66 protein-coding genes and 1 other RNA gene are annotated in these 54,648 nt (G+C 56.4%); 56 read left to right on the top strand and 11 right to left on the bottom strand.

Going from position 1 to position 54,648, the window contains the following annotated elements; all coding sequences use genetic code 11:
- Positions 1-650 precede the first annotated feature (650 nt).
- Positions 651-1,565 carry a thioredoxin-disulfide reductase gene (gene trxB, locus B5F35_RS03930; protein ID WP_087238278.1) on the top strand — a complete coding sequence of 305 codons (915 nt, stop codon included), beginning with the start codon at positions 651-653 and terminating at the stop codon, positions 1,563-1,565.
- A 62-nt stretch (positions 1,566-1,627) separates the two neighbouring features.
- Here trxB and B5F35_RS03925 read toward each other — a convergent pair whose 3' ends face one another.
- The 4 genes from B5F35_RS03925 to B5F35_RS03910 form a co-directional block, all read right to left on the bottom strand.
- Entirely contained in the window at positions 1,628-2,779 is a 1,152-nt protein-coding gene (locus tag B5F35_RS03925; protein WP_087238276.1) for a Gfo/Idh/MocA family protein, read from the bottom strand.
- Positions 2,780-2,816: 37 nt separating this feature from the next.
- Entirely contained in the window at positions 2,817-3,644 is an 828-nt protein-coding gene (locus B5F35_RS03920; RefSeq protein WP_087238274.1) for a sugar phosphate isomerase/epimerase family protein, read from the bottom strand.
- Between the two features lie 68 nt (positions 3,645-3,712).
- The gene (locus tag B5F35_RS03915) at positions 3,713-4,762 is read right to left on the bottom strand and encodes a Gfo/Idh/MocA family protein (protein WP_087238273.1); all 1,050 of its coding nucleotides are present in this window, start codon (positions 4,760-4,762) and stop codon (positions 3,713-3,715) included.
- Between the two features lie 48 nt (positions 4,763-4,810).
- Positions 4,811-5,779: a sugar phosphate isomerase/epimerase family protein gene (locus B5F35_RS03910; RefSeq protein WP_087238271.1), complete on the bottom strand. Its 969-nt coding sequence runs from the start codon at positions 5,777-5,779 to the stop codon at positions 4,811-4,813.
- Positions 5,780-6,014: 235 nt separating this feature from the next.
- On the opposite strand from B5F35_RS03910, the gene B5F35_RS03905 reads away from it, so the two are divergent.
- On the top strand, positions 6,015-6,926 hold the full coding sequence (locus tag B5F35_RS03905) for a helix-turn-helix domain-containing protein (RefSeq protein WP_087238269.1): 912 nt from the start codon (positions 6,015-6,017) through the stop codon (positions 6,924-6,926).
- 70 nt (positions 6,927-6,996) lie between these two features.
- Here the strand turns inward: B5F35_RS03905 and B5F35_RS03900 are convergent, their stop codons facing one another.
- Complete coding sequence (locus tag B5F35_RS03900) at positions 6,997-7,827, bottom strand: prohibitin family protein (RefSeq protein WP_087238268.1); 831 nt, start codon at positions 7,825-7,827, stop codon at positions 6,997-6,999.
- A 286-nt stretch (positions 7,828-8,113) separates the two neighbouring features.
- On the opposite strand from B5F35_RS03900, the gene B5F35_RS03895 reads away from it, so the two are divergent.
- The 6 genes from B5F35_RS03895 to B5F35_RS03870 all read left to right on the top strand — a co-directional run bounded on the left by B5F35_RS03895 (position 8,114) and on the right by B5F35_RS03870 (position 14,338).
- Positions 8,114-8,722: a sugar O-acetyltransferase gene (locus tag B5F35_RS03895; protein ID WP_140401137.1), complete on the top strand. Its 609-nt coding sequence runs from the start codon at positions 8,114-8,116 to the stop codon at positions 8,720-8,722.
- Positions 8,723-8,941: 219 nt separating this feature from the next.
- Complete coding sequence (locus B5F35_RS03890; RefSeq protein ID WP_162611322.1) at positions 8,942-9,514, top strand: Crp/Fnr family transcriptional regulator; 573 nt, start codon at positions 8,942-8,944, stop codon at positions 9,512-9,514.
- A gap of 201 nt (positions 9,515-9,715) precedes the next feature.
- Positions 9,716-10,240: an immunoglobulin-like domain-containing protein gene (locus B5F35_RS03885; protein WP_087238264.1), complete on the top strand. Its 525-nt coding sequence runs from the start codon at positions 9,716-9,718 to the stop codon at positions 10,238-10,240.
- 134 nt (positions 10,241-10,374) lie between these two features.
- Positions 10,375-11,112, top strand: coding sequence for an ABC transporter ATP-binding protein (locus tag B5F35_RS03880; RefSeq protein WP_087238262.1), 738 nt, complete (start codon positions 10,375-10,377; stop codon positions 11,110-11,112).
- Entirely contained in the window at positions 11,109-12,995 is a 1,887-nt protein-coding gene (locus B5F35_RS03875) for a COG1361 S-layer family protein (RefSeq protein ID WP_087238260.1), read from the top strand. The genes B5F35_RS03880 and B5F35_RS03875 overlap by 4 nt, the downstream gene beginning before the upstream one ends.
- On the top strand, positions 12,992-14,338 hold the full coding sequence (locus B5F35_RS03870; protein WP_087238258.1) for an ABC transporter permease: 1,347 nt from the start codon (positions 12,992-12,994) through the stop codon (positions 14,336-14,338). The genes B5F35_RS03875 and B5F35_RS03870 overlap by 4 nt, the downstream gene beginning before the upstream one ends.
- A gap of 62 nt (positions 14,339-14,400) precedes the next feature.
- Here B5F35_RS03870 and B5F35_RS03865 read toward each other — a convergent pair whose 3' ends face one another.
- A complete protein-coding gene (locus B5F35_RS03865) occupies positions 14,401-14,646 on the bottom strand; it encodes a helix-turn-helix domain-containing protein (RefSeq protein WP_087238256.1) in 246 nt (81 codons plus the stop codon).
- A 364-nt stretch (positions 14,647-15,010) separates the two neighbouring features.
- Here B5F35_RS03865 and B5F35_RS03855 point away from each other — a divergent pair, with 364 nt between their 5' ends.
- On the top strand, positions 15,011-16,471 hold the full coding sequence (locus B5F35_RS03855) for a nicotinate phosphoribosyltransferase (protein WP_087238252.1): 1,461 nt from the start codon (positions 15,011-15,013) through the stop codon (positions 16,469-16,471).
- 32 nt (positions 16,472-16,503) lie between these two features.
- An RNA gene (rnpB, locus tag B5F35_RS03850) (RNase P RNA component class A) lies at positions 16,504-16,852 on the top strand.
- A 97-nt stretch (positions 16,853-16,949) separates the two neighbouring features.
- Here rnpB and B5F35_RS03845 read toward each other — a convergent pair.
- Entirely contained in the window at positions 16,950-17,960 is a 1,011-nt protein-coding gene (locus tag B5F35_RS03845; protein ID WP_087238250.1) for an SDR family oxidoreductase, read from the bottom strand.
- A gap of 164 nt (positions 17,961-18,124) precedes the next feature.
- On the opposite strand from B5F35_RS03845, the gene B5F35_RS03840 reads away from it, so the two are divergent.
- From B5F35_RS03840 to B5F35_RS03815, 5 genes are all read left to right on the top strand, one after another.
- Positions 18,125-18,667, top strand: a complete 543-nt coding sequence (locus tag B5F35_RS03840; RefSeq protein WP_087238248.1) for a glycosyl-4,4'-diaponeurosporenoate acyltransferase CrtO family protein — start codon at positions 18,125-18,127, stop codon at positions 18,665-18,667.
- 285 nt (positions 18,668-18,952) lie between these two features.
- Positions 18,953-19,798, top strand: coding sequence for an HAD family hydrolase (locus tag B5F35_RS03830; RefSeq protein WP_087238244.1), 846 nt, complete (start codon positions 18,953-18,955; stop codon positions 19,796-19,798).
- An 80-nt stretch (positions 19,799-19,878) separates the two neighbouring features.
- Complete coding sequence (locus tag B5F35_RS03825) at positions 19,879-20,238, top strand: YccF domain-containing protein (RefSeq protein WP_087238242.1); 360 nt, start codon at positions 19,879-19,881, stop codon at positions 20,236-20,238.
- 1 nt (position 20,239) lies between these two features.
- Positions 20,240-21,301, top strand: a complete 1,062-nt coding sequence (locus B5F35_RS03820; RefSeq protein ID WP_087238241.1) for an alcohol dehydrogenase — start codon at positions 20,240-20,242, stop codon at positions 21,299-21,301.
- A gap of 3 nt (positions 21,302-21,304) precedes the next feature.
- A complete protein-coding gene (locus B5F35_RS03815) occupies positions 21,305-22,309 on the top strand; it encodes a helix-turn-helix transcriptional regulator (RefSeq protein WP_087238239.1) in 1,005 nt (334 codons plus the stop codon).
- Between the two features lie 49 nt (positions 22,310-22,358).
- On the opposite strand, the gene B5F35_RS03810 is transcribed toward B5F35_RS03815, so the two are convergent.
- Genes B5F35_RS03810 through B5F35_RS03795 form a run of 4 tightly spaced genes read right to left on the bottom strand, consistent with a single transcriptional unit; the run spans position 22,359 to position 23,984 of the window.
- On the bottom strand, positions 22,359-22,550 hold the full coding sequence (locus tag B5F35_RS03810; RefSeq protein WP_087238237.1) for a hypothetical protein: 192 nt from the start codon (positions 22,548-22,550) through the stop codon (positions 22,359-22,361).
- Between the two features lie 24 nt (positions 22,551-22,574).
- Positions 22,575-22,874 carry a hypothetical protein gene (locus B5F35_RS03805; RefSeq protein ID WP_087238235.1) on the bottom strand — a complete coding sequence of 100 codons (300 nt, stop codon included), beginning with the start codon at positions 22,872-22,874 and terminating at the stop codon, positions 22,575-22,577.
- Positions 22,874-23,404 (bottom strand): GNAT family N-acetyltransferase, encoded by a 531-nt coding sequence (locus B5F35_RS03800; RefSeq protein WP_087238233.1) that lies wholly within the window; start codon positions 23,402-23,404, stop codon positions 22,874-22,876. The genes B5F35_RS03805 and B5F35_RS03800 overlap by 1 nt, the downstream gene beginning before the upstream one ends.
- A gap of 25 nt (positions 23,405-23,429) precedes the next feature.
- Positions 23,430-23,984: an HdeD family acid-resistance protein gene (locus tag B5F35_RS03795; protein ID WP_162611321.1), complete on the bottom strand. Its 555-nt coding sequence runs from the start codon at positions 23,982-23,984 to the stop codon at positions 23,430-23,432.
- 227 nt (positions 23,985-24,211) lie between these two features.
- Here B5F35_RS03795 and B5F35_RS03790 point away from each other — a divergent pair, with 227 nt between their 5' ends.
- The 41 genes from B5F35_RS03790 to B5F35_RS03585 form a co-directional block, all read left to right on the top strand.
- Entirely contained in the window at positions 24,212-25,546 is a 1,335-nt protein-coding gene (locus tag B5F35_RS03790; protein WP_206424008.1) for an MATE family efflux transporter, read from the top strand.
- 63 nt (positions 25,547-25,609) lie between these two features.
- Positions 25,610-26,494 carry a ribokinase gene (locus B5F35_RS03785; protein WP_087238227.1) on the top strand — a complete coding sequence of 295 codons (885 nt, stop codon included), beginning with the start codon at positions 25,610-25,612 and terminating at the stop codon, positions 26,492-26,494.
- 154 nt (positions 26,495-26,648) lie between these two features.
- On the top strand, positions 26,649-27,128 hold the full coding sequence (locus tag B5F35_RS03780; RefSeq protein ID WP_242969389.1) for an RNA polymerase sigma factor: 480 nt from the start codon (positions 26,649-26,651) through the stop codon (positions 27,126-27,128).
- Complete coding sequence (locus B5F35_RS03775) at positions 27,125-29,062, top strand: LCP family glycopolymer transferase (RefSeq protein WP_087238225.1); 1,938 nt, start codon at positions 27,125-27,127, stop codon at positions 29,060-29,062. The genes B5F35_RS03780 and B5F35_RS03775 overlap by 4 nt, the downstream gene beginning before the upstream one ends.
- 173 nt (positions 29,063-29,235) lie before the next feature.
- A complete protein-coding gene (locus tag B5F35_RS03770; protein ID WP_087238223.1) occupies positions 29,236-30,186 on the top strand; it encodes a glycosyltransferase family 2 protein in 951 nt (316 codons plus the stop codon).
- Positions 30,161-31,939: a DUF6020 family protein gene (locus B5F35_RS03765; RefSeq protein WP_087238221.1), complete on the top strand. Its 1,779-nt coding sequence runs from the start codon at positions 30,161-30,163 to the stop codon at positions 31,937-31,939. The genes B5F35_RS03770 and B5F35_RS03765 overlap by 26 nt, the downstream gene beginning before the upstream one ends.
- Positions 31,940-32,065: 126 nt before the next feature.
- Positions 32,066-32,962 carry a hypothetical protein gene (locus B5F35_RS03755; protein ID WP_140401136.1) on the top strand — a complete coding sequence of 299 codons (897 nt, stop codon included), beginning with the start codon at positions 32,066-32,068 and terminating at the stop codon, positions 32,960-32,962.
- A 454-nt stretch (positions 32,963-33,416) separates the two neighbouring features.
- The gene (rpsJ, locus tag B5F35_RS03750; protein ID WP_087238216.1) at positions 33,417-33,728 is read left to right on the top strand and encodes a 30S ribosomal protein S10; all 312 of its coding nucleotides are present in this window, start codon (positions 33,417-33,419) and stop codon (positions 33,726-33,728) included.
- A 69-nt stretch (positions 33,729-33,797) separates the two neighbouring features.
- Complete coding sequence (gene rplC / locus B5F35_RS03745) at positions 33,798-34,430, top strand: 50S ribosomal protein L3 (protein ID WP_087238215.1); 633 nt, start codon at positions 33,798-33,800, stop codon at positions 34,428-34,430.
- Positions 34,431-34,447: 17 nt separating this feature from the next.
- Entirely contained in the window at positions 34,448-35,071 is a 624-nt protein-coding gene (gene rplD / locus B5F35_RS03740) for a 50S ribosomal protein L4 (RefSeq protein ID WP_087238213.1), read from the top strand.
- A complete protein-coding gene (gene rplW, locus B5F35_RS03735) occupies positions 35,071-35,361 on the top strand; it encodes a 50S ribosomal protein L23 (protein WP_087238211.1) in 291 nt (96 codons plus the stop codon). Before rplD ends, rplW begins: the two co-directional genes overlap by 1 nt.
- Positions 35,362-35,476: 115 nt before the next feature.
- On the top strand, positions 35,477-36,310 hold the full coding sequence (gene rplB / locus B5F35_RS03730) for a 50S ribosomal protein L2 (protein ID WP_087238209.1): 834 nt from the start codon (positions 35,477-35,479) through the stop codon (positions 36,308-36,310).
- A gap of 26 nt (positions 36,311-36,336) precedes the next feature.
- Positions 36,337-36,615, top strand: coding sequence for a 30S ribosomal protein S19 (gene rpsS, locus B5F35_RS03725; RefSeq protein WP_087238207.1), 279 nt, complete (start codon positions 36,337-36,339; stop codon positions 36,613-36,615).
- A gap of 21 nt (positions 36,616-36,636) precedes the next feature.
- Positions 36,637-36,972: a 50S ribosomal protein L22 gene (gene rplV, locus B5F35_RS03720; RefSeq protein ID WP_087238206.1), complete on the top strand. Its 336-nt coding sequence runs from the start codon at positions 36,637-36,639 to the stop codon at positions 36,970-36,972.
- 16 nt (positions 36,973-36,988) lie between these two features.
- Positions 36,989-37,657: a 30S ribosomal protein S3 gene (gene rpsC, locus B5F35_RS03715; RefSeq protein WP_087238204.1), complete on the top strand. Its 669-nt coding sequence runs from the start codon at positions 36,989-36,991 to the stop codon at positions 37,655-37,657.
- Positions 37,657-38,082 carry a 50S ribosomal protein L16 gene (rplP, locus tag B5F35_RS03710; protein ID WP_087238202.1) on the top strand — a complete coding sequence of 142 codons (426 nt, stop codon included), beginning with the start codon at positions 37,657-37,659 and terminating at the stop codon, positions 38,080-38,082. The genes rpsC and rplP overlap by 1 nt, the downstream gene beginning before the upstream one ends.
- On the top strand, positions 38,082-38,288 hold the full coding sequence (gene rpmC, locus B5F35_RS03705) for a 50S ribosomal protein L29 (RefSeq protein WP_087238200.1): 207 nt from the start codon (positions 38,082-38,084) through the stop codon (positions 38,286-38,288). The genes rplP and rpmC overlap by 1 nt, the downstream gene beginning before the upstream one ends.
- Before the next feature lie 19 nt (positions 38,289-38,307).
- Positions 38,308-38,565 (top strand): 30S ribosomal protein S17, encoded by a 258-nt coding sequence (gene rpsQ / locus B5F35_RS03700; RefSeq protein ID WP_087238198.1) that lies wholly within the window; start codon positions 38,308-38,310, stop codon positions 38,563-38,565.
- 42 nt (positions 38,566-38,607) lie between these two features.
- Positions 38,608-38,976, top strand: a complete 369-nt coding sequence (gene rplN / locus B5F35_RS03695) for a 50S ribosomal protein L14 (RefSeq protein WP_087238196.1) — start codon at positions 38,608-38,610, stop codon at positions 38,974-38,976.
- Positions 38,977-38,993: 17 nt separating this feature from the next.
- Entirely contained in the window at positions 38,994-39,335 is a 342-nt protein-coding gene (rplX, locus tag B5F35_RS03690; protein ID WP_087238195.1) for a 50S ribosomal protein L24, read from the top strand.
- 11 nt (positions 39,336-39,346) lie between these two features.
- Positions 39,347-39,886 (top strand): 50S ribosomal protein L5, encoded by a 540-nt coding sequence (gene rplE, locus B5F35_RS03685; protein WP_087238193.1) that lies wholly within the window; start codon positions 39,347-39,349, stop codon positions 39,884-39,886.
- Positions 39,887-39,898: 12 nt separating this feature from the next.
- Positions 39,899-40,084, top strand: a complete 186-nt coding sequence (locus B5F35_RS03680; protein ID WP_087238191.1) for a type Z 30S ribosomal protein S14 — start codon at positions 39,899-39,901, stop codon at positions 40,082-40,084.
- Between the two features lie 12 nt (positions 40,085-40,096).
- Complete coding sequence (gene rpsH / locus B5F35_RS03675; protein WP_087238189.1) at positions 40,097-40,495, top strand: 30S ribosomal protein S8; 399 nt, start codon at positions 40,097-40,099, stop codon at positions 40,493-40,495.
- 16 nt (positions 40,496-40,511) lie between these two features.
- A complete protein-coding gene (gene rplF / locus B5F35_RS03670; protein WP_087238187.1) occupies positions 40,512-41,060 on the top strand; it encodes a 50S ribosomal protein L6 in 549 nt (182 codons plus the stop codon).
- A 17-nt stretch (positions 41,061-41,077) separates the two neighbouring features.
- A complete protein-coding gene (gene rplR / locus B5F35_RS03665; protein WP_087238186.1) occupies positions 41,078-41,437 on the top strand; it encodes a 50S ribosomal protein L18 in 360 nt (119 codons plus the stop codon).
- Between the two features lie 16 nt (positions 41,438-41,453).
- Positions 41,454-41,960 carry a 30S ribosomal protein S5 gene (gene rpsE / locus B5F35_RS03660; protein WP_442856422.1) on the top strand — a complete coding sequence of 169 codons (507 nt, stop codon included), beginning with the start codon at positions 41,454-41,456 and terminating at the stop codon, positions 41,958-41,960.
- Positions 41,961-41,975: 15 nt separating this feature from the next.
- Entirely contained in the window at positions 41,976-42,155 is a 180-nt protein-coding gene (gene rpmD, locus B5F35_RS03655) for a 50S ribosomal protein L30 (RefSeq protein ID WP_087238184.1), read from the top strand.
- A gap of 20 nt (positions 42,156-42,175) precedes the next feature.
- On the top strand, positions 42,176-42,616 hold the full coding sequence (rplO, locus tag B5F35_RS03650; RefSeq protein ID WP_087238182.1) for a 50S ribosomal protein L15: 441 nt from the start codon (positions 42,176-42,178) through the stop codon (positions 42,614-42,616).
- A 1-nt stretch (position 42,617) separates the two neighbouring features.
- Complete coding sequence (secY, locus tag B5F35_RS03645) at positions 42,618-43,967, top strand: preprotein translocase subunit SecY (RefSeq protein WP_087238180.1); 1,350 nt, start codon at positions 42,618-42,620, stop codon at positions 43,965-43,967.
- Between the two features lie 12 nt (positions 43,968-43,979).
- Complete coding sequence (locus B5F35_RS03640; RefSeq protein WP_087238178.1) at positions 43,980-44,609, top strand: adenylate kinase; 630 nt, start codon at positions 43,980-43,982, stop codon at positions 44,607-44,609.
- A gap of 4 nt (positions 44,610-44,613) precedes the next feature.
- A complete protein-coding gene (gene map, locus B5F35_RS03635; protein ID WP_087238177.1) occupies positions 44,614-45,366 on the top strand; it encodes a type I methionyl aminopeptidase in 753 nt (250 codons plus the stop codon).
- An 11-nt stretch (positions 45,367-45,377) separates the two neighbouring features.
- On the top strand, positions 45,378-45,632 hold the full coding sequence (locus B5F35_RS03630; protein ID WP_087238175.1) for a KOW domain-containing RNA-binding protein: 255 nt from the start codon (positions 45,378-45,380) through the stop codon (positions 45,630-45,632).
- Between the two features lie 12 nt (positions 45,633-45,644).
- Complete coding sequence (infA, locus tag B5F35_RS03625) at positions 45,645-45,863, top strand: translation initiation factor IF-1 (protein ID WP_087238173.1); 219 nt, start codon at positions 45,645-45,647, stop codon at positions 45,861-45,863.
- A 63-nt stretch (positions 45,864-45,926) separates the two neighbouring features.
- Entirely contained in the window at positions 45,927-46,040 is a 114-nt protein-coding gene (gene rpmJ / locus B5F35_RS03620) for a 50S ribosomal protein L36 (RefSeq protein ID WP_022174947.1), read from the top strand.
- 33 nt (positions 46,041-46,073) lie between these two features.
- The gene (gene rpsM / locus B5F35_RS03615) at positions 46,074-46,442 is read left to right on the top strand and encodes a 30S ribosomal protein S13 (RefSeq protein WP_087238172.1); all 369 of its coding nucleotides are present in this window, start codon (positions 46,074-46,076) and stop codon (positions 46,440-46,442) included.
- A 16-nt stretch (positions 46,443-46,458) separates the two neighbouring features.
- Complete coding sequence (rpsK, locus tag B5F35_RS03610; protein ID WP_087238170.1) at positions 46,459-46,866, top strand: 30S ribosomal protein S11; 408 nt, start codon at positions 46,459-46,461, stop codon at positions 46,864-46,866.
- A gap of 19 nt (positions 46,867-46,885) precedes the next feature.
- Positions 46,886-47,482, top strand: coding sequence for a 30S ribosomal protein S4 (rpsD, locus tag B5F35_RS03605; protein ID WP_087238168.1), 597 nt, complete (start codon positions 46,886-46,888; stop codon positions 47,480-47,482).
- A gap of 109 nt (positions 47,483-47,591) precedes the next feature.
- Positions 47,592-48,551: a DNA-directed RNA polymerase subunit alpha gene (locus tag B5F35_RS03600; protein WP_087238166.1), complete on the top strand. Its 960-nt coding sequence runs from the start codon at positions 47,592-47,594 to the stop codon at positions 48,549-48,551.
- Positions 48,552-48,581: 30 nt separating this feature from the next.
- Positions 48,582-48,923, top strand: a complete 342-nt coding sequence (gene rplQ / locus B5F35_RS03595) for a 50S ribosomal protein L17 (protein ID WP_087238164.1) — start codon at positions 48,582-48,584, stop codon at positions 48,921-48,923.
- 159 nt (positions 48,924-49,082) lie between these two features.
- Complete coding sequence (locus B5F35_RS03590; protein WP_140401135.1) at positions 49,083-49,883, top strand: hypothetical protein; 801 nt, start codon at positions 49,083-49,085, stop codon at positions 49,881-49,883.
- A 210-nt stretch (positions 49,884-50,093) separates the two neighbouring features.
- Positions 50,094-54,648, top strand: a 4,555-nt coding sequence (locus B5F35_RS03585) for an InlB B-repeat-containing protein (protein WP_162611320.1), incomplete at its 3' end; no start/stop codon positions are given.

The raw sequence follows: 54,648 nt of genomic DNA, 5'->3' as shown, positions 1-54,648 counted from the left end.
CCCATGTACTGATTATTTCGCTTCTGTAAGGAAGTAAGGATATTTCCCCAGCGTAGAATTTAAGTCGTTACAGCAACATTCTTCGTAAGAATGACTGGAAACAAACTGATTCCCATGCGATGATAAAACGGAAGCTCCGGAAAAGGAGTGGATTTTCTCCCAGCGGTGACGAATTGTGTTACGGCAACGATTTTCCAAAAGGAAACGACCGGAAACAAAGACTCCCATGCGTTGAATCTATAGAAGCTTCAAAGAAGAAGCGTTGTTCCCAGCAGTGATATTTAATCGTTACGGCAACGGCTTTCGGCAGAAAGCAGACCGGAAACAAAAGAATCCAAGCGGTGAACTGAAAAAGCTTCGAAGGAGAAGTTTGTATTATCATAAGCGGAGAATTAAAAGTAGTTACAGCAACATTCTTCCGATTTTGTAAGAATGACTGGAAACGGATGAGACCCATGCAGAGATAAAAGATAAATGGGAGCCCCGGCCGGTACAGCCGGGGCTCCTTTGATCTGTCTGGAAACTGTGTGGCAGATGTGAAGAAATTGTAAATTTTTCCTGTCAAGAGAGGAAATCACTTTTTTCCGCCTTTGTTTTTGCTATACTGAAACCACCAAGTCCCAATGGGACGCAGAAAGGCGGAATTCAGCATGGAACATAAGATTTGGGACGTCATCATTGTGGGCGGCGGTCCGGGCGGATATACAGCAGCGCTTTATTGTGGACGGGCGGCTCTCTCGGTGCTTGTACTGGAGGAAATAGCTCCGGGCGGGCAGATGGGGACCACCGACCAGATCGATAATTATCCCGGTTTTCCGGAAGGAATCAATGGCTTTGAGCTTGCCATGCAGATGCAGAGAAGCGCGGAGCGTTTCGGTGCGGTGACACGTTTGGAGCGTGTGACTTCCCTTTCCCTGGAAGGCCCGGTCAAAACGGTGAAAACCTCCTCCGGTGAGTATCAGGGCAAGGCGGTCGTGCTGGCCACCGGCGCATCTCCCCGTGAGCTGGGCCTTGCACATGAGCGTGAGCTGCGGGGACACGGTGTGTCCTACTGCGCCACCTGTGACGGCATGTTTTACCGCGGCAAGGAGGTTGTCGTGGTGGGCGGCGGCAATACAGCGGCCGCCGATGCGCTTTACCTCTCCAAGCTTTGCGAGAAGGTCACGATCATCCATCGCCGCGATACGCTTCGGGCTTCCAAATCTTATCTCAAGCCCCTGCAGGAATGCAAGAATGTCACGATCCTCTGGGATACGCTTCCCGAGGCGATTCTTGGCGAAAACGCTGTTACCGGCCTGCGGGTCAAGAATAAGAATACGGGCGAAACGCAGGATATTCCCTGCTCGGGAATCTTTGTGGCAATCGGCAATGTTCCGAATACCGCTTTGTTTGCGGATTCCGTCACGCTGGATGAAAACGGCTATGTTGAGGCGGATGAAACCACCCGCACAAACATCCCCGGCGTTTTTGCCGTGGGTGACGTTCGGCGTAAGCCCTTGCGCCAGGTCGTCACGGCGGTTGCGGACGGCGCCATGGCCTCCCATTTTATTGAATCGGCAAACTGACAAACAGAACCAGAACGGGCCCCGGTCATGCGACTGGGGCCCGTTCTGGTTCTGCTTTTCTCTTATACTTCGGGAATCTCGATCGTAATCTCACGGCCAAGCTCAGCGGATTTCTGAATGCCGGAGATGATAGCCTGGTTGTAAAGAATCTGGCTGGTGGGGACGGGAGCCTCCGTGCCGTTCTTGACAGCGTCAAGGAAGGAGCGGATCTTCTTGTAGAAGAGACCGCCGAAGGAATCTCCCTCCGGGCACAGCGGGATGGTTGTCTGAGTCTGCTCGCCTGCCACGTCGCGATACAGCGTCATGGGGCCGCCGACGGTACCGTTCCAGCACTCCGTGGACGGGATGCGCAGAGCGCCCTTTGTGCCCATGATGATGGTATCACCGGGAGTGTCAACGTGCATGGCCCACGCAATACGGAAGTCGAGAATAATGTCGCCTTCCAGGCGGATGAACGCGGCAGCAAAGTCGTCCACATTGAAGCGGGCGGCGTCAGCCGGGTTGTTGTACATCGGGTTGGTGCCGAAGAAGCTGGAGGTATAGCCCGTGACGGTCAGCGGCTTCGGATAGCCGATGGCGTTGAGCACCATGTCCAGGGAATAGCAGCCAATATCGCCGAGAGCACCGATGCCCGCCGTTTTCTTCTCGATGAAGGTGCTGTTCGGGATGCCGCGGCGGCGGCCGCCGCCGGTCTGGATGTAATAGATCTTACCGAGCTCGCCGGATTCGACGATCTTCTTGATCATCTTCATGTTGTCATCCATGCGGGGCTGGAAGCCGATGGAAAGCAGCTTGCCGCTCTCCTTCTCCGCCTTGACAATCGCCTCGGCTTCCTCCATCGTGACGCACATGGGCTTTTCCAGAAGGACGTTCACGCCCTTTTGCAGCGCATAGACGGTGCATTCCGCATGCGTGGCGTTGTAGGTGCAGATGCTGACAGCGTCGAGATTAGCGGCCTCCGCGTCAAGCATGGCCTTGTGATCGGGATACAGGCGCACACCCTCCACGCCATAGCGCTGGAAGAATTTTTCTGCCTTGCCGGGGATCAGGTCGGCAGCGGCGACAATCTCCACGTCGGGCATCTGCTTGTAGCTTTCCATGTGGGATTCCGCAATCCAGCCGGTGCCGATGATGCCGACCTTGAGCTTGCGGGAGGTGTCGATAGCCTCCTCTTCGGTGGGAGGAGTGAACTGGTTCAAAACGGTATCAGACATAGTGCGATTCCTCTCTTTCTTGTCTCTGTAATCTGGATTATCGAATCAGGGTTTTCAGATACTGGATGCTGATTTCGGCGCACTCCATGGGAGTCTTGTCCATGCTGGGAGCGTCCTGCTCCACGACAACCCACTGTGCTCCGGCTTCCTCGGAAGCGGCCAGAATGGCCGGGAAGTCCTGCAATCCCTTGCCGAGCGGGCGGAATTCGAAGGTTTTCTCTTCCTCCTCCTTCTTCTCGGATTCGATGCCGATCAGCTCATACATCTGATCCGGCTTTTTGCCGGAGAGGAAGAAGTCCTTCAGATGGACAATGGGGGCGCGCCCTGTGTACTTGCGGACGTAGGCAGCGGGATTCTCACCGCCGACGTTCACCCAGCAGGTGTCAATTTCCGTTTGCAGCAGATCAGCGGGAACGGTGTCATAAAGCACGTCCAGCGCGTATTTGCCGTCGATCTTTACGAACTCAAAATCGTGGTTGTGGTACAGAAGCTGCATGCCGAGCTTCTTGGCCGTCTCGCCCAGCAGGCGCGCGCCCTCGATGGTTTTCTGGAAACCATCCGTGCCGGGGCGGTATTCCTCCGTCAGGTACGGGATCGCAACAAAGCGGCAGCCGATGGCGGCATAATCGCCCAGCACCTTGTCAGGGTCGGCCATCATGTCGACAAACGGGACATGCGCAGAGATCGGTGTGAGCCCGTGCTTTTCGCACAGAGCCTTGATCTCTGCGGGGGCTTTGCCGTACAGGCCGGCAAACTCCACGCCGTCATAGCCAAGTGCTTTGACCTTTTTGAGCGTGCCTTCAAAGTCCTGTTCCAGATCCTCGCGGACGGAATACAGCTGAAGCGCGATGGGGAACTGTTTCATGTTTGACAACTCCTTTTCCCAAATAATCGATATAAGCATCTATGCTGTTTTCTGTTCAGAAAACGAAATCAGATATGCAGAGAGATGGAAGTCCCTTTTTCTGCCGAGGCAAACACCGCGTCGATGACACGCATCACGCGCAGAGCCTGATCCGGCGTGACAGCCAGCGGGGCTTTTCCTTCGTCCGCGTCGCGGAAATTGCGGTAATAATCGCGGGCGTCGCTTTCCAGCGCGGGCAGCGGCAGCTCCTCAATGCTCTCCTTCGGGCGGGGGGCCATGGTGCGGGTGGGGCCTGCCACCGTGTAGACAATGCCGGGCTCCCAGCGCATTTCCTCTGTGCGGGCGCGCACGATGCGTCCCGTGCAGGAGAAGTCGTCGATCTGCGCTGTGCCGCTGTCGCCGGAGACGTGCCAGCGGGGCAGGTTGATGAAAGTATAGGTGTCAACCTCCACCAGAGCGGACAGGCCGTTGTGGAAGCGCATCATCAGCTTGAAATTGTCGTCCACACCGGGGAATTTAACGGAAAGCAGATGGGCGTAAACCTCGGTCACGGGGCTGTCGATCAGATACATCAGCTGATCAATCAGATGTACGCCCCAGTCAAGCAGCATGCCGCCGCCCGCTTCGCGTACACAGCGCCAGTCGCCGGGAATCCCCTTGCTGCCCTGCACACGCGATTCGATGTAAAACGGCTTGCCGATGGAGCCGTCCTCGATCAGCTTTTTGACCATCAGGAAATCCTTGTCCCAGCGGCGGTTCTGGTGCACGGAGAACTGCCGTCCCGTCTCCTTGGAAACGGCGATAACTTCCTCCAACTCCGCGGCGTTCATCATCACGGGCTTTTCGCAGATCACATTCTTGCCCGCCCGCATGGCCTGGATGGACAGCGGCTTGTGGAAATTATTCGGCACCGCAAGGATAACGGTGCGGATTTCCGGATCGGAGAGCAGCGCGTCGAGCGTCGGGTATCCATGGATGCCGTCCTTTTCGGCGGCCTCGATCCGCTCGGAGTTGATATCATAAATACCGGCAAGGCGGAATTCCTCCGGCAGGGAGAGAAGCTGCTTGGCGTGCCAGCCGCCCATGCCGCCGTAGCCGATGATTGCAATCGTATACATGAAAGAAACTTCCTTTCTGACTCTGTGTGGGAAATCTTTGGAGGGGAATCAGGCCCAGTACATGCCGCCCTGGCGCTCCTCGAAGATAATGGTGCGCTTGAGCACCTCAATGGCCTTTTCCAGGCCCTCACGGGTGGTCATCAGGCCGTCCTCATGCTCGATGGAAATGATGCCGTCATAGCCGGTCTGCCGCAGCTCGCTGAAAATCGCTCTCCAAACGTCCTCGCCGTGGCCATAGCCGATGGTGCGGAAGCTCCAGGAGCGCTCCGGAATGCGGTCAAAGGGAGTCGTGTCAAGCACGCCGTTGACTGCGCAGTTGTAGCGATCGATCGCCGTATCCTTGGCGTGGAAGTGGTAGATGGCCCCTTTGAGCGCGCGGATCGCCGCCACGGGGTCAATTCCCTGCCAGAACAGGTGAGAGGGGTCAAAGTTCGCGCCGATCACGGGGCCGACAGCCTCGCGCAGGCGGAGCAGCGTGCCGGGGTTGTAGACGCAGAAGCCAGGGTGCATCTCAAAAGCGATCTGGTGCACGTTGTGCTCCTCGGCAAATTTGGCTTCCTTCTTCCAGTAGGGGATCAGCTTTTCGTTCCACTGCCATTCCTTGATTTTCTGGAAGTCGTCCGGCCAGGTGGCCACAACCCAGTTCGGATACTGGGAATCATCGCAGTCGCCGGGGCAGCCGGAGAAGCCCACGACCGTCTTGACGCCGAGCTTTTCCGCAAGGCAGATGGCCGCTTCAAACTGCTCGTGATACGAGCGGGCGATCTCCTTGTTCGGGTGGACGGGGTTCCCGTGGCAGGAGAGAGCCGCCACACCGATCCCATATTTTGCGACGGTTTCCTGGAACTGCTCAATCAGCTCCGGGTGCTCCATGAATTTGACAGCGTCGGCGTGAGCCGTGCCGGGCGTGCCGCCGCAGCCGATCTCTACTTCCTGCACACCGAGGGATTTGAGATATTTCAGGGTTTCGTCCAGGGACAAATCTCCCAGCAGAACTGTCATCACACCTAATTTCATGACAAAGACAACTCCTTTCACCATTGGAAGCTTTATGATGCCCAGGCTCTGTGACGGGATTTCCCGCATGGCCCGGCACGCTTTTGACAGCCCTCTTTTTCCCGAAGGCTGTTGACTTACCATACACCTGCATTATAATAAAGAGGAACGAATTTGTCGTGTCAATGTGATATGTTTTTGTGACAAAAATTGCTATCACCTTCCGGCGGGGAGGTGTCCGGCGGAAGGTGACAATATGGACGGCTACTATGAACATTCCAGGGATGTGGAAAAAACCCCCTCCTGCTGGCGTTCGGTGAACAATACCTGCTTCCCTCATTTCCACAGCTGTGTGGAAATCACCTATGTGACGGAGGGGAGCTTGGACTATGTGCTCAACGGCCACGGCGGGACAGCGCGGGCGGGACAGGTGATCGTTGCTCCAAGCTATACTGTGCACTATTTCAGCACCCCGAAAAGCTCGGGCTCCATCGTCCTGACCGTGCCGCTCGACTATGTTCCCTCCTTCCGCAAGCTGATTGCCCGCAGGACGTTCTGCCGCCTGATCTGGGACGATCCGGATCCGCAGAGCGAGCTGCTGCACAGCCTGGAGAAGCTGACAGGGCTGTGCACCATGAAGGGCGGGAATCCGCCGGAGCTTCTCACAAAGGGGTATCTTTATACGGTGCTGGGGATTCTCACAGACTGCCTGGGGCTGACGGAAAACGAGGAAGGGACCGATGCGTTTCTGGCGCGCGATATCCTGCAATACCTCGATCAGCATTACCGCTTTGATGTGACGCTGGAAACGCTGGCGGCCAGATTTGGTTACAGCAAAAGCCGGTTTTCCCATCTTTTCCATGCGTATTTCGGCTGCGGGATTCCGGAATATATCAACACTCTGCGCTGCCGCAGCGCAGCGCTGCTGCTCACACAGGAATCCGCGTCCCTGACGAGCGCCGCCATGAATTCCGGCTTTGAGAGTATGCGCACCTTTTACCGCAGCTTTAAAAAATCCTTTGGGATTTCCCCAAGTGAATATCTGAAGGAAAAGCGCGGCAGGGAGCCGGACGACATGCTGCACAACCCGTTTTATCTTTCCGGCGGCGTCCTTTCCCGCAGGGATCCGGGCAGCGGTGAGACAACCGGGGAAGAAATGAGTGAGTAAACACGCGCAAAGAGAAGGCGTTCCCTCTCCAGGCCTGGTGCCGGAAGGGAACGCCTTTTTCTGCTATGATTTATTCCTGGGCGGTGGAAGTGCCGGACGAAGCGGAACCGGTGCTCTGGCTGTCCAGCAGGGAGTCCAGATTGAACAGCGACTGGCCGTCCGATACCACGACGGGAAGCTTGCCATCCCACTTGTCGATGAATTCCATCTTGATCATTTCGTCGGTGAGTTCCTGCGATTTCAGGCGGTAACTCTCGGCCTCAGCCTCGGCTTCGGTAATTTTCTGCTCAGCCTCCACCTTGACGCGGGCCAGATCCTGCTCCGCCTTCAGGGCGTTCTGCTGGGCTGTCTGCTTCGCCTCAATGGCGGCGTTGAACTCCTCGGAGAATTGGAAATCCACAATATTTACGCTCTGTGTGGAAAACCCATAGGGCGCAAGTTTGTCGGAGATCTCCTGCTGCATTTCGGAGCCGACGGTCTGGCGCATGGTGATCAGTTCCTCAGCGGTGTACTGTGCCATCACGGATTTGACGGCTTCCTGAATGGCCGGGATGACTACGACGTTTTCGTAATTCGTGCCGATGTTTTTATAGACGCTCGCAGCGCTCATGCCGTCGATGCGGTAGTTGAGCGCGACAGTGCTGTTGACTGTCTGCAAATCCTTCGAAGCGCTCGCGGAAACGACCTCAGCCTTTGTTACCTGATTGTTCATGTCGATGACGCGGGTGACGAAGGGGACGACCACATGCAGGCCCTCGCTCAGCACCACATCGTCCACAGCGCCGAAGCGCGTGACAACGCCGCTGTGTCCCGCCGGTACGGCGTGCAGAGAGCTTGCGCCCACAATGAGCACAGCTGCGGCCACAAGAACCGGGATGATAATTTTTTTCAGATTTTTCATTGCTTTTCTCCTCTAATGTCATTCTCCATCTGCTTTCCCTCACAGCCGCCCGCGCGGTGTTCCGGATGCTTCTGTGTGGGATCTTGAGCATCATTATAGCGAAACGCCCCCTGCGGTGCAACGGCGGAATTTGCCTGTTTTGAACGGATTTTGCTTTGTTTGGGCAATGGCGGCTGTCCGCTGCGTCCGCTTCCATATTCCCGCTTGTGTTCGGGGAAAGAAGGCATTATAATGGGGAAAAAGCCCGGCGGCTTGGAATCCAAATATGTGAAAGGAAGGAACGCAGATGAACAACCGGGAAAGAATGCATACGGGAGAGCTGTATGATACGCAGGACGCTTCCCTGATAGCGGATCAGACGAAATGTTTGGAAATCCTTTATGATTTCAACGCGACGCGGCCGTCGCAGGGGGCGGCCCGTGAGGCGCTGATGAAAAAGCTGTTTGCTGAAGTGGGCGAGGGCTGTTACATTGAACCGCCGCTTCACGCCAACTGGGGGAAATTTACGCATCTGGGCAACAATGTCTATGCAAATTTCAACCTTACTCTGGTCGATGATACCCATGTATACATTGGAAACTGTGTAATGATTGGGCCGAATGTGACGATCGATACAGGCACGCATCCGATTTCCCCCGAACTGCGCCGCCACGCGGTACAATACAATCTGCCGGTGCATATCAAGGACAATGTGTGGATCGGAGCGGGGTCAATTATTCTTCCCGGTGTAACCATTGGGGAGAACAGCGTGATCGGTGCGGGCAGCGTGGTGACGCACGATATCCCGGCCAATGTGGTGGCGGTCGGCGTTCCGTGCCGTGTTCTGCGTGAAATTACCGAACGGGACAACGAGTATTACCGCGGCGGACAAAAGATTGATTTTTCTCTTTCCTGAGCCAGCGTTTTCGTCTCTTTTCAGGCAAATGTGCACGGAAACAGAAATTATGCCTGTCATAAGCTGAGAACAGGGAAAAGATTTGTATGATTCCCCAAAATTCACCATTTTCTATTTTGTACTTACGGAATGTGCTATAATAGAATAAAAAGCGATGCAGCAAAAAACCGGGCGGCGAGCCGCGGATCCGGGAGCGGCTGTGCGCCAAGGGGTGTCAGCTTGGAAATTCGGGAATTTTTTACAAATGTATATGGCTTGCAGGGAAACGAGCTTATTGCGGCGCTGTGTGCATGTGCAAAGATCTTTACAGTAAAGCGTGGAGAGCTTCTGGTGAGGGAGGGGGATCCGGTTTACGATGCCTTCTTTCTTGTGAGCGGTGTCTTTCGGGGCTATTTCCTCGATGCCAATGGAAAGGAAATTACCGACTGCCTGTCCTATCGGAGCGGTACGCCGCTGATGACCTGCCTTGGGTTTGATGAGGTTTCCTGCATCAGTGTAATGGCACTGAGCGGAGGCGTGTGTCTGTCGGTTCCCATCGCGGAGCTGCTGTCTCTGTTCAAGCAATACCCTGAGCTGTTGGAGCTTTATAACCGCTTTTTGGTCGATTCCCTGCGCTATCACTGGAAAATGAAAACCATGCTGTATCAATATACAGCCATGCAGCGGTATCAGTGGTTCTGTGAAACACATCCGGGCCTGATTGATCTGGTGGGCGGGAAATATGTTGCTTCTTTTCTCAACATGACTCCCGTGACGCTCAGCCGTCTCCGGCGGGAGCTCAGAGAACAGTAAAACGGAAGAAATACGGTTGACGCACCCCCTTTTCGTGAAAGCGGAAAGGGGGTGCGTCCGATCCACGAGAAAAATAATTTGTTTTTTTCCTAAAATCTGTAACTTTTTCCCGTTGTGGCGCGTCTATTCTATACAGAATCTATGATTATTTTTGCGGCTGCTTGGCTGTGCGGCGGGCAGGATGGAGGGAGAGGAGAAATCATGAAAAAGCTTTTGTTGGCGGCATGCTGTTTATTGGCGCTTTGCGGCTGTATTTGCGGCTGCATGAGAAAGGAAGAAACGCCTGCGGCGGACGGCGCGGTTTCCCAGCCTGTTCTGTCCATGCAGGAGGAACAGATGGACCTGGACAGCGGAGACGAGGGGACCGTTTCCGAATGGGGCCTGACCTTTACCGTGCGCGACGCCACTCCCACCGGAGCTACGCTGATTTGGGAGCAGAGCGGCGGTTCTCCCACAGGAGAGCTGGAAACAGGCAGCGATTTTTTTCTGGAACGTCTGGAGGACGGAGAATGGGAAGCCGTGCCCTATGTTGCGTCCAACATTGCCTGGACGGCGGAGGGGTATCTTGTTCCCATGGGGGAAACAGTGGAAAAAACAGTGAACTGGGAGTGGATCTACGGGGAGCTTTCCACTGGAGAATATCGCGTATGCAAGGATTTTTCGGATTTTCGGGAAACCGCTGATTATGATACCAAAACGCTCCGCGCACCGTTTGTTTTGGAATAGTGGGAGTAGGAAAAAAATAGAATAGTTACAATTCGTTCATTTGTAAAGCTTTTTTTGGAGGAATATGCTAGAATCGGGGTGAACCGCAAATTGGTGCGGGACTGAGGAACAGAGGAAGAAAGGCAGGCGAAAAAATGAGCCTGATCAGTGTGCAGGGCGTGCGCAAGGTATACCGGGTAGACAGGGAGCGTATTGTGGCATTGGGAGGAGTTTCCCTCGCGATCGAGGAAGGGGAAATCTGCTGTATCCTCGGCACCTCCGGTTCCGGAAAATCCACGCTGCTCAACATCATGGCGGGGCTGGAAAAGCCCAGCCGGGGAAAAATTGTGATTGCGGGTTCGGACGTCACCGGCTTCTCGGAAAAGCAGTGGGCGCTGTTCCGCCAAAAGAACATCGGCTTTGTGTTCCAGTCGTATAATCTGCTGCCAACGCTGACGGCGCTTGAAAACGTCGCGATGCCCCTGGTGTTTCGCGGCACAGGGAAGGGCAAGCGCATGCAGGAGGCGACCAAGATGCTCAAGGCCGTGGGCCTGGGAACGAGAATGTCCCATAAACCGACGCAGATGTCCGGCGGCCAGCAGCAGCGTGTGGGAATTGCCCGCGCGTTTGTCTCACATCCGAAGATCATCTTTGCCGACGAGCCCACAGGAAACCTTGACAGCAAAACAAGCCGCGAGGTAATGGGGATCATGGTGGGGCTGGCCCGCCGTTATCACGAAACGCTCATCGTCGTCACGCATGACCGGGAGATCGCCCGGTTCGGCGATCGGCTGATTGAGATCCATGACGGTCTTGTCCGTTACGACAGCCGTTTGGCGCCGCAGCCCGCGGGGGGCGCGGCAAATGAGGAGGAAAGGAAGGCGCAGGCATGAAAAAGAGAAAATTTGCGGGGGGAGCGCTGGCGCTTGCTCTCGCTCTGCTTTTGACGCTGGGACTGTTCCCTCAGTTCCCGGTAGAGGCGGCATACACCAATGTAGAGGGAATGAAGATCAGCTACCAGCTGGACGGTGTTACTTCCGTTGCAAAGGGGATGCCATTCGGTGCAACCTTTTATTTTGATTTTTCCAATACAGGTGAATATGTACCTTCGGATGGAGACAAGGTAACAGTTAGCGCATCTGGTGTTGCTCTTTCGCAGAAAACTTTCACCTTATCTTCTACTACTGGCGATGAGGAAAATGGAGGCGAGGATAAATTTTCCATTTATATTCCAGAGCAGTATATGACCAACACAGGCCGTTCGCCTGCGACACTGAAATTTACTGTTACTTGGGAGAGATCAGATGGAAGCAGCTACCGCGCCTATGGGCAGAAAACGATCACGGAATGTGTGGTCGAGGAGGGAACTTCCTCCGAATCTCCCGAGGAAAAGTCCGGGCTGATGGTGGAGAATTACTCCGTCAATAAGCAGGATCTGCGAGAGGGCAACACCTTTGATCTGGCCATTACCATTAAAAACAACGGCCAGACGGCGTGCAACAATGTTGCCGTCGTCCTGCCGACGCTTGAGCAGATTACAGTCAACGGAAAGCTGAACGCACAGGTGATAGATTCGCTTGCGGCGGGCGCTACAGCCACGGTGACCTTCCCGATGATCTGCGCGGCTTCCATGACGACGGGCAATGTCAGCATCCCGATTGCCGTATCCTCCGATGAGGTGGCGGAAAAGACGACAAACGCTTTCGTTTATGTCACCGGAACGGCAGGCACGGAAAGCGAGTCCCCCTCCTCTGAGCAGCCCACGGAGATGAAGCCGGTCATCATTCTGGAAAGCTACGATTACGGCGGGCAGGCGGTGCTCGGCGGCAAGGAATTTGAGCTGACCATGAATTTCAAAAACACCAGCCGCAACCAAACGATCGAAAACGCCGTGATCAAGGTGTCGTCCGTCACCAATGACGCGGGCGCGGGCGCGGCCTTTACCCCGGCAAACTCTTCCAGCACCTTCTACATCGAGAGCATTGCTCCCGGGCAGTCGGTGCAGGAAAAGATTACCCTTCTGCCCAAGGTAGACGCGGAACCGAATTCCTACAGCATGCAGGTGGCTTTCGACTATGTCTACGGCAAGGATCACACCTCTGCCACGGATACCGTGACCTTCTCCATCCCGATTACGCAGGAGGACCGCTTCACCGTCACGCTGGGAGAGATTTACGGCCCGGTCATGCTCGGGGACAGTGTGTATCTCTCCGCCAACTATGTCAACCAGGGCAAGAGCACCATCTATAACCTTTCCGCTTCGGTGGAGGGGAATTTCACCGCCATGGAAGGCTCCACCTCCTATATTGGAAACGTGGAGTCCGGCACGGGCGATTACATCGACATAACGCTTTCCCCCAATGAAGTGGGCACCATGGAGGGAAAGATCATCTTTACCTATGAGGATTCCACCGGCGTGCAAAAAACGCAGGAGCAGACCTTTACCTGTGAGGTTATGGAAAATATGTACGTGGATCCCGGCATGGACCCCGGTATGGATCCCGGCATGGACCCGGGCATGGATCCCAGTATGGCCGGAGAGGGCGGTTTCCCTGTATGGGGGATCGTGCTGATTGCCGTGGCGGGCGCGGGTGTGATCGCGCTGATTGTTGTGGTGGTTCTGAAGAAACGCCGGGCCAAGAGGATGCATCTGCTGGAAGAGCTGGAGGATGACGGCGACGGTGAGTTCGTGCTGCCCCAGCCGGTGGATACGACTTCCTCTTCGCCCGCCCTTCCCGGAGAAGAGTCCGGAAATCAGGAGGAATCTCAGCCATGAAAATCAAGGACATGATGGCGATGAGCTTGAAAAACCTGCTCAAGCGAAAGGTGCGCACCTGCCTGACGGTGGCGGGCGTGCTGATTGGCACCTGCGCCATCGTGGTGATGCTTTCCATCGGCCTTGGCCTGACGGAGGGCATGAACCAGTCGCTTCAGCAGATGGGCGATATCACCATGATTCAGATCTACAACTATAACCAGAGCGCGGAGGGGACGAAGCTGGACGACGCGGCGATTGAGTCGATCCGTTCGCTGGAGCATGTCACAGCCGTGACACCGATCTACGATCTCCCCTGGGGCGCCTGCGCCATTTCCAGCGGCAAATACCGCTATGACGGCATGGTGTACGGTCTGGATCTCACTGCTCTGGAAAAGATGGGATACACGCTCGATGATGGCGCCTTCCCGGATGAATCACAGGTGGGCAATACCATCCTGTTCAGCCGGGAATCACTCTATTCCTTCTATAACACGAAGAAGAAGTCCAACAACCGGGTCAACCAGTATCCGGACGCGAACGGAAATATCCCGGATCCCTATGTGGATCCGCTTTCCGACAAGCTGGAGGTCCAGGTCCTTACAAATGAAGGGGAGCTGTACGGCAGGCCAATCCGCCTGCAAAGCACGGCCCTTCTGACCTCCGATTATTCCCGCAACCCGCCCACGAGCTATTCCGCATTTATCGATATCTCGCTGGCCAAAGAGCTGACGGAGCAGTATAACAAGGCGAACAAGGTCCGGACCGATCCGCAGAACAAGGGGCTCAATTATTCGCAGGCGGTTATCAAGGCGGAGAGTGTGGAGTATGTGCAGGAGCTGGAGACAGCCATCCATGATATGGGCTTCACGGATACCTACAGCATGGAAAATGTGCGCGGGCCCGTGGAGGAAATGATGAATATGATTCAGCTGGTGCTTGGCGGTATTGGAGCGGTGTCGCTCATCGTCGCGGCGCTGGGAATCATCAACACGATGATCATGTCCATCTACGAGCGCACGCGCGAGATCGGTGTGATGAAGGTGCTCGGCTGTGTGGTGGGAAATATCCGCGTGATGTTTCTCATGGAGGCCGGCATGATCGGCCTGATGGGCGGTCTGGTGGGTCTGGTGATCAGCTATGCCGCGTCCGCCGTCATCAATTATTTTGCTTCCTCCGGTGACGGAAACGTTCTCGGCGGGATGCTCGGCATGATGTCCACCGGTACGCCGATCTCGGTGATCCCGCCGTGGCTGGCTGCCGGGTCTGTGGTGTTCGCCGTGGGAGTGGGCGTGCTCAGCGGGATCCTGCCCGCGAACCGCGCCGTCAAGATCAGTGCTCTCACCGCCATCAAGCAGGAATAAAAAACAGGGACCTTTGCGCGGGAAGTTTCCCGGCGAAGGTCCCTGTTTCTTGATCGGTATGATTAAGCGCGGCCCAACAGCCAGTCCACGGAGACGTTCAGGATGTTGGCAAGCGCGACGAGCTCAAAATCGTTGACGCAGCGCACCTGCCCCTCCAGTTTGGAAAGGGCGGAGGCGTTCATGTCGACGCCATTGACCTGAAGCTGGGCCAGAAGCTCCTTCTGCTTCATGCCAAGCTCCTTGCGCGCCTGCTCCACGCGGGCGCCGACCAGATTGCGGTTGCCCAGAGCCTGCTTGCGTAATCTCAAAGTGTATCACTCCCCAGAAGATAACTCATGCCTGTACGGCAAAACAGCCGTTTTCCTCAAACGCGCCCCGCCTTTCCGGCGCGGACCGGGGATGTGCGGACGGGAAACGGTTTTCAGCTTGTTCGGTTACGTTTATTATAAATGCTTTTTCACCAAAACACAAGAAACTGTCCTGAATATTTTTAGAAGATTTCCAAACAAAATTTTCCCTGAAGGGGCGTTTCCCACCGGCAGAGGCCCGGTTTTCGAGAGAAAACGGGAAAAAGGATTTGTGATTTGAATGGTGATTTGGTATAATAAAAAGAAATACAGAGCGGCGGCGCCGGGACGCGCGGCTCAATTTTATCGTTTGGAGATGCGACCTATGACAGAAAAGATGCCCACAGGCAAGAACCTGACGATGCTCACCGATTTTTACGAAATGACCATGGCGAACGGCTATCTGGCAAACGGCTACCGGGATACCATCGCCTATTTCGACATGTTCTTCCGCCGTGTGCCGAACAGCGGCGGCTTTGCGATCATGGCCGGTGTGCAGCAGCTTGTCGAATATCTCAACCAGCTTGTGTTCACCCCGGAGGATATCGCGTACCTGCGCTCGACGGGGATCTTCAATGAGGAATTTCTCGCCTATCTTTCCGATTTCAAATTCTGCTGCGATATCTGGGCGATTCCCGAGGGCACGCCGATTTTCCCGGGCGAGCCGATCGTCACGGTGCGCGGGCCTGTCATTCAGGCGCAGCTCATTGAAACCATGCTGCTCCTGACCATCAACCACCAGAGCCTGATTGCGACAAAGGCAAACCGGATCGTCCGCGCCGCGCAGGGCCGGGCGGTGATGGAGTTCGGTTCCCGCCGTGCCCAGGGGCCGGACGGCGCGATCTACGGCGCGCGCGCGGCCTTCATCGGCGGCTGCTGCGGCACCGCCTGCACCATCTGCGACCGTGATTTTGCCATCCCGGCACTCGGCACCATGGCGCATTCCTGGGTGCAGCTGTTTGACAGTGAGCTGGATGCTTTCCGCGCCTACGCGGAGCAGTATCCGTCCTCCTGTACACTTCTGGTCGACACCTACAATGCGCTCAAGTCGGGCGTTCCCAACGCCATCAAGGTTTTCAACGAGGTGGTCGTGCCGCGCGGGTTCCGTCCCGCCGGAATCCGCATCGACAGCGGAGACATCACCTACCTGTCCCGCAAGGCCAGAAAGATGCTCGACGAGGCCGGATTCCCCGACTGTAAGATCTGCGCCTCGAATTCCCTTGATGAAACCATTATACGCGATATGCTCGTGCAAGGTGCGTGTGTGGACAGCTTCGGCGTGGGCGAACGGCTGATCACCGCCGCCCCCGAGCCGGTATTCGGCGGCGTGTATAAGCTCAGCGGTGTGGAGAATCCCGACGGCAGCGTGACACCGAAGATCAAGGTCAGCGAGAATGTCGCGAAAATCACCACCCCGTGCTTCAAGGGCCTGTGGCGCTTGTTTGACCGCGAGACGGGGAAGGCGCTGGCCGACGTGATCACCCTGCATGAGGAGACGATCGACGACACGAAGCCGTATGAGATTTTCGATCCCGACCATGTCTGGAAGCGCAAGACGCTCACCAACTTCCGCGCGGTCCGGCTTCAGGAAAAGATCTTCGAGGGAGGCCGCTGCCTGGCGAAGGAGCGCGACCTGCGGGAGATCCAGTCCTACTGTGCCGCGCAGGTGGAAACGCTCTGGGACGAGGTCAAGCGTTTTGAGAACCCGCACCAGTATTATGTCGACCTCTCCCCCGAGCTGTGGAAGATCAAGAACCGTCTGCTTGAGGAACACATCACGAATTGACAAGGCGGACAAAATCCGGTACAATGTTTTTGTGAGCAGCCTGAGCGGCCGCGGGCGAAGCCCGAAAGGGCCCGTCTGAGGAAAGTCCGAGCTCCACAGGGCAAGAATAACGGCTAACGGCCGCCGGGGGCGACCCCAGGGAAAGTGCAACAGAGAGATACCGCCGCTCTTTGGGCGGCAAGGGTGGAAAGGCGAGGTAAGAGCTCACCAGCGCGCGGGAGACCGCGCGGCTCTGCAAACCCTATTCGGAGCAACACCGCGGAGGGACAGTATGCGCCGGCCCGGCGCGTCCCGTGGAGGTGGCAGGAACCGGAGCGGCAACGCACGGTCAAGATAGATGGTCGTTCATGACAGAACTCGGCTTACAGGGCTGGTCACACCATAAAAAGCCCCCATGGAGCGCTTAGCGTTCCATGGGGGCTTTTGCTGTCCGGCAGTTTGTGCGGGTGCTTCTGCCGGGTGCGGGAAATTTCCCTGTTCAGTTCTGATCCAGCGTGCGCAGGGTGGAGAAATACGCGGCGATCACGCGGTCGCACCAGGCGTCGAACTTCGGGTCCTCTGTTTGCAGCTCCGGGTGTGCCTCAATGTAGGACAGGCAGATCCGCACGCCCTGATCGTAGCGGATTCCCGCGTAAAAGCCGGGCACAAGGCGTTTCAGCTTGGAATTGTCGAACACGACGGAACGGGCTTTGTCTCCCAGCAGCGGGCCGAGCAGGTCCGGGCGGCAGGCGGAGAGAAAGTCGCTGGAAATATGGACGAGATTCGGCTTGACGCCCAGAGCATGTCCGACAATCTCATAGGCCTGATCCCAGGTCAGGCTCTCGTCGCTGGTGATGTGCACCGCCTGCCCCAGTGCGTGGGGGTTGCCCATCAGGCCGCAGAAGCCCTTGGCAAAGTCGGTGTTGAAGGTGAACGTCCAGAGTGAGGAGCCGTCCCCATGCACGATGACGGGCTTTCCCTCCCGCATCCGGCGGATGATCTGCCAGCTTCCGCCGTCCCCGTGCACGCCCATGGGGATGGAGCGCTCGCAGTAGGTGTGGCTGGGGCGCACGATGGTAACAGGGAAACCGAAGGAGCGGTAAGCTTCCATCAGCACCTCCTCGCACGCGATTTTATCGCGGGAATACTGCCAGTACGGGTTGGAGAGCGGGGTGCTTTCCGTGATCAGATAATCGGAGAGCGGCTTCTGGTACGCGGATGCCGAGCTGATGAAAATATACTGCGAACAGCGATCGCGGAACAGCTCAATGTCGCGCTGTACGTCCAGCGGGCGGTAGGCGATGAAATCGGCCACAACGTCAAAGGTGCGGTCGCCAAGGGCCGCCTTCATGGCGTCCGGATCGGTGCAGTCCGCGGTGAGCTGCTCCATTCCCGCCGGTGCGGGATGGCTGCCGCGGTTCAGCAGGGTGATCTCCCACCCCTGCCGCTGTGCCAGCGCTGTGCAGGCGGAGCTGATGGTGCCGGTGCCTCCCAAAAATAAAGCTTTCATTCTCTTGCACGCTCCCTTTTTTTGTATTATAATAAAAATAATAAATGTGACAAAATGGTAAGATTTGTTCACCGCTTGCATAGATTGATCTTATCACATTTGGAAACGATAATCCAGAGAAAGCTTGCAAACGGTTGATATTGCAGGAAAGGGGGAAGAGCTTCGTGCTGAGAGGCCTGTCCGGTATTCAGATTCTGGTGTGGAATATGGTGATCGTCGCAATTTGGCATGTGACGGTGTTTATCGCCTGTGTAAAGCTTCCCGCCAGCTACTTCGACGAGACGAAGCCAAGGTTCCGCGCCCGCGATTGGGAGCGAGGCGGCCGGTGGTATAAGGATACGCTGCGCATCAATGCCTGGAAGGATCGCATTCCGCAGTATGCGGCACGCAATGGCTTTTCCAAGGAGCATCTGGAGCGCCCGGATGACTTGACCATTGATTATATCAATGAATTCATTATGGAAACCTGCCGCGGAGAGTGGATGCATCTCTCCGGCGCGCTGTGCGCCGTGCTGCTGCTGGTGATCAATCCCATCGGGTTTGGATTGCTGTTTGCTTTTCTGAATCTGCTCGGCAATCTTCCGTTTGCCGCTATTCAGCGCTACAACCGTTTCCGCCTGCAAACGCTCCGCAAGCGCCGCCTGCGCACACAGAAAGGAACGGTTGCTTCCGCTGCTGTTACAGCTTCCGCGTCGCCGTGTGCGTAAAAACGTTGAAATCATGAAAATCAACGCCCGCTCTCTGACATTTGTGTTTGAGAGCGGGTATTTTTCTGTTGTATCCCGGAGCATCCTGCCTAAAAAATTTCCTCCTGCCGTGTGCTTTTTTCGCGGGCGGGAGATTTGTGTTTAATATTCTCGAAAAGAATATTAAACAGCTTTCCTCCGCTATACTGAATCCAGAATCCATCGGACCTGTGCTGATTTATACAGGCCCTGGAATGTGAGAGGAATACCGGTTATTTTGACCGGACAGGAGCAGGAGGAAGGCGCATGAAGATACAATTAATTGCAACGGATTTGGACGGCACACTGTTGGCGGACGATCACCGCACCGTGCCGGAACGCTCAAAGGAGGCTTTGCGCCTGGCGTCGGAGCATGGGATTCTGACAGCGATCGCCAGCGGGCGCACGACGGGAATCCTTCTGCCGGTGTTCCGTCAGGTGCCGCAGGTGCGCTACGCGGTGATTTCCAACGGAGCCGCTGCCGTGGATCTGCACACGGGAGAGCGGCTCTTTTCCCGGCCGTTTCCGGAGCAGAAGCTGCATCGGATCCTCGACATCCTGGAAGACTTTCCGCATGTGATGCTGGAAATTTATGCGGATGGGGAATCCTGGGTGCCGGAAAAGGATCGTCCAATTCTGGAAGCGCGCGCAAAGGAGAGCCCCTTCTGGCTGGACTTCGCTTCTGCCACGCATCTCGCCGCCGATCTCAAGGAAGCACTCAAGGGACATGAGGTGGAAAAGATCACGGTGGGCGGCATGCGGCCAGGAGACAAGGAGTGTCTTTTGGAAGCTGTGGACGCATCCTCTTCGCTGGCGGTATCCTCTTCGATCGACAGTTATATGGAGCTCAACGAGAAGGGCGTGAACAAGGGGGAAGGACTTTCCCGCCTGTGCGATCGCCTGGGCGTCCCTTCGGCGGAGGTTATGGCTCTGGGCGATGGGGACAACGATTTTGAGCTGATGGATTGGGCAGGTGTTTCCGTAGCGATGTGCAACGGACTTGCGCAGACCAAGGCGCGCGCCCGCTATGTATCGAGTCTGTCGAATGAAGAGGGCGGCGCCGGAGAAGCCATAGAACGGTTTGTGCTGCGGCCTGCCGGAATTGTAAAATAACTGTGTGCGGGGGAAATACCCTTGACAAACGGGCGGGGGAACGCCATACTGAGAAAAAAGATCAGGCGGGAGGGCTTTGCATGGGCTGTTTTGGAAACGCGATCTGGTTTCTCTGCGGAGGGTTCTGGCAGGGGCTTTGCTGGGGAGCGGCGGGGGTGCTGTGGTGCATTACCATCATTGGGATTCCGGTGGGGATGCAGTGCTTCAAAATCGCCGGGCTTTCCTTCTTCCCCTTCGGAAAGGAAGTGCGATATGGCGGCGGCGTGGGTTCGTTTCTGCTCAACCTGATCTGGCTGCTGGTCAGCGGGATTCCGCTGGCGATTGTAGCGGCGGTGAACGGGCTTCTGTTCTGTGCCACTATCATCGGGATCCCGTTCGGCCTGCAGTGCTTCAAGCTGGCAAAGCTTGCGCTCATGCCGTTTGGCGCGGAGGTGGAATGACATGGAAAAGGCATGGATGAAAGCCCTGGTGCGCCGGGCGGACGGGCGCGCGGCGCTGACGGAACGTCCCGTTCCCCAGCTTCAGGAGCCGCGCGACGCGATCGTGCGCGTGACGCTCTCGACCATCTGCACCAGCGATCTGCACATTCTGCGGGGAGCCGTTCCCCGGGCGAACCCGGACATCGTCCTCGGCCACGAGTTTGTCGGCGTGGTGGAGGAGGTTGGGGAAGCGGTGCACGGCTTGCGCCCCGGGGATCGTGTGGCGGCAAACTGCATCACCTTCTGCGGAGACTGCTGGTTTTGCCGGCGCGGCTTCATCAACAACTGTGAGCATGGCGGCTGGGAGCTTGGCTGCCGGATCGACGGCTGCCAGGCGGAATATGTGCGCGTCCCTTTCGCGGACACAGGGCTGACGAAGATCCCGGATTCCGTGACGGATGAAAGCGCTCTGTTTCTTGGGGACATCCTCGCGAGCGGCTATTTTGGGGCGGAGCTGTGCGAGCTGTGCCCCGGCGACAGCGTCGCGGTGGTGGGGGCCGGGCCGGTGGGCCTGTGCGCGATGGCGTGCGCCCGGCTGTTTGGCGCGGCCCGCGTGATCGCCCTCGACGTGGACCCGTTCCGGCTGGAGCGGGCGGCGAAGCTGGGGCTGGCCGACTTCACCGTGAATCCGCGGGAGCAGGATGCGGAACGCGCGGTGCGCGGACTCACAGAGGGACGCGGCGCCGACGGCGTGGTGGAAGCAGCGGGCGGCGCGGACAGCCTGGAAACGGCCTGGCGGATTGCAAGGCCGAATGCGTGTGTCGCTCTTGTCGCCATGTATGAGGAAAACCAGACGCTTCCGCTTCCGTCCATGTATGGAAAGAACCTCATTTTCAAGACGGGCGGCGTGGATGCCGTCCATTCCTCCGAGCTGATGCGTCTGATGGAAGCGGGGAGACTGGATGCCAGCTTCCTGATCACGCACAAGGCGCCGCTCAACCGGATTCTGGAAGGCTACCGCGTCTTTGAGAACCGGGAGGACGGATGTTTGAAATGGGCCGTCACGCCGTGGGAGGAGGAATGAGCCGTGCCGCGCGGGAAAAATCAGAAGATCAAGCTGCTTGTCCTGCTGCGCTTTCTGCGCCGGGAGAGCGACGAGCAGCACCCCGTCACGATGCAGCAGCTTCTCACGGAGCTGGAGCGCGCTGGAATCAGCGCAGAGCGTAAGAGCGTGTATGACGATTTGGAGACACTGCGCGATTTCGGCTATGACATTGTGAAGGTCGGCACGCCCGTGCGCGGGTATTTTCTGGGCGAGCGGGAGTTCGAGCTGGCGGAGCTCAAGCTTCTGGTGGACGCGGTGCAGTCGTCGCGCTTTCTGACCGGCAGGAAATCGCGGGCGCTGATTGGCAAGATGGAATCGATGACGAGCCGCTGGCAGGCGGGGGCGCTCCGCCGTCAGGTGCATGTCGCGGATCGCATCAAGACGATGAACGAGAGCATATATTATAACATTGACACCATCCACGCGGCGATTTCGGAGGAAAAGTGCGTTTCCTTTGTGTATTTTGAGTGGGTGGTGGACTTTGACAAGCAGGAAGCGTGCCGCAAGCAGTACCGCCACGGCGGGGAACGCTACTGCGTCAGCCCGTGGGCGCTGATGTGGGATAACCAGAATTATTATCTGGTGGCTTATGACGCAAAGGCCAAAAAGATCAAGCATTACCGTGTGGACAAAATGGAACGGCTGGAGGTCAAAAATCGTCCACGTGCCGGGCAGGATTCATTTGCGGGCGTGGATCTGGCACGCTATACACAGTCTGTATTCGGCATGTACGGCGGCGAGGTGCGCTATGTGGAGCTTCGCTTTGTCAATTCGCTGATTGGTGCTGTCGTCGATCGGTTTGGAAAAGCGCTCACGGTGTCCCGGGACGGAGAGGATCATTTCCGTGTGACGGTGCCCGCAGCTGTCAGCCCGCAGTTTTTCGGCTGGCTGGCCGGATTTGGGGAAAAGGCGCAGCTGTTGTCCCCGCAGAATACCGCGCAGGAATACAAAAGCTGGCTTTCCGCCGCTCTGGACGCGATGCAATGAGGAAAAAGAAAACAGGGAGGACGCTTTCGGGCGTCCTCCCTGCTGTTTCTTATGGATGGCCGCGCCGCTTGGGCGGGCGGCTTCCCTGCCGGACAAATTCGGGGAAAAAGGAGTCGGGATTTTCCTTGAACCGCTCCACCAGCGTCTTTTCCTGCTGAGGCTCGGCGGGAGCCGCGCCCCGCAGCCAACCGGGGACGGGATTTTCTTTCGGGTCCGTGCAGTGGTAGACCTTCATTTCCACGGCGGTATCACCTCCGTTCCCATATTATTCGGAGAGGGGGGCCGCCTGTTCCAGCTCCGCGAGGAAAAATTCCAGAGTGTCGTTGAAGGAGTCATAGGGGCGGGGGTTGCCGCCGTTGGTGCTCTTGCACTGGTTGTCGCTGTATTCCTGACCGGCGGCGAAGAGATCCCCCAGATAGATTTCATACCCCAGGGACTGGGCCAGAGAGCAGAATGCGTCCATCGGGTCCGCCGCGGTGCGTGTGTCAAGCAGGCGGCGGCGAAGGCTTTCCTCCCGCCGGGCGGCTTCGAGAAGCCGGTCAAGCTCGCGGAACAGGGAGTTCATCAGGATTCCTCCTTTGCGGTCAGGGTTTTGTGGTAGGCCAGGCGCTCCGGATCGATTTCCGGCGTGTTTTGCAGAATAATGACGCCGCACAAAGAAAAGCCGCACCGGCGGAGAAGGGCCTGCATGGGAAGGTTTCCCCGGTGTGTGTCGGCCCGCAGGTTGCGCACGCCGCGGCCAAGGCAAAGCGTTTCCGCGTTTTGCAGCAGAAGAGCGCCGCATCCCTTCCGCAAAGCATCCTGCGCGGTAAATACACGGTGGATCGCGGCGTATGGCTCCTCATTCGGCCATGCGCCGTCTATGTCACGGTAGCTTTCGTCCTCCCCGAAGCAGATGGCGGCGGAAGCGAGAAGCTTTCCCTGCTCCGCGAGCACGAAGGAGCGCCCCGCTGTGATATCGGCGGCAAGCATCTCGCGGTTGGGGATGCCGGACTGCCACTGGGTCAGGCCAAGCAGGCGAAGCCGTTCCTTTGCGTTCTCAAGCATTTCGCACAGGCAGGACAATTCATCCGCGCGTGCCGGACGGAATTCCATGGAAGATGCCTCCTGTCCGGGACCGTCACATGCGGTCGCTGTAGTGATCCTGAAGCTTGCGTTCAAAAATGGGAAGCGCGGCCAGGTTCTCCACACCCTCCACAATGATCGCAACGCCGATGAAGCGGGTGAGGATCATCGCGCTGCCAAAGGGCTGGCAGAGCAGGATGATGCCCAGCACCAGGGAAACGCCGCCCATAATCAGCGGGACATACCACAGCGGTATCCCAATCCGCCGCAGATCCGCCGCGGTCTGAAGCTTTTCCGCACAGCCCGCCACCAGCAGCAGGCCGAACACAAAGGGAAGGAAGGAAACGACGGTATCCGGCCGAAAGATTAGGAAGAGGCCGCCGGCGGCCAGCACCAGCCCAAAGGAGAAGTCCTTGCGGATCATGCCGTCATACTGATCGCGCAGGAAGTAGCGGACGATCCGCAGGATGCCGGAGACGGTGAGCACGCCGCCGAACGCATAGCAGATAATGCGCGAGGAAAGCTCGGGCCAGCCGAGCAGGATTACACCAAGCGCAACGTAGAACAGGGAGATCAGGGTCAGGTCTGATACAATACGCTTTTTTTTCACAAAAACACTTCCTATCACTTTTCACTTTGATGGCCCTTTTGGGCGGTTTCCTTTTCTGAATAAGATGGTATCACGTTTTGTACAAAAAGAAAAGCTTGAATTCGCAGAGAGATTTGCGAGAGTCTTGTGGAAACTTGACAATCCTTTTGGAAAGGCGTAAGGTTAAAAGATAATTTCCCAATCGCCGCATGGCGGCCTTTGGAAGGAGTGGGAGGATGGGTTCGATGATGTTTTCAAACCGTGCGCTCAGGCGTCTGATCTGGCCGCTTGTGGTAGAACAGCTGCTTGCTGTGACCATCGGCATGGCGGACACCGTGATGGTGGCAAGCTGCGGCGAGGCGGCGGTGTCCGGTGTTTCGCTGGTGGATTCCATCAATATCCTGTTGATCAATATTTTTTCCGCTCTTGCAACAGGCGGTGCGATTGTTGCCTCACAGTATCTGGGGCGGGAGGATCGCGAGAATGCAAATCTGGCAGCCAAACAGCTCCTGCTCTCTGTGGGCTTTTTGTCCACACTGCTGGCTTTGCTGGCGCTGGTGGGGAACCAAACCCTTTTGGATCTTCTTTTCGGCAGCGCGGAAGCCGACGTGATGCAGAACAGCTATACCTATTTTTTCTGGTCTGTGATTTCTTATCCATTTTTGGGAATTTATAACGGCGGCGCGGCGCTCTTCCGTGCGATGGGAAATTCCAAGGTTTCCATGCACACTTCGATTATCATGAATGTGCTCAATGTCTGCGGCAACGCGCTGCTGATTTATGTCTTTCAGCTCGGTGTGGCGGGCGCGGCGATTTCCACGCTGGTTTCCCGTGCGCTGGGAGCCTTCGTGATGGTTTGGCTGCTCCATTCCAAGCCGCACCAGAACGATAAAATCCATCTGGAAACGCTGAATATTTTCCGGCCCAACTGGTCCATGATCCGCAAGATTCTCAATATTGGCATCCCAAACGGACTGGAAAACGGGATGTTCCAGATTGGAAAGATTCTGGTGCAGGGGCTCATTGCCACCTTTGGCACCGCTGCGATTGCAGCCAACGCGGCGGCAAACTCCGTGGCTTCCCTCCCGCAGATCCCATCGATTGCCATTGGTCTGGCGATGGTTACGGTGGTGGGCCAGTGCGTGGGAGCCGGGGAGTATGAGCAGGCGAAAAAATATACCCGCTGGCTGACTTTGCTTTCCTATGTGTGCATTACAGTGCTGTCACTGCTGGAAATGGCCGGAGCACACCTTTTGACCGGTCTGTTCAGCCTGTCCCCGGAGGCGACGCAGATGGCGGTGGAGGTCATCCTCTGCAATGGGGTGTTTACCATCCTGATCTGGCCCGCAAGCTTTACGCTGCCGAACGGTCTGCGCGCGGCGGGCGATGCGCGCTTTACCATGGGAATCTCGGTGCTTTCGATGTGGATTTTCCGCATCGGCTTCAGCTATCTGCTGGCACAGGCGTTCCATATGGGCTTGATGGGCGTATGGTTTGCCATGTTTATTGACTGGTTTGTGCGGTCTGCTCTGTTCCTCTGGCGCTTTATGAGCAACCGTTGGCGCGGAAAGGCCATCCGCTGATGAAAGCGGCCGCTGGCCTGCCGTATCTGTGAATAGAAGAATTTTTGGACAGGAGTGATGGAAATGCGTATTTTAAATTTTGGTTCAATGAATTTGGATTATGTGTACGCGGTGGAAGAGATTGTCCGTGCCGGGGAAACCATCCGGGCTCATTCACGCCGGATTTTCTGCGGAGGAAAGGGGCTGAACCAATCCATTGCGCTGGCAAAAGCCGGTGCGCCGGTATGGCATGCCGGGCTGATAGGAAACGATGGGGACGAGCTGCGCGCCGTGCTCGAAAAGAACGGGGTGAATACCTCGCTGATTCGGGAAGTGCCGGGACCATCCTCGCACACGGTGATTCAGGTGGATCGCAGCGGGCAGAACTGTATTTTGTTCTACGCGGACGAGGGTCTTCGGGTGACGCCTTCGTACATCGATCAGGTGCTGGCTTCCTTTGAGCCGGGAGACTTTATCCTGCTGCAAAACGAACTGGACAACACGGCGGAGATCATGCGCCGGGCCAAGCAACGGGGAATGAAGGTTATTTTGAATCCATCCCCCGCGAATGAGATGCTTTCCTCGTATCCGCTGGATCAGGTGGACTGCTTTTTGCTCAATGAAACGGAGGGGGCATGGCTGACGGGGGAGCAGGATCCCCAGAGGGTTTTGAACCGCCTGTGCGAAACCTATCCTCATGCGGTGATCGTGCTGACACTGGGAGAGAAGGGATCCATCTGCGCGGCGGACGGGAAAGCCTTCCATCAGCCTGTCTGCAAGGCCAAGGCGGTGGATACGACAGCCGCCGGAGATACTTTTACCGGGTATTTTCTGGCAGGGTGGCTGAAAGGCGAAGAATTTCCGGTGGTTTTGGAGCGTGCATCCCGCGCGGCGGCGATTGCTGTGAGCCGTCCGGGAGCCGCAGACTCCATCCCTCTTTTGGCAGAGGTGGAAGCGGGTATGGAATAACCCCTTCTTTTGTTCAAAGATCCGCAAGGACGGGGCAGCGTGATGGCTGCTTCCCACCCTTGCGGATCTTTTTGCGTGAGAAATTTTGTGCCGTACTGTAACCCTTGGGCGGGGTTGGCCGTGTTAAAGGCAGAAAGGGAGGAGGGAGCACCGGGTGGAAGAAGAGAAGGAGCTTGCGGAACGATACGATCGGTATGGGGCCATGCTGTACCGCCTGTGCTTCGTCATGCTTTGCAGCCGGCAGGATGCGGAGGATGCCGTGCAGGAGACATTTTTTGCCTATCTTCGCCATCGTCCGGAATTCACGGACGCGGAACATGAAAAGGCATGGTTTCTGCGGGTGGCAACCAATAAATGCCACGATTTGAGGCGCACCCCATTTTGGAGAAGGCGGGCTGATTGGAACGGTGTGGATCTGACGGAGGAAACGCCGGAGGAGCTTGGGGTGCTGGAGGAGCTGATGCGGCTTCCCGGAAAGTACCGTGAAGTGATTCACCTGCACTATATCGAAGGCTACCGGATTGCGGAGATTGCGGAAATGCTCGGACGAAAGGAGAGCACGGTGAAGGTGCAGCTTCACCGGGGACGTGAACTTCTGCGATTGAATCTGGAGGAAAGGGGGATTCAGCCATGAAATCGAGAGAGGATTTGCTGCGCGGTGCGGTGGGGAAGCTGCGTCCGGAAAGTTCTCTGCGGGACAAGGTGCTGTCCGGAGCAAATGGGAGCAGCCGGGGCCGTCCGGCTGTGCGGCGCTTTTCCCTGGTGGGAGCCGCGTGTCTGGCGGTACTTGCCGTCGCGATCCTTTTGCCAAGCTTGCTGACTGTGTCCGTGGAGCCGGTGACGGGACCCGGAGCGCAGGCGAACGATACGCCTTCCCTGAGCGTGGAGCAGGGCGATGAGGTGGAGGCTTCCCTGACCCAATCGGTTCTGATCGGCATTGCGAACGACGGTATGTATCTGGACGCGGTGGCGGTTGTCACAGCCGATCCTTTGGGGGAACGGGTGGCCTGCATGTTTCTGAGCAGCTCCTGTGTGGTGAACTCGGAGAGCGCGGGTGCTGTTGCGGTTGGGGAGCTGTACCGCCTTGGCGGAGCGGAGCTGTTTGAGACAGAGGTCGAAACCATGTTGGATATTTCGGTCGATGGAGCCGTTGTGTTTTCCTATGACGCTTTGGCATCCTACATTAACATGGAGGGAGGAGCGTCCGTTTATCTGCTGGAGGACGAAGCGGCGTATTTGAACGGGTGCAATCTGGATCTGCGCGGCGTCGAGACGAACTATACCGCCGGTTCCTACCACCTTGACGGGCAGGAAGCCGTCTGGTTCCTGCGGTTCTCCGCAGATGGAGAGAATCAGCTGACCAGCCGCAGCGGCAGGCGTGTAGCCCTGGCGGAATCTCTCTGGGAAGGGTCGGACGCCGATAGAACCCCCGCCGGGATTCAGGAGCTTCTTGCGGGCGCTTTGGAATCCACGCTGTCGGAGCCTGTGGAGGAAAAATCAATCGCTTCCCTGCTCTCCTATCGCTTTGACTGCACCGCTTTTCCCGACGACACCATGCATACCGACGGAGCATACGACGGCGAAGGATGGGAAATGATGCTCGATGACCTGCCCTCCCTGCGGGCAAAGGTGAAGGATTTTCTTCTCAGCGACGAGATGAAGGATCGTCTTTCCTCCGTCTATCTGCCGCCCTATGAAAGCGCGGAACGGACGGAAATCCAGCGGGCGGTGGAGGAAGCGTTCCTGGATATGACAGGGATACGGAGTGAGAGCAGCGTGGAGGTGGCGGTTCCCGCTGTTTGGCTTTATTCCGCCACTCCTGTTTCGGATTCCCGGCAGGTTAGCTGTGTTACGTTCGGTCTCTGTGTCCGGTTCCGCCTGGATGGGACGGCGCTGTGCGAGGAGGAAAAAGCATTTTTGGGCGCGCGGCTGCTGCTGGAAGAGAACGAGGACGGTACCTATGAGCTGCAAGCCGTCGAAGAATATCTGGATCCAAGCCTTTCGGAGTTTCCGGATGAAGAAATGTATTTGTCCCTTGCGCAGGGGGATGAGCAGATTGCAGCGCATATGTACCACTGGGTGGTTGATCTTGGCGGCGCGCCGTACTGGAATGATTTGGATCGTGCCATTCAGGAGTACCGCTCATTTTATGGACTGGATGATACCCTCCTCTCGTATGAGATGGAGGGTCTGCCCGTTTTGCTGACAGAGGAATCCCCGCTGGAAGGTGTGCTGGATTCTTCCGAATATGATCAGATTTTCGTGGAAACAGGCGACGGTTTCGCTTTTTACCCGGAACGCGGGGAAGAACTGCTGGCAATCCTGCGGGATCAGGATTGGGGGTTCGAGGGGCGGTTCAGTTCTCTGTCGGAGACGGGGCTGCGCATCACGCTGCTGGATGCGGACGGCAGCGCCGCGCACTGGCTCCTTTTTTCCACAGACGGCGCTTTGATTGTGGATTTCGTGTATCGGTACGAAATTCCCCAAAGTCTGTATGACAGTGATTTTTCCCGAATTTTGAGTGAGGAGTGGCAAATAAGTTCAGGAGTTGAGAGCGCAGCCGGATAATCCGGCCTTGACAAGCAGAGTTGAAACGGGGATAATAAGAAAAAGGACACAGAGAGTCCCGCCGGGCGTCCGGCGGGACTTTTTTTACAGGATGAACCGAAAAAAATGGGAAATCCTTAGAAAGAAACCATACGCCGCGAGGGCGTCCGAACGGAAAGCGGAGGGAACAAGGAATGAAAAAGGTAGCCGTGCTGATCCCGTGCTACAACGAGGAAAAAACGGTGCAGAAGGTGGTGGAGGATTACCGCCGCGCTCTGCCGCAGGCGGAGATTTATGTATACGACAACAATTCCACAGATAAGACGGCGGAGCTGGCCGCGCAGGCGGGGGCGATCGTGCGCCGGGAATACCGGCAGGGAAAGGGCAACGTGATCCGATCCATGTTCCGCCAGATCGACGCGGACTGCTATCTGATGATCGACGGCGACGATACCTACCCGGCGGAATACGCCCCGGAAATGGTGCGGATGATTCTCGATGGGGAGGCCGATATGGTAAACGGCGACCGTCTTTCCTCCACCTATTTCACGGAGAACAAGCGCCCCTTTCACAACACGGGAAACCGTCTGGTGCGGGGGCTGATCAACCATCTGTTTCACGCTGACGTGCGCGACATCATGACGGGCTACCGGGCGTTCAGCCGCGGCTTTGTGAAAACCTTCCCCGTCCTCTCGCGCGGCTTTGAAATAGAGACGGAAATGACCATCCATGCGGTGGACAAGAACTTTCTGATCCGCGAGATTCCGGTGGATTACCGCGATCGCCCGCAGGGCAGCGTATCCAAGCTGAATACCTATTCCGACGGTGCCAAGGTGCTGTGCACCATTTTCCGGCTGTATAAGGATTATAAGCCCTTTGCGTTTTTCGGAGCCGCGGCTCTGATCTTCCTGCTTGTGGCTGTACTGCTTTTCCTCCCTGTGGGCCTGGAATTCCTGCGCACCGGTTTGGTGCCGCGTTTTCCGACGCTGATCGTTTCCGCCACGTTTGGGCTCTGTGCATTGCTTTCCTTTGTCGCGGGTATGATTCTCGATGTGGTGGTAAAAAAACACCGGCAGCTGTTTGAGCTGATGCTGACGATGTTTGAGGAGGAGGCACGCCATGAAGCTGGTGAAATGGATCGCTGACCGTAAGGATGTTCTGACGCAGGCGGTATGCCTGCTGTTTTCTCTCGGCTGTGTTTTTCTGTTCTTCCGCTTTTTTTCGCTGACCTGGAACCTGCTGCTCTACGTGCTCGCTTCCGGTGCTTCCTTTTTGTCTCTGCGCGCCTCTCTGCGCTGCCGGGATAAGCGCAGCTGGGCGGTGCTCTCCGTGTTTAGCGCGCTGTTCTCCGCCGCTGTGGTTGTCGGGAGGCGTGTGGACGAGGAGGCCGTGGAATTCCTTGGGCTGACCGCGTCCGACCTGGTGTACTGGGTTTGCTTTTCATTGTTTTTTGCTGCGCTGGGTGTAACTGTTTCCCAGTGGCTGCGGGCGCATCCTCTGTCCGCGCTGACGGAAACGCAGGAGGAGCCGGTGGTTTCCCGGATTATGAGCTGGGCGTCATGGTCGGGACTGATTGCGCTGTGCTTTTTGTTTTATTACTTTGTCTTTTTCCCTGGCCTGATGACAGGGGATTCCTTCGCCTGCTATGTACGCGCCGCCGGAATTGCGCCAATCTCCAACCAGCAGCCGGTGGTGTATCAGCTTGTGATGGCGGTTTTTCTCGCGCTGGGCAACCTCTTTGACGATCCCAACGCCGGGATTGCGTTCTTCGTCCTCTTCCAGCTGCTCTGCATGGCGTCCATTTTCGGCTATACGCTGTACTGGATGCGCCGTCGCGGCTGTCCGCGCTGGGTTTTGTGGCTGCTGGTGCTGTGGTTTGGCGTGAACCCGCTGCACGGCATGTATGCCGTCACGGTGTGGAAGGATGTTCTCTTTGGCGGCGTGCTGCTCCTGCTGACTCTCTTCCTGGCCGATGTAGTGCGCACGGGAGGGCAGAATCTTCTGCGCTGGCAGGGAATGATCCATTTCTCTCTGCTTTGTCTGGCTGCTGCCTTTCTGCGCAACAATGGCCTGTATCTGCTCGTCTGCGTTTTCCTGGTGGCAGGCGTGCAGCTGCGGAAGCACTGGAAACGGTGCGTCCCTCTTTTCCTTGCCCTGCTGGTGGGAATCTGGGCGGTGCAGGGGCCTGGATACCGCGCTCTGGGATATGCGCAGAGCCCCTTTGCGGAGTCGCTTGGAATCCCCTTGCAGCAGATGGCCCGCGTGGTGAACCGGGACGGGGTGATTTCCGAGGAACAGGCGGAATATCTGGATCAGCTTCTGCCTCTGGAGAAAACAAAGGAGGCGTACTGGGCCTTCACGGCGGACCGCATCAAGTTCCATACGGAATTTGACAATGCCTTTCTGGAGGAGAATAAAGGAGCGTTCTTCTCCACCTGGTTCGGGATGCTGTTCCCGAATTTCAAGGAATACTGCATTGCCTTTTTGATGGAGACAGCGGGCTATTGGCGGCTGGGAACCACAAACTGGATTGTCGCGGACGGGATTGTCGGCTATGGGGATACCTATGGGATTGAGCCTGCCAATCTCTCTGAGCGCTTTTTGGGAAAGGACTGGCAGCCCGTGATTCAGGAAAAGGTGGAGGATCTCCAAAAGGGAGAATTCACCGGGCCCTTCTATAATATTGCGTCTATGGTGTGGCTGGCGTTCTTTGCCTGCGCGCTCCTGCTTGCGCGCAGAGAGGGAAAAAGTGTGCTGCTGCTGATTCCTCTGCTCGCGCTGTGGGCCACGACCATGATTGCAGCCCCCACCTACTGTGAGCTGCGCTATCTGTACGCCTTTTTCACCGCGATTCCTCCCGTCGTGTGGCTGGCTCTGCCGCGCAGGAAGGAAACGTAAAAGAAGAGTCCAATTTTTTGTATTGTATTACCACTTGTATTTCCGATTTCGACAGAATAGTATAAAGGTAGGGAATATTGCCGTGCTCAGAGGGGGCACGCTTCCCGGAAGAGGGAGCACAGGAGTATGAAAGGCGGGAAAAAAGGAAAAGGCTTACGCTTTACGGCGGCTGTCCTGACGGCAGCGGTCTTGCTTTTTTCGCCCTCCTGTGAAGCAATGCCGCAGGCGGCGGTGTCGCAGGCGGCCTCTCCGGTTTCATCTGCGGCTGTTTCTTCGGCGCCGGAGGCCATGCTTCAGGCGGCCGGCGGAGACGCTCTTCCGGCGGAGACGGTGCAGGAGGGCATAGGGAACCCAGCGATCAGCTACCGCATGGAGGAATACCATCTTTCCGGGGAATCGCTGGAAATCACCGTGTCCTATCCCCAGATTGAGGGGGAGGGCCGCGAGGAGCTGAACACTCTTCTGCGGGAACGGGCTCTGCAAACGGCGGAGCTGCTGGAGCAGGAGCAGACTCCCGTTTCGGCGCCGGAGGCGTCTTCGGCGGACGTTTCCTCCGCGGAGGCTTCTTCCGCTCCGCGGGAGCAAAGGACAGTTCTGCTGATAGGCGGAAGCCAATGCTATCTGCCCACCGACGATTTTTTCAGCGTGGCCTTTACGATGGATATCAATGACTCCGCGCAGCAGGCCCCATCCAAGGAATGGTATACCTTCAACTGTGATCTGCGTACCGGCGAGGAAGTGACCTGCGCTGACCTGTTTGCGGATTTGGACGGGCTTTCGGGGGCTCTGCGCGAGCAGTTGGAGCAGGATGGCGTGGAGGATTCCCTGCTGACTTATTTGACGAAGGATCGGCTGCGTGCCGGGCTTCCGGGTGTGCCGGTGGCCTTCGGCAGCGGTTTCGCGGAGTTTGGCTATCCCGTGCCGCGTGCGGCCGGCGGTACGCTGACGATTACGATTCCTCTGAATGTGGCCGCTGCATACCGCAGCGACAGCGTATTGTGGGAAGCGATTGGAATTTCCTGAACCGGGCGGCTGGCCGCCCGGTTTTTTCATGCGGAGTGCCGTGATGGAAACGGAAAAATGACTGGCAGGATCCATTGTCAAAATGGACAAAATATTTTTCAAATATTCTGCCAAAAAAGAGAAAATTTCTCTTGCGTTTTTCAGAGACCTATGGTATCATAATCAGGTCGAGACTGCGACAGATATGCGTTGAAGCGGGAGGTTGCGGCTGAAAACAGCCGGTTTTTCCGTGGAGTATGTCCGATTTTAAACCGGGCGACAGATATTGTGGATTTCAGGGACGGCCGCTGGAAGGGTTGCCGCGCCGTGCCGGGTCCAGACGTTTTTATGCCACCTGCCGGGTTTAGCTTGCAAAAGTCAAATCCGGTTTTTTAATGCCCGGGCGCGAAACACCCGGAGCTGTGTGAGGAAATAAAAACGCCGCCCGCCAACTACAACAAGGAGGCGATTCTAAGTGGCAGTCAAGGAGAAAATCAGAATCAGAATCAAGGGGTATGACCATCAGCTCGTGGATCAGTCCGCGGAGAAGATCGTGCAGACGGCGAAGCGCACCGGCGCCCGCGTGAGCGGCCCTGTTCCGCTGCCGACCGAGAAGCAGATCATCACCATTCTGCGTGCTGTGCATAAGTATAAGGACAGCCGTGAGCAGTTTGAGATGCGTACCCACAAGAGACTGATTGACATCCTCCGGCCCTCGAACAAGACCGTGGATGCTCTGATGGGTCTGGAGCTCCCCGCAGGCGTTGACGTCGAGATCAAAGCGTAACGTCAACCTACCGGCGGCTGGGGTCATGTTGGCAAAAGCCAACCAATAACCTGCATAGGAGGTAAAACAATGCAAAAAGGTATCATCGGTAAGAAGATCGGCATGACGCAGATCTTCGACGAAAAGGGAAATGTGGTTCCCGTCACCGTCATCGAAGCCGGTCCCTGCGTCGTGACGCAGAAGAAGACCGTTGAGAACGACGGCTACGACGCCGTTCAGCTCGGCTACGGCGACCAGAAGGCCAACCGTGTGACGAAGCCCCTCAAGGGCCACTTCGATAAGGGCGATGTCGCCCCGAAGAAGAAGCTGCAGGAGTTCCGCTTCGCTGACATCAGCGGCATGAACGTGGGCGACCTGGTAAAGGCCGACGTGTTCGCCGCCGGCGACAAGGTGGACGTGCAGGGCACCAGCAAAGGTAAGGGCTACGCCGGCGCCATCAAGCGCTGGAACCAGCACCGTCTCCGTGAGAGCCACGGTACCGGTCCTGTGGCGCGCCATGCCGGTTCCAACGGCCCGGTTTCCGATCCTTCCCGCGTGTTCAAGGGAAAGAGACTTCCCGGACACCTGGGCGCAGAGAAGGTTACCGTCCAGAATCTGACTGTTGTCAAAGTGGATGCCGAAAACAATCTGATTGCGATTAAGGGCGCCGTCCCCGGCCCCAACGGCGGATATGTTGTCATCCATGACAGCGTCAAAGCGTAAGGGAAGGAGGAATTTGAATGCCTAAGGTAGCAGTACTTGATATGGCCGGCAAAGAGGTCGGAAGCATCGACCTGTCCGAGGCCGTATTCGGAATTGAGCCCAACAAGAGCGTCATGCTCCATATGGTAAAGAATTACCTGGCCAACCAGCGCCAGGGCACCCAGTCCGCTCTGACCCGCGCGGAGGTTTCCGGCGGCGGCAAGAAGCCGTGGCGTCAGAAGGGCACGGGCCATGCGCGTCAGGGTTCCACCCGCGCGCCGCAGTGGACGCACGGCGGCATCGTGTTTGCGCCGAAGCCGCGCGACTACAGCTACACCGTGAACAAGAAGGTCAGACGCCTGGCCATGAAGTCCGCGTTCTCCGCCAAGGTGGCCGGGAACGAGATGGTCGTTATCGACGCCATCACGATGGACGAGTACAAAACCAAGACGATCGCCGCGATGCTCAAGGCTGTCGGAGCCGAGAAGAAGGCCCTCATCGTTCTCCCCGAGGTGAACGAGAAGGTCATCGCCTCCGCCGCGAACATCCCCGGCGTCAAGACCGCTCAGGTCAACACCTTAAACGTGTACGACATCCTCAACGCCGACATGTTCATCGTCGCGAAGGACGCCGTCGCTAAGATCGAGGAGGTGTATGCATAATGGCAGCTCAGGATATCATCGTGCGCCCCATTATCACCGAGAAAAGCATGACCGGCATTGGCATGAAGAAGTACACCTTCGAGGTTGCCAAGAACGCCACCAAGGTTGATGTTGCCAGAGCCGTGGAAGAGCTCTTCGGCGTGAAGGTTGCAAAGGTCAACACCATGAACGTGCGCGGACATTTCCGCCGCCAGGGCCGCAGCGAGGGTTACACCTCCGCCTGGAAGAAGGCCATTGTCACCCTGACCGAGGACAGCAAGACCATCGAGTTCTTTGAAGGCATGATGTAAGCCGGGAAATCCCTGGAATACAAAGCTTAGTTTGGCGCGGGCCCTGCCTGTGCCAAAGGCATGGATGGGGGACCGGCATTCCCCCGCAAAGCCATCATGAGGAGTGTGAAACCGAATGCCTATTATCAATTTCAAGCCGAACACGGCAGGCAGACGCAACATGTCGGTTACGGATTATTCCGAACTGAGCAAGGTTGCCCCCGAGAAGAGCCTGCTGGCTCCGCTGAATCATAAATCCGGCCGCAACAGCTACGGCCGCATCACCGTCCGTCATCGCGGCGGCGGAAACCGCAGAAAGTACCGCATCATCGACTTCAAGCGCCAGAAGGACGGCGTGAAGGCGACCGTGCAGACGATCGAGTACGATCCGAACCGCTCCGCTTTCATCGCTCTCGTGCAGTATGAGGACGGCGAGAAGCGTTATATCATCGCTCCGAACGGCCTGAAGGTCGGCGACGTTATCGTCTCCGGCGCTGATGCCGACATCAAGCCCGGCAACGCTCTGCCGCTGAGCAACATCCCGGTCGGTACCTTCATCCACAACGTGGAGCTGTATCCCGGCAAGGGCGCCCAGCTTGCCCGCGCCGCCGGCAACATGGCTCAGCTCATGGCGAAGGAGAACGGCCTGGCTCTGCTCAGACTGCCCTCCGGCGAGCTGCGCAACGTCAGCGTTACCTGCATGGCCACCATCGGTCAGGTCAGCAACATCGACCATGAGAACGTGAAGATCGGCAAGGCCGGCCGTAAGCGTCACATGGGCTGGAGACCCACCGTCCGCGGCTCCGTCATGAACCCGAACGACCACCCGCACGGCGGCGGCGAGGGCAAGAGCCCGATCGGCCATCCCGGCCCGCTGACTCCGTGGGGCAAGCCGGCTCTCGGCTACAAGACCCGCGCCCACCACAACCGCTCCGATAAGTTTATCGTGAAGCGCAGAAACGGCAAATAAGGCGTGCAGAAAGGAGCTTACGAATTATGAGCAGAAGCTTGAAAAAGGGTCCTTATGTACAGCCTGTGCTGCTCAAGAGGATTCAGGAAATGAACGCGGCCGGCGAGAAGAAAATCGTCAAGACCTGGAGCAGAGCTTCCATGATCTTCCCGGATTTTGTCGGCCACACCATCGCGGTCCACGACGGCCGCAAGCATGTTCCGGTGTATGTCACGGAGGACATGGTCGGCCACAAGCTCGGCGAGTTTGCCCCCACCAGAACCTTCAAGGGCCATGCCGGCGCCAAAACCACAGGGTCCAAGTAAGGTCTGAAAGGAGTGTATAGCATGGAAGCAAGGGCACAGTTGAGATACGCCCGCATTTCTCCCCGCAAGGTGTCCATCGTTCTGGACTTGATTCGCAACAAGCCTGCGGACGTCGCAATGGCTATCCTCAAGCACACGCCGAAGGCCGCCTGCGAATCCCTGGAGAAGCTTTTGAAGTCGGCTATCGCGAACGCCGAGAATAATCATAACATGGATGTTTCCAAACTCTACGTTGCGGAATGCTCCGTGTCCCAGGGTCCCACCCTCAAGCGCATTCGTCCGAGAGCACAGGGCCGCGCGTATCGCATCGAGAAGAAGACTTCCAACGTCACCCTGGTGCTCAAAGAGAAAGAATAAGCAGAGGAGGTAAACTATGGGCCAGAAAGTGAATCCGCACGGTCTCCGTGTGGGCGTAATTAAAGACTGGGACTCCCGCTGGTTTGCAAAGAAAGCCGATTTCGGCGATACGCTTGTGGAGGATTACAACCTGCGCAAGACGCTGAAGAAGCAGCTCAAGGCGGCCGGCGTCCCGAAGATTGAGATCGAGCGCACCGCTTCCAAGGTTCGCGTTCACATCCACTGCGCGAAGCCGGGCATGGTCATCGGCAAGGGCGGCGCTGAGATTGAGAAGCTGCGCCTGCAGTGCGAGAAGATCCTCGGCAAGGACGTCGCCATCAACATTGTTGAGGTCAAGTCCCCCGACCTGAACGCCCAGCTGGTCGCCGAGAACATCGCCGACCAGCTCGAGCGCAGAATTTCCTTCCGCCGCGCCATGAAGCAGTGCATCGGCCGCTCCATGAAGCTGGGCGCCAAGGGTATCAAGACCCAGGTTTCCGGCCGTCTCGGCGGCGCCGAGATTGCCCGTACCGAGCAGTATCATGACGGCACCATCCCGCTGCAGACGCTGCGCGCCGACATTGACTACGGCTTTGCCGAGGCTGCGACCACCTACGGCCGCATCGGCGTGAAGGTTTGGCTCTACAAGGGCGAGGTTCTCCATCAGGCGAACAAGCAGCCCCGCAGGGAAGGAGGCAATAAATAATGCTTTTGCCCAAGCGCGTTAAATACCGCAGAGTACATCGCGGCCGTCTGACCGGCAAAGCGTACCGCGGAAGCAAGGTTTCCTACGGTGATTTTGGCCTTCAGGCTCTCGAGCCGGCATGGATCACCTCCAACCAGATCGAGGCGGCTCGTGTCGCCATGACCCGTTACTGCAAGAGATTCGGTAAGGTCTGGATTAAGATTTTCCCCGACAAGCCCATCACCGAGAAGCCGGCTGAAACCCGAATGGGTTCCGGTAAAGGTTCTCCGGAGTACTGGGTGGCTGTCGTGAAGCCCGGCAGAGTGATGTTTGAAATCGGAGGCGTTTCCGAGGAGATGGCCCGCGAGGCTCTCCGCCTGGCCTCCCACAAGCTGCCGGTTAAGTGCAAGATCGTAACGAAGGAAGAAACGGGGGTTGAGCAGTAATGAAGGCCTCAGAAGTCAGAGATTTGACCACCGCGGAGCTCGAGACGAAGCTTAAGGACCTCAAGGCCGAGCTTTTCAATCTGCGTTTCCAGCTTGCTATCAATCAGCTCGATAACCCGATGCGCATTTCCGCCGTCAAGAAGGATATCGCCCGCGTGAAGACTGTTCTGCGCGAGAACGAGCTCAGAGACGGCGCGAACGCGTAAACGGAAGGAGGGGTAAGCTGTGAGCGAGAGAAACATGAGAAAGACCAATGTCGGCCGCGTCGTCAGCAACAAGATGGACAAGACGATCGTCGTCGCCGTTGAGGACAGCGTCAAGCATCCGCTTTACAAGAAGATTATCAAACGTACCGTTAAGCTGAAGGCACATGACGAGAACAATGAATGCACAATCGGTGACCGCGTGCGTGTGATGGAGACCCGCCCCCTTTCCAAGGAAAAGAGATGGCGTCTCGTCGAAGTGATTGAGAAGGCGAAATAAGATTCGTTATTTCGTAATTCAGCAAGTTAGGAGGAACGCACTGTGATTCAACAGCAGACCTACCTGAAAGTTGCCGACAACACCGGCGCGAAGGAGCTTATGTGCATCCGCGTTCTCGGCGGTACCGGCAGAAGGTATGCCAATATTGGCGACGTGGTGGTTGCTTCCGTGAAGAAAGCGGCACCCGGCGGCCAGGTGAAAAAGGGCGATGTTGTGAAGGCGGTTATTGTCCGCACCGCTTCCGCCATTCGCCGTGACGACGGCACCTACATTCGTTTTGACGAGAATGCAGCCGTCATCATCAAGGAAGATAAGAACCCGAGGGGCACCCGTATCTTTGGGCCTGTCGCCAGAGAGCTGCGCGATAAGGATTACCTGAAGATCCTGAGCCTTGCCCCCGAAGTGCTTTGATGGGAGGTGCTCACTAGATGAATAAGAAGGTTCATGTCAAGACCGGTGACACCGTTATCATTATGAGCGGCCGCGAGCGCGGCAAGCAGGGCAAGGTGCTGGCCGTCAGCCCCGAGGAGGGCAAGGTCATCATCGAAGGCCGCAACATGGTCACGAAGCATGTTAAGCCCCGCCGTATGGGCGAGCAGGGCGGCATCGTGAAGGCCGAGGGCGCCATGTATGCCTGCAAGGTGCAGCTCGTCTGCCCGCACTGCAACAAGCCGACCCGCGCGCAGCACAAGGTGCATTTCGAAGAGGTCGAAGGCAAGCAGAAGCGCGTTTCTGAGCGCATCTGCGCGAAATGCAAAGAAGCGCTTTGAGGAGGGAAAACATGGCCAGACTGAAAGATTATTACAAGGCGGACGTTGCGCCCGCCCTTATGAAGAAATTCTCTTACAAGAGCGTCATGCAGATCCCGAAGCTCGATAAGATCGTCATCAACGTCGGCGCCGGCGAGGCCAAGGAGAATGCCAAGGCCATCGACGCCATCATGGCGGACCTGATGAAGATCACCGGCCAGCGTCCGATGGTCTGTAAGGCGAAGAAGTCCGTCGCGAACTTCAAGCTTCGCGAAGGCATGAACATCGGCGTGAAGGTTACCCTTCGCGGCGACAGAATGTACGAGTTCATGGATCGCCTCTTTAACGTGGCCCTCCCCCGCGTCAGAGACTTCCGCGGAATCAACCCGAACTCCTTCGACGGCCGTGGCAACTACAACATGGGCATCAAAGAGCAGTTGATTTTCCCGGAAATCGAGTACGACAAGATCGATAAGGTCCGCGGCATGGACATTTGCTTTGTCACGACCGCCACGACCGACGAGGAGTCCCGCGAGCTGCTGACGCTCATGGGCGCTCCCTTCGCGAAATAAGGAGGGATTATTGTGGCCAAGACTTCTATGAAAATCAAGCAGAAGAGACCTGCGAAGTTCTCGTCCCGCGAGTACAACCGCTGCAAGATCTGCGGCCGGCCGCATGCCTATCTTCGCAAGTTCGGAATCTGCCGCATTTGCTTCCGGGAGCTCGCTTACAAGGGCGAGATTCCGGGCGTGAAAAAGGCCAGCTGGTAAGGAGGTAACGGCATGCAGATTACAGATACCATTGCTGATTTGCTGACCCGCATTCGCAATGCGAGCTCGGCCAAGCATGACTCGGTTGAGATCCCCGCTTCCAACATGAAGAAGGCCATCTGCCAGATTCTGGTGGACGAGGGTTATGTAAAGAACTACACCGTCACCGAGGACGGCAAGCAGGGCGTCATCAAGGTGACGCTGAAGTACGGCGAGGGCAAGGCCCCCGTCATCCAGGGCCTGCGCCGTGTGAGCAAGCCCGGCCTGCGCATTTACTCCAATGCCGCAGAGCTGCCGAAGGTCATGAAGGGCCTCGGCATCGCTATCATTTCCACGAGCCGCGGCGTGATGACCGACCGCGAGGCTCGCAAGCAGAACCTCGGCGGCGAGGTCCTGGCTTTCATCTGGTAATCAAGGGGGTGCAGACATGTCGCGAATTGGAAGAAAACCCATAAATATTCCCGCTGGCGTGACCGTCACGATCGACGCCAACGTTGTTACGGTGAAAGGCCCCAAGGGCACGCTGACCCAGGCTTTCCATCCGAACATGAACATCAAGGCGGAGGGCAATGAGATCCTTGTCACCCGTCCGAACGACGAGAAGGAGAACCGTGCACTGCACGGCCTGACCCGCACGCTGGTCCACAATATGGTGGTCGGCGTGACCGAGGGCTTCAAGAAGGAGCTCGACGTCAACGGTGTCGGCTACCGTGTGCAGATGCAGGGCAAGAACCTTGTGATGAACCTGGGCTACTCCCATCAGGTGATCGTTCCGTCCATCGACGGTATCACCATCGAGTGCCCGACCGCGAACAAGATCGTCATTTCCGGCTCTGACAAGCAGGCCGTCGGCCAGTTTGCCGCGGAAGTCCGCGAGAAGCGTCCGCCCGAGCCGTACAAGGGCAAGGGTATCCGCTATACTGGCGAGGTTGTCCGTCATAAGGAAGGCAAGGCCGGTAAGGGCGCTAAGAAGTAAGAAGGAGTGAAGAGCAAATGGTGAAAAAGGCTGATACCAATAAAGCCAGACTGAACCGCCACCGCCGTGTGCGCGGCAAGGTTTCGGGCACTTCCGAGTGCCCCCGCCTGAACGTATTTCGCTCCAGCAAAAACATCTACGCCCAGATCATTGACGATGTCAAGGGAGTTACTCTTGCAGCAGCTTCCACCCTGGACAAGGATTTTGCTGGCAATGGCGGAAACAAGGACGCCGCGCGCAAGGTCGGCGAGATGATCGCAAAGCGTGCTGCTGAAAAGGGAATCGAAGAGGTCGTTTTTGACCGCGGCGGCTATATTTTCCACGGCCGCGTCAAGGAACTGGCCGATGGCGCCCGTGAGGGCGGCCTCAAGTTCTAAGTAAGGAGGAATTCATTTGGCTAGATTTGATGCGCCCCGTTCTCAGCAGGACGAGATGAAGGAGCATGTAGTTGCAATCAACCGCGTGTCCAAGACGGTGAAGGGCGGCCGTATCTTCAAGTTCGCGGCCCTCGTTGTTGTCGGCGACGGCAACGGCACCGTGGGCTTCGGCATCGGCAAGGCCGGCGAAGTTCCGGACGCTATCCGCAAGGGCATCGAGGATGCGAAGAAGAACCTCATTAAGATTTCCCTGCGCGGCACCACCATCCCGCACGAGATCATCGGCGAGTTCGGCGCCGGCAAGGTGCTCATGAAGCCCGCCGCCCCCGGTACCGGCGTGATCGCCGGCGGCCCGGTTCGTGCTGTTGTCGAGGCAGTCGGCATCCGCGATATCCGTACCAAGGCGCTGCGCTCCAACAACCCCTGCAACGTGGTGCGCGCGACGCTGGCCGGCATGGCTCAGCTGCGCAACGTTGAAGAGGTTGCCGCCATCCGCGGTAAGTCCGTGAAGGACATTCTGTAAGAGGGAGGGCGCAAGATGGAACAGATTACCATTAAGCTGGTAAAGAGCCTGATCGGCTCCAAGAAAGACCAGATTGCAACCGCCCATGCACTTGGCCTGCGCAAGATCGGCGACGTTACCACGCAGCCGAACAACGAGCAGACCAAAGGCAAGGTGGCCAAGATTATCCACCTCATCGAAGTGAACAATGCGTAAACAAGGAGGTGCGAACACCAATGAAGTTGCATGATCTGACTGCGGCTCCCGGTTCTGTCCAGGAGCGCAAGAGAATCGGCAGAGGACAGGGCTCCGGACAGGGCAAGACCGCCGGCAAGGGCCACAAGGGCCAGAAGGCCAGAGCGGGCCACGGCATGCGTCCCGGCTTTGAAGGCGGCCAGATGCCTCTGCAGAGAAGAGTCCCGAAGAGAGGCTTTAACAACATTTTTGCCAAGACCATCGTGGCGGTTAACGTTGGTACCCTCAACAAGTTTGAGGACGGCGCTGTCGTTGACACGCAGGCTCTGATTGACGCCGGCATCGTAAAGGTTTGCTGCGACGGGGTGAAAATCCTCGCCAACGGCAAGCTTGACAAGAAGCTGACTGTGAAAGTCAATGCCTATTCCGAAGCTGCAAAGCAGAAGATCGAAGCCGCAGGTGGGAAGGCAGAGGTGATCTGAATTGTTCAAAACAATTAAGAACGCCTGGAGTATTCCCGAACTGCGCAAGAAGATTCTGTTTACCATTTTGATTGTCATTGTGTTCCGTCTCGGCGCCGTGATTCCGGTGCCGTTTCTGAACACGGACGCTCTTCAGCAGGTGATGTCCAAGGTTGCGGAGGGCGGTACCGCCCTGAGTTACCTTGACATGCTGACCGGCGGCGCGTTCTCCAACGCAACGCTGTTCGCCATGGGCGTAAGCCCCTATATCAACAGCTCCATTATCATGCAGCTGCTGACCGTCGCGATTCCTCCTCTGGAGCGGATGGCGAAGGAAGGCGAGGAGGGCCGCAAGAAGATTGCGACCATCACCCGCTATGTGACCGTTCTGCTGGGCCTTATCCAGGGCACAGCGTACTATTTCTATCTGCGCAACACCACCGTCGCCATGACAGACGGCACCATCAAGACGATTGCCATGTACACGAGCGGCTGGGAGCAGGTGTTTACCGCCATCATCATCATCATGGTTTTCACCGCCGGCACGGCGCTGATGATGTGGCTGGGCGAGCAGATCAACGACAAGGGCGTTGGAAACGGTATCTCGATCCTGCTGTTTGCCGGTATCGTCTCCCGTCTTCCCACCACCTTCAACACCCTGTATATCTATTTCAATCAGGCGATGCAGGCTCCTGCGGAGTATGGACAGTATTTCTTCTTTGCACCGTTCTTCATCGTCCTGTTCCTCGCGGTGATTTGGGTCATTGTTTTCATGAACAATTCCGAGCGCCGCATACCCGTGCAGTACGCCAAGCGCGTTGTGGGGCGTAAGATGTACGGCGGCCAGAGCACGCATATTCCGATTAAGGTTGCGATGTCCGGCGTGATGCCCATCATCTTCGCAAGCTCCATCCTGTCCATCCCGAGCACCATCGAGATGTTCCTGGGCGAAAACGCCAAGGAAGGCTTCTGGGGCGCGTTCTTCTCCGCCCTTTCCCCGACAGGTCTGCTCTATGGCGTCCTGTATTTCTTCCTGATTATCATGTTCGCCTATTTCTATCTGACGATTCAGTACAATCCGATAGAGATGGCCAATAACCTCCGTCAGAACAACGGCACCATCCCGGGCATCCGTCCCGGCAAGCCGACTGCGGACTTCATTTCCAAAATTCTTTCCAAGATCACGCTCATCGGAGCGCTGTTCCTTGCAGCGATTGCGCTCCTGCCCATCATCTACTCGAATGCGACGGCCATGCATGGCCTGTCGTTCGGCGGCACCTCCATCCTGATTATGGTCGGCGTTGCCCTGGATACCGCGAAGCAGCTGGAATCCCAGATGATGATGCGTCATTATAAGGGGTTCCTTGATTAAGGAGGAATCGGTATGAATTTGATTCTGCTCGGCGCTCCCGGCGCCGGTAAAGGCACACAGGCAGAGGTTATCTGCGAACATCTTCACATTCCGGCCGTTTCGACCGGTAACATGATCCGCGAAGCGCTGAAGAACGGCACGGAGATGGGTCTGCGCGCCAAGTCCTTTATGGAGGAAGGCAAGCTTGTTCCCGATGAGGTCGTGATCGGCATCATCAAGGAGCGGCTTCAGCAGGATGACTGCAAGAACGGTTTCATCCTCGACGGCTTCCCGCGCACCATCCCTCAGGCCGAGGCTCTGGACAACATGGGCATCGTCATTGACAAGGTCATTGACATTGAGGTCCCGGACGAGAAAATCGTCGAGCGTATGTCCGGACGCCGTGTCTGCGAAGCCTGCGGCGCCTCCTATCACCTGCTTTACAAGAAGCCGGAGAAGGAGGGCGTCTGCAAGTGCGGCGGCACCCTCGTTCAGCGCAAGGATGACCACCCGGATACAGTCAAGGAGCGCCTGAAGGTTTACCATGAGCAGACCGAGCCTCTCAAGGCTTACTATGAGAAGCAGGGCAAGCTCTCCATCGTGACCGGTCAGGAGGATGTGGCGGATACGTCCCGTCTCACGCTGGAAGCATTGAAGGCGTAAGGCGATGATTGTTCTCAAAACAAGCCGTGAGCTCTCCGCAATGAGAGCGGCCGGCAAAATTTCCTCCCGCGCGCTCCGCTTGGCAGGGGAGGCGGTTGAGCCCGGTGTTTCCACCTGGGAGATCGACCGCATCGTTCGCCGCTACATCGAGGAACAGGGTGCAATCCCTACTTTCCTCGGGTACGGCGGGTTCCCCGCAAGCAGCTGTATTTCCGTGAACAACGTGGTGATCCATGGCATACCGGGAAAGAAAATCCTTCTCAAGCAGGGCGACATTGTCAGCATTGACATTGGCGCCACGTTTGAGGGATTTGTGGGCGACAATGCCTGGACGTTCCCCTGCGGAGACGTCTCCAAAGAGGCGCAGTCGCTGATGGACGCAACGCGCGAGGCCCTGTTTGAGGGAATCGCCGCCGCCAAAGCGGGAAACCGCATCGGCGATATCGGCAGCGCGGTGCAGCGGTATGTCGAAGCTCGCGGTTACTCTGTGGTACGAAGCTTTGTCGGCCACGGGGTAGGCGCGAAGATGCATGAGGACCCTGCGGTCCCGAATTACGGCACCCCCGGAAGGGGCGTGCGCCTGTTGCCGGGCATGACCATCGCCATTGAGCCGATGATCAACGAGGGCGTGAAAGAGGTGGAAACCCTGAAAGACGGGTGGACCACTGTAACGGCGGACGGCAAGCTCTCCGCTCACTTTGAACACACCGTCGCAGTCACCCCGGACGGCCCCGTCATTCTGACGCTGCCGGATTGAGAGGGCTGCGCATGGAATTTGTGAGAGGACTTGTGGTTCGTGCGGCGGCAGGGCGCGACGAGGGCGGCTTTTTTACCGTCCTTTCGGCTGAAAACGGCTACGCCGTCATCTGTGACGGCAAGCGCCGCAGCCTTTCGCACCCGAAGCGGAAAAACCAGAAACACCTTTTTCCCACCGCCGTCGTGCTGGGCGAAGGTTCATTGCAGACAAACCGAGAGATAAGGAAAGCCCTTTCCGCCGTTTCCGGCGAGGCTTCTCCGACTTAAGGAGGCTTTTGAATGTCAAAACAGGACGTAATTGAGACTGAGGGGACCGTCGTGGAGGCCCTGCCGAACGCCATGTTTATGGTGGAGCTTCCGAACAAGCACCAGATTCTGGCCCACATTTCCGGCAAGCTGCGTATGAACTTCATCCGCATCCTGCCCGGAGACAAGGTAACGATTGAGCTTTCTCCTTATGATCTTACCCGCGGGCGCATTACCTGGCGTTCCAAATAAACATGTTGGAGCCGGTTTTCCGGCTTTCAGGCTGACAATATTGTTCCTAAGGAGGGCGCACAAATGAAAGTAAGACCTTCTGTAAAGAAGATTTGCGAAAAGTGCAAGATTATTAAGCGCAAGGGAAAAGTCATGGTCATCTGTGAGAATCCCAAGCACAAGCAGCGCCAGGGTTAAGGCGCATAGACACGATTTGGAGGTGCAACCAGAATGGCGCGTATATCCGGTATCGACCTGCCCAGAGACAAGCGTATCGAAATCGCTCTTACCTATATTTACGGCATTGGCCGTAAGACCGCCACTGACATCTGCGCCGCGACCGGCGTGAATCCGGACGTCAGAGTGCGCGACCTGAGCGAGGACGACGCTGCCAAGCTCAGAGAATATATCGATCACAACTGCCGCGTGGAAGGCGACCTGCGCCGCGACGTGGCGTTCGATATCAAGAGACTGATTGAAATCGGTTCCTACCGTGGCCTGCGTCACCGCAAGGGGCTGCCGGTCAGAGGACAGCGTTCCAAGACCAACGCCCGCACCCGCAAGGGTCCCCGCAAGACCATGGCCAACAAGAAGAAGTAAGTAGGGAGGGAATAAGATGGCACAGCAGAAAGGTGCGAAGAAAGCGGCTACCGTCCGCCGCCGCCGCGAGCGCAAGAATATCGACCGTGGTGCTGCCCATATCCAGTCCACGTTCAACAATACGATTGTTACCATCACCGACACCCAGGGCAACGCTGTTTCCTGGGCGAGCTCCGGTGAGCTTGGGTTCAGAGGCTCCAGAAAGTCCACCCCCTTCGCCGCTCAGACCGCAGCCGAAACCGCTGCCAAGGTGGCGATGGAGCACGGCATGAAGTCGGTTGAGGTTTATGTCAAGGGCCCCGGCGCCGGCCGTGAAGCTGCGATCCGCGCTCTGCAGACCACGGGTCTGGACGTAACCATGATCAAGGACGTCACGCCGATTCCGCACAATGGATGCCGTCCTCCGAAGAGAAGAAGAGTATAATTGAAGGAGGAAACAAATTATGGCTAAGAATATGCAGCCTGTCCTGAAGCGTTGCAAGACGCTGGGCCTTTCCCCGGCCGTGCTCGGCTATTCCAAGGAGACCCGCCGCAACCCGAAGCAGCAGTTCCGCCGCAAGCAGTCTGAGTACGCGATGCAGCTCAACGAGAAGCAGAAGGTGAAGTTCATCTACGGCGTTCTCGAGAAGCAGTTCCGTGCCTACTACGAGGAAGCTGCCCGCCGTCAGGGCGTGACCGGTGAGAACCTCCTGCAGCAGCTGGAGCGCCGCCTCGACAACGTGGTGTACCGTCTTGGCTTTGCCAGCACCCGCCGTGAGGCCAGACAGCTCGTCAACCACGGCCATTTCACCGTGAACGGCAAGCGCGTCAACATCCCCTCCTTCCAGGTGAAGCTGGGCGACGTCATCGCGATCTGCGAGAAGTCCCGCAGCAGCGTGAGAATTAAGACCATCCTCGAGGAGCAGGCCAAAAAGGCTTGCCCGAAGTGGATGGAGAAGGCCAACGACGGTTTTGAGGGCAAGATTATCGCTCTGCCGGCCCGTGACGACATCGACTACGAGGTCGCTGAGCACCTGATCGTTGAGTTGTACTCCAAGTAATGCTGATCCTTATGGCGGCAGGGGCGGTTTCGCCCTTTCTGCCTGCCCTGAGGCCGCATGATGACATCATGGCAAGAAATTTGCTCATGTATGAGAAGGAGGTTCGCTAATGATCGAGATAGAGAAGCCCAAGATTGAGACGGAAGAGCTTTCCAGCGATGGAAGGTATGGCAGGTTTGTGGTAGAACCCCTTGAGCGCGGATTCGGCAATACGCTTGGCAACAGCCTGCGCCGTGTGCTGCTTTCCTCTCTGCCGGGCGTCGCTGTCACCAGCATCAAGATTGACGGCGTCCTGCACGAGTTTTCGACGATCCCTGGTGTGAAAGAGGACGTGACCGAGATCGTCCTGAACATCAAGGGGTTGACGGCAAAGCTGCATTGCGACGGCCCCAAGACCGTGGAAATCTGCGCGGAAGGTCCCTGCATTGTGACTGCGGACGCCATTAAGTGCGACAGCGAGGTCGAAATCCTCAACCCCGAGATGCACATTGCGACTCTGGGCGAAGGCGCGAAGCTGTACATGGAGCTGACGCTCGACAAGGGCCGCGGCTATGTGCCCGCCGAGCGGAATAAGCAGAACATGAACAATAACAACGCCGTCATCGGCGAGCTTCCGGTAGATTCCATCTACACCCCTGTTTACAAGGTGAATTATAACGTGGAGCCCACCCGCGTCGGGCAGAGCCTGAACTTTGACAAGCTCACCCTCGAGGTGTGGACGAACGGTGTGATCGGCGCTCAGGAAGCCGTTTCCCTGGCCGCGAAGGTCCTGACCGAGCACCTGAACCTCTTTGTGGATCTGTCTGATAAGGGCAGCAGCACGGAGATCATGGTGGAGAAGGACGACAAGGGCAAGGAAAAGGTGCTGGAGATGACGATCGAGGAGCTGGATCTTTCCGTGCGCTCCTTCAACTGTCTCAAGCGCGCCGGCATCAACACTGTGGAGGATTTGCTCAACAAGTCTGAGGAGGACATGATGAAGGTCCGCAACCTCGGCCGCAAATCCCTCGAGGAGGTCATTTGGAAGCTGGCCTCCCTCGGCTTCAGTCTCCGCAAAGAAGACGAATAACGCAAAAACGAGGTAAAGGAGTGATATTCGATGCCAGGAACCAGAAAACTGGGAAGAACCACCAGCCACAGAACGGCTATGCTCCGCGCGCTGGTTACTTTCCTGCTTGAGAACGGCAAAATCGAAACCACAGATACTCGCGCCAAGGAAGTCCGCTCCCTGACCGAGAAAATGATCACCATTGCGAAGGTTGACAACCTCCACAACCGCCGCCTTGTGCTGGCTTTTGTGACGAAAGAGGATGTTGTGAGCAAGCTCTTCAACGAGATTGCCCCGAAGTATGCCGATCGCAACGGCGGTTACTGCCGCATCACGAAGATTGGCCCTCGCCGCGGTGACGCTGCTGAGATGTCCATCATCGAGCTGATCTGAGTTTCCTTTCGATCGGAGAAGTCCCCTGGCCGAAAAAAGGCTTTTGTTTGAGGGGGGCTATATAAAGCAAGAATAGCAACGGCACCCCATTTGTTAGACAGTATGATGTACTGCATAATGAGTGGGGTGCTTTTTGCTGTGCAGGAGGCTTTTTTTCAGATGAAAAAAATACGGAAAACGAAAGGCGGCATGCTGCGCAGGACAGGACTGTTTATGCTGGCATTTGTTTTGCTTTTGCAGCTGACGGGATGTGGTTCCATCATCCATCGTCTGTCTTTTCCCCGTTCTGCTCTGGTACCCGAGACGGTAGAGCTGAAGGGAGAGACATACCGGACCGCTTTCTATTCGGAGGATCTGTGGCCGCATAATCTGGATTGCAGCGACGAGAGATATGACATCAATGGCATCAGTTTTCATCGGGTGACAGTGGGAGGATTTGACTGTCTGCATGCCAACATAGGCGAAAAATCGGAAGGGGTGCTGTATTGTCTCGATTCCCAGTGGGATCAGGCGAGAGAGCATTATACGAATCCTGAAAATTTTGACTATTACTGTGAAATCAGCCCCGATCGGATCACGGAAACAGAGCGGGCGGATATCCACAAGATCGACGGGATGGATCCAGAGATGTTCCAGGCCCTTTTGAACCGGGCGAAGGGTGTGCGCAACGATCCGTTTGATGGGATGGAACGAATACTGGGAGAAAAATTGGAAGCGGATCCGATTTATAAGCCCGGCCTTACGGAATTCTATTATCTGACCTTTTATCTCGAGAGCGATGATGGCGCCTTTGTGACCTTCAAGGGGGACAAGTTTTTCATTATAGACGGCAAGATGTATTTCTTTCGGTATTACGACGGCAAGGAAGAAATGCTTCATGTCATCGAAGTTCAGGAGGAAACCGCCAAATACTTTATAGATTTGGTTTACAGCCTTGACAGTCCGTATCTGCAATCATGATAGGAAAGTTATTGAACCCTCCTGCCAGCTTTTCCCTGTTATCTATTACAAATTTTTTTCACATATAAAATTTTCTTATGAAAAAATGACACATAAAAGAAGAAAATAACACTATGACAGCTTCCAAACTTTGTGTATCATAAAGATACAGATATTTCCATGATTTACATGTAGGGCAATGCAGTAAATATGGAACGAGGAGGCGATCAAGTGAACGAAAAACAACGCGGAACGAAAGGTCTGATGCGCAGGGGCATAGGCAGGAGGATGTTGAGCCTGGCATGTATTCTGACCATGCTGGTGCCCATGTTTTCCGTGCCGGTCCATGCTCAGGGAGAGCAGTCTCAGCTGAGCAATCTCATTTTTGACAAGGTATATGAGATGGAGGCTGTCAATGGGTATCCTGAGGGGGTCGAGCCCAATGATATCGGGTTTGCTCCTGAGGTAACCGAGTATAAGGCAACTGCCTACGCCTCGGTGGACACAGTTCAGGTGTATCCGTTTGCGGCATCGGACACGGCAACTGTAACCGTGAATGGAAAAAAACTCAATGGGTCCGGATATGTGGAAGTAGAGTTCCCGGAAGTGGGGACCTATCCTGTGGAAGTGAAGGTTTCCGACAATGGAGAGAGCAGTACCTACACGGTAACAGTGGAAAAGACCAATGCGGACTACCGGGGACGTGTACCGGTTGTCAGCTCTCCGGATATGGTCGATAAGCTGTCGGTTGAGACAAGCCTGGAAGGCAAGGAAAAACTGATGGAGATCCTGACCAAGGACCATATGGTGGTGCTGCCGGAGAGCAGCAAATCAGACGGCAGCTATGTAACGACCACGGAAAGCTACTGGAGCGTGCCGGGCAGTAAGCTGCCGGATGCGCAGGGCACCAAGGAACCGGTTACCTTGTTCACCGTGGATCTGGGTGCGGAATACAGTGTCAGCCGTATTCGGGCAGCCTTTGGCCCCTCCAACCTGGGGTTGGGAAGCAATAAAGCCCGTATCTCCGTGAGTACGGATGGAGAGACCTGGGAAACTCCCATCACCAAGGGCAACATGAATACAGGCACACAGTGGCATCAGAACGTCACCCGATATGAGCTTGGCGTTTCGTACCAAGCCCGTTATATTCGGTTTGAGGTTACACATTGGCAGTATCCCAATAACGATCTGCGCCTGTATCAGTTTATGATTTTTGTCGACTCGGGCGATGTGCCGGAGAAGCAGCCCGCGCCGGAAGGGGGAGGAGTCCCCTACCAGCATGAGGAGAGCCATCAGTATCTCTCCAGCGGCCAGGCAACTGTGACGGAGCGCGGCCTGCCGATGCTGGGCTGGACCCCCAGCGGAGGGTATGGCCGAGGCACTCCCACCGTGGAGGAAGCGGAACAGTTTGGCTATGACGGCCCTCTGTTTTATGACCCGGATTTTGAAAACGCGGATTATATGCTCTATAATCCGGATTCTGTTTGGGGAATTGCCAAGGCGCCCTTTGGCGGCAACAATATGGGCAGTGCCGGAACGCCGAGGGATTTCATTCCGGAGTCTATGGAGGATTATATTTATAACGCCATCAGCTTCTGCTTCGGTGACGAGGGAGGATACAGCACCAGCGAGGCAAAGGCGTTTGGCGAATGGTTTGCATGGACCCGCCAGCATTATCCCGGCGTGATTCTGCACTCCAACCAGTTCCCCAGCCAGTGGAGTGAGAGTCAGCTGAGGGAGTATCTGCGCATCGCCCAGCCCGACATGCTCACCTGGGACGACTATTATGGAGATCGTACATGGGCCAATCCCTCCAGTATCGATCTGTCCACAGAAAACGTGCAGAAAAATGCGGCCCGCAAGCTGATCAATCTTCCCACCTGGGATCTTTATCGTGAGCTGGCCTACGGCGGTATCGACGGAACCGGTACCAAGCCTATTATGTTTGGGCAGTATCTGGATGCGTTTGCTTTCAACCATTCTCAGTCGAATAAAAATCTGGTGGTCAATTTCTCGCTGCTGTCCGGTATGAAGTGGCTGAACTTCTTCCGGGTAGAGTACCAGTTTGACCGCTCCTATCTGTGGGATGAGGACGGTACCCCGACCCGCGGCCTGCTGGAGTGGGGCGAGCTCATTGACCGCGTGCATGCGGTGGACGATCAGCTGACCCGTCTGAACAACGATTGGATTATGTTCAAGATTGGAGATATGGGTGATGAGTCCGCTGCTTCCGCGGAAGGATTCCGGCGGGGTAATTTTGACAATCCCGACAGCGAGGCGAAAAATAAGGAATTTGGCTTGTCTGCTGTAGAGATGGTCAGCCTGTCCGAAACCCATAGCGGGAAAACAGGCGACGTAGTGCTTGGGTATTTCAACACCCTGCCCGGCCTGTATGAGAGTGAAATCAGAGAATACTTCGCGGATGCCACGGCTCCCAAGGCGTTCATGGTGATGAACGGTCTGGTGGCAGGTACCGCAGAACGCTACAATGAGTTCCACATTGCCGAGCGGGAAGAGGGTTCCTCCGATAATACCCGTCAGGAAATTACCATCACGACAGATCCTGATTTTGCCGCATCTTACACCCTGTATGAGGTGCAGAAGGACAACAACGGAGAGCTGCGTGAAGTAGAACTCGACGAAAACGGAAGCTTTACGATTACTCTGGGCGGCGGCGAGGCAAACCTGTATTTCTGGAATACCAACACCACCGCTTCCGCCAGCTCCCAGTCGGAAGGCGCTTATGCCTCCTTTGCCTTTGACGGCCACACGGAGACCTATTGGCAGCCGGAAGAAGCCAGCTCCACTTACATCCTGAAAAACACCTTTGCCGCAAGCAGCCTGGATCAGGTGACAGTGGTGGAAAAGGGACAGGGCATTGAAAGCATCACTGTGGAGTATCAGGATGAAAACGGTGACTGGCAAACCTATGGAGAGATGCAGGCAACGGAAGGAATTTGGTCCTGTGCCGCAGATATCCAAACAGCCAAGGGAATCCGCCTGACCATCACAAAGACCGACGGTCTGCCCGCGATCTATGATGTGTACACAGTACGTACGGAAACAGGCGCGGATGCCTCTACTACTGTCGAAGTGAACGACAATACCATGGGTACCGGACTGTTCCGCTTCGCTTATGACGACCTTTGGTCCTACCGCGAAACAGAAAGCAATGGGAGCGCCGTATCGGGGGATTATCCTCTGGAATACGACGGCCACTTCTCCAACTGGGCTGACGCCGAAGCGACCTTTACCTTCTATGGAACCAGGGTAGAGCTGCTGCTGCGGGCCAATCAGGCGGCAAATATTGAAGCGGCTGTTACCAACAGCGAAGGCCAGCAGTCCGAATGGAAAACCGGCAGCGGCCGGAGCCTGGTGTTCGAGGATTTGGAACAGGGTGTGTATACCCTGACCATTCGGAAGAAGAATAACCAGCAGGCAGGTATTGACGGAGCCAAGGTGACTTATACCGGTTCGCTGCCTGAAAATCTGGTCCAAGAAAACAGCAAAGAAGCAGACGCCGTACAGGTGTATGTGGATCAGCGCGTTACCGATTCCGAAGAAGAGAATTATTTTATCTATGAACCCAGCTTCCAATCCAAAGAGATGGGAAATGATAATTCCGGATTTAATGCGGATCCGGATGAGGAGAACGGATGGGTAGAGCATGTGCAGAATGCTCAGAACCATAACCTGGGCTTCACCCGAACCAAGACGGATGGCGCATCGTATACCTTCAACTTCTATGGTACAGGAGTCCAGCTTTATGCCGGCGTCACTCCTATGGGAGATGCCAATGGAAGCGACAATTACGGAGATTTGACCTTTGAATTGGATGGTGAGGTGGTAGAACCTCAGAAGCTGGAAACCAGCAGCCTTGGTAACAACGGAAAGGTATCGGCCCGTATGTGGGCTATCAAGGCGACGGATAATTCACAAAACGCACAGCATAAGCTTACCGTGACAGTAACCGGCGGTTACAGCCGTATTGACTATGCGGTTGTGGAGCGGCTCTGGGAAGAAGACGCCATCGGTGCTTTCAAGATCCAGATAGAAGAAAGTGAGAATGGCACAGTATGGCCGCTCACCGAGAGCACAGTGCCAGCCGGTGGAAGCGCGGTTCTCCAGCTCGAGCCCGATGTAGGCTATCAGGTGGAACGAGTGGTAGTCAACGGCGTGGCCAGAACCATTCCCGCTGACGGCCGGTTAGTGCTTGTGAATATCCAGCAGGATATGACCGTTCAGGTAACTTTTAGCAAGGCGGACTATAAGATTCAGCTGGAACCCGGTGAGGGAGGCGTCCTGGTTCCCTCTACCCTGCGTGCCAAGGAAGGCGATAAGGTAACAGTTGAAGCAAGAGCTTTTACCGGCTATATCCTTCAAGAAGGTTCTCTGGAGGCCGTTGGAGAAGACGGGATGTTGTTGGAACTGAAGCCTGGAAAGGAAGGCACCTTCTCGTTTGAGATGCCAAACCAGCCCGTTGTTCTGCGTGCGTTCTTTGAGTCTGATTCTGAATCGGAAGTGTATTCCGTCACGGTGGAAGAAGGAATTACCGGAGGTACTGTGAAGGTTTCTCCTTCACAGGCGAGTGCCGGTGACACGGTGACCATTACCGTTCAGGCAAAGAATGGATACGAGTTCCAAGCGGATAGCCTGTATGTAGTGGGAGCCAGCGGCGAAGAGCAGCAGGTTACAGAAGAGGAAAAGGATAAGACCTATCATTTCGAAATGCCTGCGGAGTCGGTGGTTGTGAGTGCGTCCTTTAACAGCGTGGATCCGGATCCCG

The sequence above is a fragment of the Anaeromassilibacillus sp. An200 genome (genome assembly GCF_002160025.1).
Taxonomy (GTDB): Bacteria; Bacillota; Clostridia; order Oscillospirales; family Acutalibacteraceae; genus Caccousia; species Caccousia stercoris.
This window is presented reverse-complemented; position numbering and strand designations above follow the sequence as displayed.

Bases quoted from the DNA above. Each gene is read 5' to 3' on its own strand.
- rplC (WP_087238215.1), top strand. From the start codon at position 33,798: ATGCAAAAAGGTATCATCGGTAAGAAGATCGGCATGACGCAGATCTTC.
- infA (WP_087238173.1), top strand. From the start codon at position 45,645: ATGTCAAAACAGGACGTAATTGAGACTGAGGGGACCGTCGTGGAGGCC.
- B5F35_RS03785 (WP_087238227.1), top strand. From the start codon at position 25,610: ATGCGTATTTTAAATTTTGGTTCAATGAATTTGGATTATGTGTACGCG.
- B5F35_RS03915 (WP_087238273.1), bottom strand. From the start codon at position 4,762: ATGTATACGATTGCAATCATCGGCTACGGCGGCATGGGCGGCTGGCAC.
- B5F35_RS03820 (WP_087238241.1), top strand. From the start codon at position 20,240: ATGGAAAAGGCATGGATGAAAGCCCTGGTGCGCCGGGCGGACGGGCGC.
- rpsS (WP_087238207.1), top strand. From the start codon at position 36,337: ATGAGCAGAAGCTTGAAAAAGGGTCCTTATGTACAGCCTGTGCTGCTC.
- B5F35_RS03880 (WP_087238262.1), top strand. From the start codon at position 10,375: ATGAGCCTGATCAGTGTGCAGGGCGTGCGCAAGGTATACCGGGTAGAC.
- B5F35_RS03800 (WP_087238233.1), bottom strand. From the start codon at position 23,404: ATGGAATTCCGTCCGGCACGCGCGGATGAATTGTCCTGCCTGTGCGAA.
- rpmJ (WP_022174947.1), top strand. From the start codon at position 45,927: ATGAAAGTAAGACCTTCTGTAAAGAAGATTTGCGAAAAGTGCAAGATT.
- rpsK (WP_087238170.1), top strand. From the start codon at position 46,459: ATGGCACAGCAGAAAGGTGCGAAGAAAGCGGCTACCGTCCGCCGCCGC.
- B5F35_RS03640 (WP_087238178.1), top strand. From the start codon at position 43,980: ATGAATTTGATTCTGCTCGGCGCTCCCGGCGCCGGTAAAGGCACACAG.
- B5F35_RS03845 (WP_087238250.1), bottom strand. From the start codon at position 17,960: ATGAAAGCTTTATTTTTGGGAGGCACCGGCACCATCAGCTCCGCCTGC.
- B5F35_RS03765 (WP_087238221.1), top strand. From the start codon at position 30,161: ATGAAGCTGGTGAAATGGATCGCTGACCGTAAGGATGTTCTGACGCAG.
- B5F35_RS03885 (WP_087238264.1), top strand. From the start codon at position 9,716: ATGAAAAAGCTTTTGTTGGCGGCATGCTGTTTATTGGCGCTTTGCGGC.
- map (WP_087238177.1), top strand. From the start codon at position 44,614: ATGATTGTTCTCAAAACAAGCCGTGAGCTCTCCGCAATGAGAGCGGCC.
- B5F35_RS03630 (WP_087238175.1), top strand. From the start codon at position 45,378: ATGGAATTTGTGAGAGGACTTGTGGTTCGTGCGGCGGCAGGGCGCGAC.
- B5F35_RS03870 (WP_087238258.1), top strand. From the start codon at position 12,992: ATGAAAATCAAGGACATGATGGCGATGAGCTTGAAAAACCTGCTCAAG.
- B5F35_RS03875 (WP_087238260.1), top strand. From the start codon at position 11,109: ATGAAAAAGAGAAAATTTGCGGGGGGAGCGCTGGCGCTTGCTCTCGCT.
- rplF (WP_087238187.1), top strand. From the start codon at position 40,512: ATGTCGCGAATTGGAAGAAAACCCATAAATATTCCCGCTGGCGTGACC.
- rplR (WP_087238186.1), top strand. From the start codon at position 41,078: ATGGTGAAAAAGGCTGATACCAATAAAGCCAGACTGAACCGCCACCGC.
- B5F35_RS03925 (WP_087238276.1), bottom strand. From the start codon at position 2,779: ATGTCTGATACCGTTTTGAACCAGTTCACTCCTCCCACCGAAGAGGAG.
- rpmC (WP_087238200.1), top strand. From the start codon at position 38,082: ATGAAGGCCTCAGAAGTCAGAGATTTGACCACCGCGGAGCTCGAGACG.
- B5F35_RS03775 (WP_087238225.1), top strand. From the start codon at position 27,125: ATGAAATCGAGAGAGGATTTGCTGCGCGGTGCGGTGGGGAAGCTGCGT.
- rpsC (WP_087238204.1), top strand. From the start codon at position 36,989: ATGGGCCAGAAAGTGAATCCGCACGGTCTCCGTGTGGGCGTAATTAAA.
- B5F35_RS03755 (WP_140401136.1), top strand. From the start codon at position 32,066: ATGAAAGGCGGGAAAAAAGGAAAAGGCTTACGCTTTACGGCGGCTGTC.
- rplX (WP_087238195.1), top strand. From the start codon at position 38,994: ATGAATAAGAAGGTTCATGTCAAGACCGGTGACACCGTTATCATTATG.
- B5F35_RS03895 (WP_140401137.1), top strand. From the start codon at position 8,114: ATGAACAACCGGGAAAGAATGCATACGGGAGAGCTGTATGATACGCAG.
- rpmD (WP_087238184.1), top strand. From the start codon at position 41,976: ATGGAACAGATTACCATTAAGCTGGTAAAGAGCCTGATCGGCTCCAAG.
- B5F35_RS03920 (WP_087238274.1), bottom strand. From the start codon at position 3,644: ATGAAACAGTTCCCCATCGCGCTTCAGCTGTATTCCGTCCGCGAGGAT.
- rplO (WP_087238182.1), top strand. From the start codon at position 42,176: ATGAAGTTGCATGATCTGACTGCGGCTCCCGGTTCTGTCCAGGAGCGC.
- B5F35_RS03590 (WP_140401135.1), top strand. From the start codon at position 49,083: ATGAAAAAAATACGGAAAACGAAAGGCGGCATGCTGCGCAGGACAGGA.
- rpsM (WP_087238172.1), top strand. From the start codon at position 46,074: ATGGCGCGTATATCCGGTATCGACCTGCCCAGAGACAAGCGTATCGAA.
- rplQ (WP_087238164.1), top strand. From the start codon at position 48,582: ATGCCAGGAACCAGAAAACTGGGAAGAACCACCAGCCACAGAACGGCT.
- B5F35_RS03825 (WP_087238242.1), top strand. From the start codon at position 19,879: ATGGGCTGTTTTGGAAACGCGATCTGGTTTCTCTGCGGAGGGTTCTGG.
- B5F35_RS03790 (WP_206424008.1), top strand. From the start codon at position 24,212: ATGTTTTCAAACCGTGCGCTCAGGCGTCTGATCTGGCCGCTTGTGGTA.
- B5F35_RS03910 (WP_087238271.1), bottom strand. From the start codon at position 5,779: ATGAAATTAGGTGTGATGACAGTTCTGCTGGGAGATTTGTCCCTGGAC.
- rplE (WP_087238193.1), top strand. From the start codon at position 39,347: ATGGCCAGACTGAAAGATTATTACAAGGCGGACGTTGCGCCCGCCCTT.
- rplD (WP_087238213.1), top strand. From the start codon at position 34,448: ATGCCTAAGGTAGCAGTACTTGATATGGCCGGCAAAGAGGTCGGAAGC.
- rplW (WP_087238211.1), top strand. From the start codon at position 35,071: ATGGCAGCTCAGGATATCATCGTGCGCCCCATTATCACCGAGAAAAGC.
- rpsH (WP_087238189.1), top strand. From the start codon at position 40,097: ATGCAGATTACAGATACCATTGCTGATTTGCTGACCCGCATTCGCAAT.
- B5F35_RS03855 (WP_087238252.1), top strand. From the start codon at position 15,011: ATGACAGAAAAGATGCCCACAGGCAAGAACCTGACGATGCTCACCGAT.
- rplV (WP_087238206.1), top strand. From the start codon at position 36,637: ATGGAAGCAAGGGCACAGTTGAGATACGCCCGCATTTCTCCCCGCAAG.
- B5F35_RS03830 (WP_087238244.1), top strand. From the start codon at position 18,953: ATGAAGATACAATTAATTGCAACGGATTTGGACGGCACACTGTTGGCG.
- B5F35_RS03600 (WP_087238166.1), top strand. From the start codon at position 47,592: ATGATCGAGATAGAGAAGCCCAAGATTGAGACGGAAGAGCTTTCCAGC.
- rplP (WP_087238202.1), top strand. From the start codon at position 37,657: ATGCTTTTGCCCAAGCGCGTTAAATACCGCAGAGTACATCGCGGCCGT.
- rpsD (WP_087238168.1), top strand. From the start codon at position 46,886: ATGGCTAAGAATATGCAGCCTGTCCTGAAGCGTTGCAAGACGCTGGGC.
- rplB (WP_087238209.1), top strand. From the start codon at position 35,477: ATGCCTATTATCAATTTCAAGCCGAACACGGCAGGCAGACGCAACATG.
- trxB (WP_087238278.1), top strand. From the start codon at position 651: ATGGAACATAAGATTTGGGACGTCATCATTGTGGGCGGCGGTCCGGGC.
- B5F35_RS03805 (WP_087238235.1), bottom strand. From the start codon at position 22,874: ATGAACTCCCTGTTCCGCGAGCTTGACCGGCTTCTCGAAGCCGCCCGG.
- B5F35_RS03905 (WP_087238269.1), top strand. From the start codon at position 6,015: ATGGACGGCTACTATGAACATTCCAGGGATGTGGAAAAAACCCCCTCC.
- B5F35_RS03900 (WP_087238268.1), bottom strand. From the start codon at position 7,827: ATGAAAAATCTGAAAAAAATTATCATCCCGGTTCTTGTGGCCGCAGCT.
- B5F35_RS03770 (WP_087238223.1), top strand. From the start codon at position 29,236: ATGAAAAAGGTAGCCGTGCTGATCCCGTGCTACAACGAGGAAAAAACG.